48 protein-coding genes and 1 pseudogene (2 of these 49 running past the window's edge) are annotated in these 57,671 nt (G+C 70.6%); 29 read left to right on the top strand and 20 right to left on the bottom strand.

The genetic code is table 11. The annotated features are described in order from the left end of the window. A protein-coding gene (gene pdxR / locus ACWD26_RS07320; protein ID WP_451267149.1) for a MocR-like pyridoxine biosynthesis transcription factor PdxR crosses the window boundary here: on the bottom strand, positions 1-1,046 show its 5' portion. It extends 367 nt beyond the left edge of the window; 1,046 of the gene's 1,413 nt are visible here — the first part of the coding sequence; the start codon lies at positions 1,044-1,046; the stop codon falls past the left edge of the window. 41 nt (positions 1,047-1,087) lie between these two features. On the opposite strand from pdxR, the gene ACWD26_RS07315 reads away from it, so the two are divergent. Continuing rightward, positions 1,088-1,669, top strand: a complete 582-nt coding sequence (locus ACWD26_RS07315) for a carboxymuconolactone decarboxylase family protein (RefSeq protein ID WP_451267147.1) — start codon at positions 1,088-1,090, stop codon at positions 1,667-1,669. Between the two features lie 79 nt (positions 1,670-1,748). On the opposite strand, the gene ACWD26_RS07310 is transcribed toward ACWD26_RS07315, so the two are convergent. The 3 genes from ACWD26_RS07310 to ACWD26_RS07300 form a co-directional block, all read right to left on the bottom strand. Continuing rightward, positions 1,749-3,236 carry a glutamate synthase subunit beta gene (locus tag ACWD26_RS07310; RefSeq protein WP_451267145.1) on the bottom strand — a complete coding sequence of 496 codons (1,488 nt, stop codon included), beginning with the start codon at positions 3,234-3,236 and terminating at the stop codon, positions 1,749-1,751. 154 nt (positions 3,237-3,390) lie between these two features. Then, entirely contained in the window at positions 3,391-3,870 is a 480-nt protein-coding gene (locus ACWD26_RS07305) for an anthrone oxygenase family protein (RefSeq protein ID WP_451267143.1), read from the bottom strand. A gap of 111 nt (positions 3,871-3,981) precedes the next feature. Further along, positions 3,982-4,665 (bottom strand): DUF2293 domain-containing protein, encoded by a 684-nt coding sequence (locus ACWD26_RS07300; protein WP_451267141.1) that lies wholly within the window; start codon positions 4,663-4,665, stop codon positions 3,982-3,984. Positions 4,666-4,757: 92 nt separating this feature from the next. Here ACWD26_RS07300 and ACWD26_RS07295 point away from each other — a divergent pair, with 92 nt between their 5' ends. Continuing rightward, positions 4,758-5,399: a uridine kinase gene (locus ACWD26_RS07295; protein WP_451267139.1), complete on the top strand. Its 642-nt coding sequence runs from the start codon at positions 4,758-4,760 to the stop codon at positions 5,397-5,399. A gap of 91 nt (positions 5,400-5,490) precedes the next feature. Here the strand turns inward: ACWD26_RS07295 and ACWD26_RS07290 are convergent, their stop codons facing one another. Continuing rightward, on the bottom strand, positions 5,491-6,711 hold the full coding sequence (locus ACWD26_RS07290) for a lipase family protein (RefSeq protein WP_451267137.1): 1,221 nt from the start codon (positions 6,709-6,711) through the stop codon (positions 5,491-5,493). Between the two features lie 351 nt (positions 6,712-7,062). On the opposite strand from ACWD26_RS07290, the gene ACWD26_RS07285 reads away from it, so the two are divergent. Continuing rightward, positions 7,063-7,491 (top strand): CBS domain-containing protein, encoded by a 429-nt coding sequence (locus ACWD26_RS07285; protein ID WP_451267135.1) that lies wholly within the window; start codon positions 7,063-7,065, stop codon positions 7,489-7,491. Between the two features lie 105 nt (positions 7,492-7,596). On the opposite strand, the gene corA is transcribed toward ACWD26_RS07285, so the two are convergent. Next, positions 7,597-8,724 carry a magnesium/cobalt transporter CorA gene (corA, locus tag ACWD26_RS07280; protein ID WP_451267133.1) on the bottom strand — a complete coding sequence of 376 codons (1,128 nt, stop codon included), beginning with the start codon at positions 8,722-8,724 and terminating at the stop codon, positions 7,597-7,599. A gap of 203 nt (positions 8,725-8,927) precedes the next feature. Here corA and ACWD26_RS07275 point away from each other — a divergent pair, with 203 nt between their 5' ends. After that, complete coding sequence (locus ACWD26_RS07275; RefSeq protein WP_451267131.1) at positions 8,928-9,725, top strand: methyltransferase domain-containing protein; 798 nt, start codon at positions 8,928-8,930, stop codon at positions 9,723-9,725. Positions 9,726-9,914: 189 nt separating this feature from the next. On the opposite strand, the gene ACWD26_RS07270 is transcribed toward ACWD26_RS07275, so the two are convergent. Continuing rightward, the gene (locus ACWD26_RS07270) at positions 9,915-10,817 is read right to left on the bottom strand and encodes a carbohydrate kinase family protein (RefSeq protein ID WP_451267129.1); all 903 of its coding nucleotides are present in this window, start codon (positions 10,815-10,817) and stop codon (positions 9,915-9,917) included. Between the two features lies 1 nt (position 10,818). Then, a complete protein-coding gene (locus tag ACWD26_RS07265) occupies positions 10,819-11,757 on the bottom strand; it encodes a pseudouridine-5'-phosphate glycosidase (protein ID WP_451267127.1) in 939 nt (312 codons plus the stop codon). 66 nt (positions 11,758-11,823) lie between these two features. Between ACWD26_RS07265 and ACWD26_RS07260 the strand changes: the two genes are divergently transcribed. Beyond that, a complete protein-coding gene (locus tag ACWD26_RS07260) occupies positions 11,824-12,252 on the top strand; it encodes a VOC family protein (RefSeq protein ID WP_451267125.1) in 429 nt (142 codons plus the stop codon). A 126-nt stretch (positions 12,253-12,378) separates the two neighbouring features. Here the strand turns inward: ACWD26_RS07260 and ACWD26_RS07255 are convergent, their stop codons facing one another. Both ACWD26_RS07255 and ACWD26_RS07250 read right to left on the bottom strand, forming a co-directional pair. After that, positions 12,379-12,933, bottom strand: coding sequence for a methylated-DNA--[protein]-cysteine S-methyltransferase (locus ACWD26_RS07255; protein WP_451267123.1), 555 nt, complete (start codon positions 12,931-12,933; stop codon positions 12,379-12,381). An 85-nt stretch (positions 12,934-13,018) separates the two neighbouring features. Continuing rightward, positions 13,019-13,888 carry a glycerophosphodiester phosphodiesterase gene (locus ACWD26_RS07250; protein WP_451267121.1) on the bottom strand — a complete coding sequence of 290 codons (870 nt, stop codon included), beginning with the start codon at positions 13,886-13,888 and terminating at the stop codon, positions 13,019-13,021. 281 nt (positions 13,889-14,169) lie between these two features. Between ACWD26_RS07250 and ACWD26_RS07245 the strand changes: the two genes are divergently transcribed. From ACWD26_RS07245 to ACWD26_RS07220, 6 genes are all read left to right on the top strand, one after another. Then, positions 14,170-15,039 carry an MHYT domain-containing protein gene (locus ACWD26_RS07245; protein ID WP_451267119.1) on the top strand — a complete coding sequence of 290 codons (870 nt, stop codon included), beginning with the start codon at positions 14,170-14,172 and terminating at the stop codon, positions 15,037-15,039. 40 nt (positions 15,040-15,079) lie between these two features. Beyond that, positions 15,080-17,218, top strand: coding sequence for an excinuclease ABC subunit UvrB (gene uvrB, locus ACWD26_RS07240; RefSeq protein ID WP_451267117.1), 2,139 nt, complete (start codon positions 15,080-15,082; stop codon positions 17,216-17,218). Between the two features lie 172 nt (positions 17,219-17,390). Next, entirely contained in the window at positions 17,391-17,969 is a 579-nt protein-coding gene (locus ACWD26_RS07235; protein ID WP_451267115.1) for a TerD family protein, read from the top strand. A gap of 46 nt (positions 17,970-18,015) precedes the next feature. Further along, the gene (locus tag ACWD26_RS07230) at positions 18,016-20,073 is read left to right on the top strand and encodes a TerD family protein (RefSeq protein ID WP_451267113.1); all 2,058 of its coding nucleotides are present in this window, start codon (positions 18,016-18,018) and stop codon (positions 20,071-20,073) included. Positions 20,074-20,352: 279 nt separating this feature from the next. Further along, a complete protein-coding gene (locus tag ACWD26_RS07225) occupies positions 20,353-21,369 on the top strand; it encodes a TerC family protein (protein ID WP_451267111.1) in 1,017 nt (338 codons plus the stop codon). A 111-nt stretch (positions 21,370-21,480) separates the two neighbouring features. After that, entirely contained in the window at positions 21,481-22,581 is a 1,101-nt protein-coding gene (locus ACWD26_RS07220; protein WP_451267109.1) for a calcium:proton antiporter, read from the top strand. Positions 22,582-22,628: 47 nt separating this feature from the next. On the opposite strand, the gene ACWD26_RS07215 is transcribed toward ACWD26_RS07220, so the two are convergent. Beyond that, complete coding sequence (locus tag ACWD26_RS07215) at positions 22,629-23,906, bottom strand: MFS transporter (protein ID WP_451267107.1); 1,278 nt, start codon at positions 23,904-23,906, stop codon at positions 22,629-22,631. A gap of 124 nt (positions 23,907-24,030) precedes the next feature. After that, the gene (locus tag ACWD26_RS07210) at positions 24,031-25,077 is read right to left on the bottom strand and encodes a S66 family peptidase (RefSeq protein WP_451267105.1); all 1,047 of its coding nucleotides are present in this window, start codon (positions 25,075-25,077) and stop codon (positions 24,031-24,033) included. Positions 25,078-25,177: 100 nt separating this feature from the next. Here ACWD26_RS07210 and aroQ point away from each other — a divergent pair, with 100 nt between their 5' ends. Next, positions 25,178-25,651, top strand: a complete 474-nt coding sequence (gene aroQ, locus ACWD26_RS07205; protein WP_451267103.1) for a type II 3-dehydroquinate dehydratase — start codon at positions 25,178-25,180, stop codon at positions 25,649-25,651. Positions 25,652-25,676: 25 nt separating this feature from the next. Here the strand turns inward: aroQ and ACWD26_RS07200 are convergent, their stop codons facing one another. The 5 genes from ACWD26_RS07200 to ACWD26_RS07180 all read right to left on the bottom strand — a co-directional run bounded on the left by ACWD26_RS07200 (position 25,677) and on the right by ACWD26_RS07180 (position 30,026). Continuing rightward, positions 25,677-26,480, bottom strand: coding sequence for an amino acid ABC transporter ATP-binding protein (locus tag ACWD26_RS07200; protein WP_451267101.1), 804 nt, complete (start codon positions 26,478-26,480; stop codon positions 25,677-25,679). Continuing rightward, on the bottom strand, positions 26,477-27,394 hold the full coding sequence (locus ACWD26_RS07195; RefSeq protein WP_451267099.1) for an amino acid ABC transporter permease: 918 nt from the start codon (positions 27,392-27,394) through the stop codon (positions 26,477-26,479). Before ACWD26_RS07195 ends, ACWD26_RS07200 begins: the two co-directional genes overlap by 4 nt. Continuing rightward, positions 27,391-28,290, bottom strand: a complete 900-nt coding sequence (locus tag ACWD26_RS07190) for an ABC transporter substrate-binding protein (protein WP_451267097.1) — start codon at positions 28,288-28,290, stop codon at positions 27,391-27,393. The genes ACWD26_RS07195 and ACWD26_RS07190 overlap by 4 nt, the downstream gene beginning before the upstream one ends. Before the next feature lie 314 nt (positions 28,291-28,604). Further along, complete coding sequence (locus tag ACWD26_RS07185; RefSeq protein ID WP_451267095.1) at positions 28,605-29,261, bottom strand: MBL fold metallo-hydrolase; 657 nt, start codon at positions 29,259-29,261, stop codon at positions 28,605-28,607. Between the two features lie 36 nt (positions 29,262-29,297). Further along, positions 29,298-30,026, bottom strand: coding sequence for a maleylpyruvate isomerase family mycothiol-dependent enzyme (locus ACWD26_RS07180; protein ID WP_451267093.1), 729 nt, complete (start codon positions 30,024-30,026; stop codon positions 29,298-29,300). Between the two features lie 225 nt (positions 30,027-30,251). Between ACWD26_RS07180 and uvrA the strand changes: the two genes are divergently transcribed. Beyond that, entirely contained in the window at positions 30,252-33,305 is a 3,054-nt protein-coding gene (gene uvrA / locus ACWD26_RS07175) for an excinuclease ABC subunit UvrA (protein WP_451267091.1), read from the top strand. 253 nt (positions 33,306-33,558) lie between these two features. After that, on the top strand, positions 33,559-34,410 hold the full coding sequence (locus ACWD26_RS07170; protein WP_451267089.1) for a helix-turn-helix domain-containing protein: 852 nt from the start codon (positions 33,559-33,561) through the stop codon (positions 34,408-34,410). A 69-nt stretch (positions 34,411-34,479) separates the two neighbouring features. On the opposite strand, the gene ACWD26_RS07165 is transcribed toward ACWD26_RS07170, so the two are convergent. The 3 genes from ACWD26_RS07165 to ACWD26_RS07155 form a co-directional block, all read right to left on the bottom strand. Continuing rightward, positions 34,480-35,391 (bottom strand): carbohydrate kinase family protein, encoded by a 912-nt coding sequence (locus ACWD26_RS07165; protein WP_451267087.1) that lies wholly within the window; start codon positions 35,389-35,391, stop codon positions 34,480-34,482. Positions 35,392-35,820: 429 nt separating this feature from the next. Continuing rightward, a complete protein-coding gene (locus ACWD26_RS07160; RefSeq protein WP_451267085.1) occupies positions 35,821-36,786 on the bottom strand; it encodes a hypothetical protein in 966 nt (321 codons plus the stop codon). A 213-nt stretch (positions 36,787-36,999) separates the two neighbouring features. After that, positions 37,000-37,374 carry a response regulator gene (locus ACWD26_RS07155; RefSeq protein WP_451267083.1) on the bottom strand — a complete coding sequence of 125 codons (375 nt, stop codon included), beginning with the start codon at positions 37,372-37,374 and terminating at the stop codon, positions 37,000-37,002. A 204-nt stretch (positions 37,375-37,578) separates the two neighbouring features. Between ACWD26_RS07155 and ACWD26_RS07150 the strand changes: the two genes are divergently transcribed. From ACWD26_RS07150 to ACWD26_RS07080, 15 genes and pseudogenes are all read left to right on the top strand, one after another. Further along, the gene (locus tag ACWD26_RS07150; RefSeq protein WP_451267081.1) at positions 37,579-38,973 is read left to right on the top strand and encodes an ABC transporter substrate-binding protein; all 1,395 of its coding nucleotides are present in this window, start codon (positions 37,579-37,581) and stop codon (positions 38,971-38,973) included. Then, positions 38,970-40,373, top strand: a complete 1,404-nt coding sequence (locus ACWD26_RS07145; RefSeq protein WP_451267079.1) for an ABC transporter substrate-binding protein — start codon at positions 38,970-38,972, stop codon at positions 40,371-40,373. Before ACWD26_RS07150 ends, ACWD26_RS07145 begins: the two co-directional genes overlap by 4 nt. Positions 40,374-40,505: 132 nt before the next feature. Beyond that, entirely contained in the window at positions 40,506-43,190 is a 2,685-nt protein-coding gene (locus ACWD26_RS07140; protein WP_451267413.1) for a PAS domain S-box protein, read from the top strand. Positions 43,191-43,497: 307 nt separating this feature from the next. Next, complete coding sequence (locus ACWD26_RS07135) at positions 43,498-44,169, top strand: response regulator transcription factor (RefSeq protein ID WP_451267077.1); 672 nt, start codon at positions 43,498-43,500, stop codon at positions 44,167-44,169. Positions 44,170-44,310: 141 nt separating this feature from the next. After that, the gene (gene uvrC, locus ACWD26_RS07130) at positions 44,311-46,398 is read left to right on the top strand and encodes an excinuclease ABC subunit UvrC (RefSeq protein ID WP_451267075.1); all 2,088 of its coding nucleotides are present in this window, start codon (positions 44,311-44,313) and stop codon (positions 46,396-46,398) included. After that, positions 46,395-47,474 carry an RNase adapter RapZ gene (gene rapZ / locus ACWD26_RS07125; RefSeq protein WP_451267073.1) on the top strand — a complete coding sequence of 360 codons (1,080 nt, stop codon included), beginning with the start codon at positions 46,395-46,397 and terminating at the stop codon, positions 47,472-47,474. Before uvrC ends, rapZ begins: the two co-directional genes overlap by 4 nt. Next, complete coding sequence (locus ACWD26_RS07120) at positions 47,471-48,541, top strand: gluconeogenesis factor YvcK family protein (RefSeq protein ID WP_451267071.1); 1,071 nt, start codon at positions 47,471-47,473, stop codon at positions 48,539-48,541. Before rapZ ends, ACWD26_RS07120 begins: the two co-directional genes overlap by 4 nt. Further along, positions 48,532-49,521, top strand: coding sequence for a DNA-binding protein WhiA (gene whiA / locus ACWD26_RS07115; RefSeq protein WP_391005529.1), 990 nt, complete (start codon positions 48,532-48,534; stop codon positions 49,519-49,521). Before ACWD26_RS07120 ends, whiA begins: the two co-directional genes overlap by 10 nt. A gap of 180 nt (positions 49,522-49,701) precedes the next feature. Next, entirely contained in the window at positions 49,702-52,656 is a 2,955-nt protein-coding gene (locus ACWD26_RS07110) for a M14 family zinc carboxypeptidase (RefSeq protein ID WP_451267068.1), read from the top strand. Between the two features lie 268 nt (positions 52,657-52,924). Then, positions 52,925-53,935 carry a type I glyceraldehyde-3-phosphate dehydrogenase gene (gene gap / locus ACWD26_RS07105; protein WP_257546662.1) on the top strand — a complete coding sequence of 337 codons (1,011 nt, stop codon included), beginning with the start codon at positions 52,925-52,927 and terminating at the stop codon, positions 53,933-53,935. 134 nt (positions 53,936-54,069) lie between these two features. After that, positions 54,070-55,281: a phosphoglycerate kinase gene (locus tag ACWD26_RS07100; protein ID WP_451267066.1), complete on the top strand. Its 1,212-nt coding sequence runs from the start codon at positions 54,070-54,072 to the stop codon at positions 55,279-55,281. A gap of 6 nt (positions 55,282-55,287) precedes the next feature. Continuing rightward, on the top strand, positions 55,288-56,064 hold the full coding sequence (tpiA, locus tag ACWD26_RS07095) for a triose-phosphate isomerase (RefSeq protein ID WP_451267064.1): 777 nt from the start codon (positions 55,288-55,290) through the stop codon (positions 56,062-56,064). A gap of 101 nt (positions 56,065-56,165) precedes the next feature. Beyond that, positions 56,166-56,396 carry a preprotein translocase subunit SecG gene (gene secG, locus ACWD26_RS07090; RefSeq protein WP_451267411.1) on the top strand — a complete coding sequence of 77 codons (231 nt, stop codon included), beginning with the start codon at positions 56,166-56,168 and terminating at the stop codon, positions 56,394-56,396. A gap of 205 nt (positions 56,397-56,601) precedes the next feature. Then, the gene (locus tag ACWD26_RS07085; protein ID WP_003957010.1) at positions 56,602-56,937 is read left to right on the top strand and encodes an RNA polymerase-binding protein RbpA; all 336 of its coding nucleotides are present in this window, start codon (positions 56,602-56,604) and stop codon (positions 56,935-56,937) included. A 165-nt stretch (positions 56,938-57,102) separates the two neighbouring features. Beyond that, positions 57,103-57,671: pseudogene (locus tag ACWD26_RS07080) on the top strand (MFS transporter) (it continues 661 nt past the right edge of the window).

Below are 57,671 nucleotides of genomic sequence, written 5' to 3'. Positions count from 1 at the left end.
TCCGGCACGCTCGCCCACGCCTCCCGCTCGCCCTTCGCCTCCAGCACGGCGCCGACGTACCGCTCCGGCAGGACCATCCACCCCAGCCGCAGCGCCGGCGACAGGCTCTTGCTGACCGAGCCGATGAAGACGACCCGTTCCGGATCCAGGCCCTGCACGGCTCCCACGGGCTTGCGGTCGTAGCGGAACTCCCCGTCGTAGTCGTCCTCCAGGATCATCCCGCCACGCGCGCGTGCCCAGTCGACGACGGCGGCACGCCGGGCGGGATGGAGCGGCCCGCCGGTGGGGAACTGGTGCGCGGGCGTGAGCAGCACGGCCCGCTCCCGGCCCAGCCCGTCCACCTGGGCACCGTCCTCGTCGAGCGGCAGCGGAACGGTCCGCACGGCGGCCTCCGCCAGCAGCTCACGGTGGAAGCCCAGACCGTACGACTCCACGGCCAGCGGGCCCCGCAGCACCCGGCCGTGGAACAGCAGCCGCAGCGCGTGCGCGAAACCGGAGCAGATCACGATCCGCGACGGCTCGGTGCGCACACCACGCGCGCGTGCCAGGTACTCGGCGAGCGCCTCGCGCAGTTCGTCCCGGCCCGCCGGATCACCCGGCCCGAAGGCCTCGTTGGGCGCTCGCGTGAGCGCCCTGCGGTACGACGCCGCCCAGGCCGCACGCGGGAACGCCGACGCGTCCGGCGTGCCCTGCCGCAGGTCGTGCCGTGGCCCACGCGCGCGTGGAGGCGCCTTCCGGGGTACGCGCGCGGGGGCGTCCAACGGATCGGCCCGCGCGGCGACCCGCGTACCCGAGCCCTGCCGGGCCGTCAGCCAGCCCTCCGCGACCAGCTCCGCGTACGCGTCGGCGACGGTGTTGCGTGCGACGCCCAGGTCCGCGGCGAGCGAGCGGTACGGCGGCAACCGGGTCCCGGGGGTCAGCCGGCCACCCCGCACCGCGTCCCGCAACGCCCGGATCAGCGCCGCCCGCCGACCACCGCCACCGGACAGCTCCAGATGCAGATCGGCCCCGATCCGCTCCGCCGAATTGACCCACGAATCCTCCATGGAAATGCACCCTACGGCAGGTCTTTCGGCCCTCTAGATTCATGGTCATGACGACGAACGCGACAGCGCCGAACGTGACGACGACGAACGGGACGACGACGAACGTGGCAACGACGAACGCGACAGCGACGAAGGCGACCACCGGCAGCGCGGAGGCCCCGGCTGCGGCGGCCACCGCCCCCCGCCTCGACTTCGCGAAGTCCGCGCGGAACGTCTTCCGCGCCCTCATCGGCTTCGACGCGGCGGCCCGCGAGGGCATCGACCCGGCCCTGGTCGAACTGATCCAGATCCGCGCCTCCCACCTCAACCACTGCGCGTACTGCCTCCACATGCACACCAACGACGCCCGCAAGGCCGGCGAGAGCGAGGACCGGCTCCACATGGTCCCGGTCTGGCGCGAGGCCCGGCACTTCTTCACCGCCCGCGAACAAGCCGCCCTCGCCCTCACCGAAGCGGTCACCCTCGTCGCCGACGCCGGCGTCCCCGACGACGTCTACACCGAAGCCTCCGCCCACTTCGACGACACCGAACTGGCCCACGTCATCGCCTTGATCCTCACCATCAACACCTGGAACCGCATTGCCCTCACCACCGCCAAACAGGCCGGCACGGACGACCGGTGATCATCCCGAACGGTGCGGCGGGCGGGCGTGCCGAACCGAACCGCGGCCCAAGGCCGGCGGCCGACCTCGCGCTCGGCGGCTACGCCGTCATGGGCCGGTCGTACGGTCCGATCGGGGCGGGCAGCCGGTCCGTTCCGGTCAGGCGGTGGTCGACCGCGGCGGCCACCGACCGCCCCTCGGCGATCGCCCACACGATGAGGGACTGCCCACGGGCGGCGTCCCCGGCGGCGTACACACCGGGGACGTTGGTCGAGAAGTCCGGCCCCCGCGTGATGGTTCCGCGCGGATCGAGAGCCAACCCGAGCTGGTCGACGAGGCCGTCCCGGCGATTCGGCCCGGAGAACCCCAGGGCGAGCAGGACCAGGTCGGCGGGCAGCGTCCGCTCGGTTCCGGGCCGGGGCCGCCGCCGCTCGTCCACCTCGACCAGGTGCAAGGCCCGTACCCGCCCCGCCTCGTCCCCGGTGAAGCGGAGCGTGGACGCCGCGAAGAGCCGCGCGTCCGCGTCCGCCGCCGGCGCCGTCTCCAGGTCGCGCGCCTCCTCGTGCGCCGCCGAGAGCCGGTACACCTTCGGATACGTCGGCCAGGGATCGACATCCTCGTCACGCTCCCCCTCCGGCAGCGGATAGATGTCCAACTGCGTCACGGACGCGGCCCCTTCCCGCACCGCCGTGCCCAGACAGTCCGCCCCCGTGTCACCACCCCCGACGATCACGACATGTCTCCCGGCCGCCGACAGCGGCGACACCTCCAGATCCCCCTCACACACCCGGTCGGCTAGCGGCAGATACTCCATCGCCTGATGGATGCCGTCCAACTCCCGCCCGGGAACGTCCAGTTCCCGCCAGGCCGTGGCTCCCGTGGCGATCACCACCGCGTCGTACCGGGCCCGCAGCTCAACCGCTCCGATGTCCCTCCCGACGGCGGTCGACGTACGGAACTTCGTGCCCTCCGCCCGCATCTGCTCCAACCGCCGGTCCAGATGCCGCTTCTCCATCTTGAACGCCGGGATCCCGTACCGCAGCAGGCCCCCGATCCGGTCGGCCCGTTCGTACACGGCCACCGTGTGCCCGGCCCGCGTCAACTGCTGCGCCGCGGCCAGCCCGGTGGGCCCCGAGCCGATGACGGCGACCGTCTTGCCCGTCAGCCGGTCGGGCGGGCGCGGCGGCGTGAGACCGTCCTCCCAGGCCCGGTCCGCGATGGCCACCTCCACGTTCTTGATGGTCACCGCGGGCTGGTTGATCGCCAGCACACACCCCGCCTCGCAGGGCGCGGGACACAACCGCCCCGTGAACTCGGGAAAGTTGTTCGTGGCGTGCAGCCGCTCGCTCGCCGCCCGCCAGTCCTCCCGCGACACCAGGTCGTTCCACTCGGGGATCAGGTTCCCCAGCGGACAGGCCTCGTGGCAGAACGGAATGCCGCAGTCCATACAACGGTCGGCCTGTTTGCTGATGATCGGCAGCAGCGCCCCCGGAACGTACACCTCGTTCCAGTCCCGCACCCGCTCCTCGACGGGCCGGCGGGGCCACTCCTCGCGTGGCGTGGTCATGAAACCCTTGGGATCGGCCATCGCCGTCTCCCTCACGTATGGCGTACGCGTACGGGCACGGCCGTACACCGGTGGACTCGGACCGACAGCGAGGCGTGGGGCGCGAAGCGCGAGGCTGTACGCCCACGGGCGGCCTCCCTTCCCGCCACGATACGACGCGCCCGCCGGGCCCGCCTCAGGCGAGCGCGAGCAAATACGCCAGGGCCGCAGCGGCCGAGGCGACCATCCGGACGTGGTTCCACGTCGTCCACCGGCTCACGTACTCCCGCCAGTACGCGGCGGCCTCCGGCGTGCCCGCGTCCAGCTTGGCGAGCGTCTCGTTGCGCGGCACGTTCGCCACCATCGTGACCCCGAAGCAGCCGAACAGATACAGCGCGCTGCCCAACAGCAGCTCCACCCTGCCCTCGTCCGGCCACAGCACGAACGTCACGACGGCCAGTACGGCGCACAGCACCGCCGTACCGGTGAACACGAGCATGAACGCCGGCGTCAGGGCACTCACATTGATCGCCTGCATCGCCGCCACGCCCTGCGCCGGCGGCAACGACGCCAGCCCCTTCATCACGAACGTCGAGAAGCCGCAGAACACACCCGCCACGACCCCCGTCCCGAGCACCCCCAGCACCGTCAGCACGAAGTACGGCCCATCGATCATGTCCGCTCCCACCTCGATCCCCCGAACCCGAAGATCCTGCCCCTCACCAACCGTCACCAAAAGTGAACACCCGACCAACGACGGTCACCAGGACCGAGGCGCTGCGCCCCTTCACCCGGCCGCCCGCCACTCCCGCAGGGTCGTCTCCACCACCCCCGCGATCCGTCGCCGAGCCTGATGGCGGGGTACACCGCTCATGAGGAGCTGGTCGTACGGCGTGTCCACGTGCCGTACGGAGGCGATGACCGCCGAGGTGACCGCCATCTCCGACAGGGCGCGGCCCGCCGCGCTCCGGCCGACGCGGCCGCTGCCGCGTACGGAGGCGTGGGCGGCGATCTCCCGGGCCCGCTCGTCCGGGCACCCCGGGAAGAGCCGTCGTATCTCCGTGGCGAACGCGTCCGTGAAGCGCACGTCCTCCGCCGCCCGCCGTCGCGCGTCCCGCACCCTGCGGCGCCTCCGTGCCTCCGCGTCCGCCAGGCAACGCTCCTCGGCCCGGGCGAGCGCGGTCTCCTCGACCAGGACGCCCTGCCGCTCGTGGCGGCTCCGGCGCCGGTTGAACCGTACGACCACGGCCGACAGCGAACTCTCCTCCCTGGCTCTCCGCGTGAGCGCGGTGTCCCCCCGGGGCAGGAACACCAGGTGTCCGAGGTCCGCGCAGTCGAGACAGCGCGGCGCCCCCTCCTCCAGCACCAGCAGCGCCACCGGGCCGCTGCGGCACTCGGCGCAGTGCTTCTTCCTGAGTGCCTGCACGACCACAAGTCCGGTACGAGGCGGGGGAGTAGCGAGCGCTGCCATACGCGGTTCATTCCCCCTGGTGGCCGCATGGTCACCCGGCCCTCGCACCGGCCTGCCGACCGGCTCGGGCACGGTTCGCCGCGCGCGGCATCATGGGCCGTGTGCGATTCGAAGCGATCACCTGGGAACGGCTCGGCGACCTCCTCGCCGACCGCCTCCTCGACCTGAAACCGGACGACGGCTCCCCCTGGCCCCGCATCGCCTTCGACGGCGCCCCGGCCGCCCGCCCGGGCGACCTCGCCGCGCTCGTGTCCGAGGCGCTGCGCATACGCGGCCGGTCCTCGCTCGTCGTGGGCACCGAGGGCTTCCTCCGGCCCGCGTCGCTCCGGTTCGAGTACGGCCACGAGGACGTGGAGGCGTACTACGACGGCTGGTTCGACATCGCCGCCCTGTGGCGCGAGGTCTTCGGCCCACTCGACCCCGGCGGCACGGGCCGGGTCCTGCCCGACCTCTGGGATCCTGCCACCGACCGAGCGACCCGCAGCCCCTACGTCGAACTCCCGCCCGGTGCAACCCTGTTGGCGCACGGTCCCTTCCTACTGAAGCACTGGTTCCCCTTCGATCTGACCGTCCACGTCCTCCTCTCCCCGGCCGCCCTGCGCCGCCGCACCCCCGAGACCGAGCACTGGACCCTCCCCGCCTTCGAGCGCTATGAGGCCGAGACCGATCCCGCCACCACCGCCGACGTCCTGGTGCGCGCCGACGACCCCCGACATCCGGCCTGGAACGGATGAGTCGGCAGGCGGCGAACGGCACGGTCGGGTGGGTCCTCCGCCCGACCCGCCGTTGCCGGTGGGCTCGACCCGCCGTTGCCGGTGGCGCGCTTCAGTCGGTCCTCGCCGACTCGTCGAAGAACCGGACGATCCGGGGCAGGGCCTGCCGCACCGATCCGTTGTGGTCGTGGTCGCCGACGTCGGTCAGCCGGTGTGCGGCGCCGTTCCTCGTCAACTGGTCGGCACAGTACGCCGCGTGACTGAAGTCGACGTCCTTGTCGCCCCGGCCGTGGAAGATCTCCACCGGTACGTTCGGCCGCCAGTCGCACGTGTTGTCCATCGGGCGCAGCCTGTCCTTCAGGACACCGTCGGGCTTGCGGATCTTGTTCAGGAAGTCCTCGGTGAACAGGTCCTTGGAGGCCGCCGGGAGTTCGCTGACGATCTGCCCGGCGGTGTGATGGCCGTCGAAGAGACCCTCCACCTTGCTGTCGTAGGGGGAGCGGAAGACGTCGCCGGGTGACGTGTAGAGGCCGTACATCCTGTTCCAGGCGGTGACGAAGTAGGCGAGGTAGATGCCGGATTTGGCGATCTTGTCGTCGGCCGCGGCGGCCTCGAAGGCCGAGAGGTTGTAGGGGCCGCCGACCGGGGCGAGTGCCCCCAGCCGGAAGTAGCGGTCGGCGCCCTTCTGCTGAAGCGCCCGGCCTACCAGCATGGTGGCGGGACCGCCCTGCGAGAACCCGCTGACCTGCACCCTCCGCTTCAGCTCCCGGCCGCTCCGGTGGGTGAACGTCCGGGCCGCGCGCAGGCCGTCCACCGAGGCCGCGACGGTGGCCCGAGGGTCACCGTAGGGGTGGAAGCCTTCGCCCGAGCCGAGGCCCACGTAGTCGGGCGCCGACACGGCCCGCCCGGTCGAGGCGAACAGCAGGGCGGCGAGCCGGTCGTTCGACTGCGGGTTCTCCGAGGCGACGTCCTTGCGGTAGACGGTGGTGCCGTGCAGCCAGGAGACGGTGGACAGGTGGCGCGCCCCGTTCTTGGGCAGGACGACGAGCTGGCTCGCGGTCGTCGGGGCGCCCGCGCTGTCAGTGGTGCGGTAGGCGACCCGATAGGCGGTCACGCCGAAGCGGACCTGGGACGAGTCGATCTTTCCCCGGAGTACCCCGGCCACTTCCTCCGCTGTGAGGTCGGCCGCCTCCTCGACGGAGACGACGGCCCCGCCCAGTGCCCGCTCACTGTGGGAGGCGGCCGCCGCCGAGACCGGAGCCAGCAGGCCGGACACACTGCCGAGGACCGCCGCACCAGCCAGAATCCGGACGCTTGTTCGCCGTGAAGTCATGGATGGATCATGGCCGCTGCCCCTCCGGCGGGACATGGAGCGACCCTCCGGGCCGCAAAGGGGGAAAGCCCCCTCGGGGTCCCGTAGGGGATGCCGGATGCCCCACCCCCTACGGGGCAGGCCGGATGGCGAACGGTACGGGTGAGCGGAGCGTTCCGCTCGGCAGCGGGTCTCTCCGGCGGCGCCGTGTCATCGACCGCGGCCGAGGGGAAGGGGGCTTCGTGCCGCGGCGGGCGGGTCCGGTTGTGGGCCTCCGCATGCGCTTCATCCCGGGCGCGGCAAGAATGTAGGTCGCCGGGACTAGCGGTGCGTCCTGCGCCGCGCCGGCCGTCCGGCATCGGGAGGTACTACATGACCACCGCCGGAGACATCATGCACCGCGGCGCCCAGTGGATCCCCGCCCACGAGACCCTGGACCGCGCCGCCCAGCTGATGCGTCAGCTGAACGTCGGAGCGCTCCCCATCAGCGACGAGAACGAACGGCTCTGCGGCATTCTCACCGACCGCGACATCGTCGTCGGCTGTGTCGCCCTGGGCCACGACCCGTCGCAGATCACGGCGGGCGAGCTGGCCAAGGGCACACCGCGCTGGATCGACGCGAACGCCGACATCAGCGAGGTGCTCGAGGAGATGAAGGGGCACCAGATCCGCCGGCTCCCGGTGATCGAGAACAAGCGCCTCGTCGGCATGATCAGCGAGGCCGACCTGGCCCACCATCTGTCGGACGAACAGATCGCCTCCTGGGTCGAGAGCGTCTACGCGAAGAGCGCGACGCACTGACCCGATCGATCCCTCCGTTCCCCCTTCCCGGCCTCGGCCCCCGCCGGTCGCCTCGCCGTCACCGGCCCGACCTGCGGAGTGCTCAGGCAGGCCCCGGTCCTGGAGTCACAGCCAGCCGCTGCGCTTGAAGGCTCGATAGAGGGTGATGCAGGCGGCGGCTATGACTCCCAGGACCAGCGGGTAGCCGAACTTCCAGTGCAGCTCGGGCATGTGCTCGAAGTTCATGCCGTAGACCCCGCACACCATGGTCGGAACGGCGATGAGGGCCGCCCACGCCGTGATCTTCCGCATGTCCTCGTTCTGCGCGACGCTGACCTGCGCGAGATGGGCCTGCAGGATCGAGTTCAGCAGTTCGTCGAACGCCGCGATCTGCTCGGTGGCCCGCAGCAAGTGGTCGGAGACGTCCCGGAAGTAGGCCTGTATCTCCGGGTCGACCACCCGGATGGGGCGTGCGGTCAGTTCCAGGAGCGGGCGGGCGAGCGGGGCCACCGCCCGCTTCAGTTCGAGCAGTTCACGCTTGAGCTGGTAGATGCGGCCGGGGTCGACGCGCGCGCCGTTCGCGGCGAACACATCGGTCTCGACCTGGTCGATGTCCGTCTGCACCGAGTCCGTGACGCTCAGGTAGTCGTCCACCACGTGGTCCGCGATCGCGTGCAGCACCGCGGCCGGTCCCTTGGCCAACTGCTCCGGATTCGCCTCCAGTTCCTCGCGCAGCGGGCCGAGTGAGCCGTGCCGCCCGTGTCGTACCGTGATCACGAAGTCGGTACCGACGAAAACCATGATCTCGCCGGTGTGCACCACCTCGCTGGTGGCGGTCAGTTCGGTGTGCTCGACGTAGCAGACCGTCTTGAACACCGCGAAGAGTGTGTCGCCGTATCGCTCCAGCTTCGGGCGCTGGTGGGCCTCGACCGCGTCCTCGACCGCCAGCGGGTGCAGATCGAAGAGTTCGGCGATGCCGGCGAACTCCCGCTGTGTCGGCTCGTGCAGTCCCAGCCAGACGAAGCCGTGGTCGTGCCTGCGGATCTGCTTGACGGCCTCGATGACATCGCGGCCGCCGGGGATGCGGACGCCCTTGTGGTACGTCACGCAGTTCACCACCGAGGTGCCCAGCGGGGAGCGGGCCGGATGGCTGAGGTCGACGCGGGGGCGACGTCGGGCCAGCCGTGCCATCCTGCGGAGGCCGCCGACCTTGTCGAGGCCGGTGACCTTCCGCAGATTCCCTGCCATGGACATCTGGCTCTCCTTGCGTGGATCTCCTCGCACCGCACTTCGTGCCTTGTCGCGCCAGTTTGCCAGGGCCGAATGAGTGCCGGGTAAGCCTGTGGGAACGGAGCATTCCGTTTCACTTGTGGATGATCCAACTGATGCGGCCGGACATGGCGCGCTGCGGGAGAGTCGCTATTAGTGATAAGTCGGTTAAATGGGATGATCTCTGCATGATGCGAACCGATGGGTATCTCCTCGATCACCGGCAGGGCGAGACCGAACAGCGCTCCGACCCGTTCGCCACGCTCTTCGACCTCACGACGTTCCGGCACATGGAGGATTTCGGCCTGGGTTCCGGCTGGCGCTGCTGGGAGGTCGGCGCGGGCGGCACCTCCGTGGTGTCCTGGCTGGCCAAGAAGGTCGGACCGACAGGCAAGGTCATGGCGACCGACACCGACATCTCGTGGGCCGTCCCCTCGGTCACCCGCCCTCCCGTCGAGGCCCTGGTGCACCATGTGGGCGTCGACCAGCCGCCGGGGGAGGGCTTCGACCTCGTCCACGCCCGGCTCGCCCTGGTCCACGCACCGGACCGGGAGCGGGCGTTGCTGTCGATGGTCGAGGCTCTGCGCCCCGGCGGACGACTCCTGATCGAGGACGCCGACCCCGTCCTCCAACCGTTGGCCTGCCTTGAGGAATCCGGCCCCGAGCACCAGGTGGCCAACCGACTGCGCCAGGCGATCCGCGCGCTGCTCACCGAACGGGGAATCGACCCGGCGTACGGCCGCAGACTTCCACGCCTGCTGCGCGCGGCGGGCCTGCGCGGTGTGGAGGCCCACGCGTACTTCCCCGTCTCCTCACCGGGCTGCGCCGCCCTGGAGTCGGCGACCGTCGAGCGGCTCCGTGGGGATCTCGTCGCGGCGAATCTCGCCACGGACGAGGAGATCGACCGGCATCTGTCCTACGTGGCCACCGGCACGATGGACATCGCCGCCCCGCCGCTGATCTCGGCATGGGGACGCAAGGCGTAGTGGCGTGCCACGCTCCAGACGTGGCATGCCACGCCCCAGGGAGGGACCGTTTCGCCGGAGCCTCAGGGCGGACCGTTCCGTCACAACTCCAAGGTCAGCCCCAGGGCGGACCGTTCCGTCGCCGTTCCGGGGCGGGCCGCTGCGTCGCACGGTTGATGCCATGGGACAGCGCCGTCGACGCCGCAGGACTCAGTCGGCAGCCGGCGGCCTCCCGCCCACTTTCCCCACCGCTAGCGCCCCCGCCCGGCACCCCTCCGTCGCCGCCTCCTCGGCCTCCGCGCCCGCGAGCAGCGCGGCCAGGAAGGCCCCGGTGAAGGCGTCACCCGCGCCCGTTGTGTCGCGGGGCGTGGCGGGGGCCGCCGGAATCCGGGACGCGACCCTGCCGCCGCACGCGACCAGAGCACCGTCGGCCCCCTGCTTGGACACGACCAGGGGAACGAGACGGCTCAACTTGGCCGCCGCGTCGGCCGGATCGGGCAGTCCTGTCAGCAGACACGCCTCGTCGCGGCTGGGCAACAGCACATCGACCCCCTCGGCCAGCGCGAGGAAACGGTCCACACCGAACTGGGTGAGGAACCCGGCCGACGCGGGATCCACGCTCACCGGCACCCCACGCGCGCGTGCCGACTCCAGGGCCACGGCGACCAGCGCCCGACTCGGCTCCGAGAAGAACAGATAGCCCGACAGATGCAACCGCGCGACCCCGTCGAGGAGGGACGGCGACCAGTCGTCCCGGTCCAGCCGCAGCGCGGCGCCGCTGTCCGTGAGGAACGTGCGTTCGGCCGCATGGCCCGTGTCCACCAGGCAGATCACCGTCCCCGTCGGTGCCTCGGGATCGACGACCAGATGGGGCCGTACGCCCGAAGCCCGCAACTCCCGCTCGTGCCACGCGGCCCCGTCCGTGCCCACGCGCCCGAGCAGCCGCACGTCGGCGCAGCCCCGATGGGCCGCCCAGCAGGCCACGTTGGCGCCCGCACCGCCCGGCAGCGTCCGGATCGCGGAAGCCGTGTCGGTACCCGGCGCGAGCGGCCCGCGGTGCCGGGCCACGACATCCGTCACGACGTCCCCCACGACGAGCAGCGCCCCGCTCACGTCACGCCCCTGCCCAGGCCGCCGCGATCCGCGACGCGAGGCGCACGTTGCCCCGTACCGCCGCCAGGTTGGCGCTCAGGGAGGCGCCGTCGGTGTGCCGTACCAGATAGCTCAGCAGGAACGGTGTGACCGCCTGCCCCGTCACCCCCTCCGCCTCGCACGCCCGCAGCGCCTCGGCGAGTACACGCGCGTGCAACTCGGGATCGAGCTGTTCCTCCTCGGGCACGGGATTGGCGACGATCAACGCCGACTCGGAACCGTCGAGCGCGTCCTGCGCCCGCATGACGTCCGCGACCTCGCCGGGCGACCGGAGCGTCCACTCCACCGGGTGCCCCGAGTCGGACAGATAGAAGCCGGGGAAGCGCTCCGTGCCGTACCCGGCGACCGCGACACCCAGCGTCTCCAGGCGCTGCAGAGTCGCCGGCACGTCCAGGATCGACTTCACTCCCGCGCACACCACGGTGATCCGGGTGCGTGCCAGGAGCCCCAGGTCGGCGGACTCGTCCTGGGTCACCGTCCACTCCCGGTGCACACCCCCGAGCCCGCCCGTCGCGAACACCCGTACGCCCGCCAAGGCCGCCAGCTGGGCCGTCGCCGACACGGTCGTCGCGCCGCTCACCCCGGAGGCCACCGCGAGCGGCAGATCACGGTGCCCGAGCTTGCGGATGCCGTCCTCGTTCGCGACCCGCTCCACCTGCTCCTTGTCGAGGCCGACATGAGGGCGCCCGTCCAGCACGGCGATCGTCGCCGGTACGGCGCCCTCCTGCCGTACGACGTCCTCCAGCTGCAGTGCCACCTGCAGATTGCGCGGGCGGGGCAGCCCGTGCGCGATGATCGTGGACTCCAGCGCCACCACCGGTCGACGCGCGTCGACCGCTTCCCGCACCTCTTCGGACACCACCAGCACGCGCTTGCCTCCTGTCTGTCGTTCTTCTCTCATCCCTGGCGGACGGCGCGCCCGGCCAAACCCTTGCGCGTTGTGGTGCGGGACACCAGCCTGAAGTGCATGACGGACAACACGACTCGTCTCGACCATGTCGTTCTCTGGGTCCAGGAGCCGATCGCCGCGGCCGACTTCTACGAGAAGGCCGTCGGCCTGGAACCCGTGAGGGTCACCGAATACGCCGCGGGACAGGCGCCCTTCCCCTCCGTACGCCTCAACGACGAGACCATCCTCGACCTCATGTCGCTCGCCGTGGCCGAGAAGATGCAGATGGTGCCCGGCGCCGCCGACAGCGCCGGTCACCCCGTCAACCACGTCTGCCTCGCCATGCCCGGCGACGCCTTCGACGAACTGCGCACCCGCCTCGAGGAGCGGGCGGTTCCCGTCTCGGACCTCTCGTACGACTCCTTCGGCGCACGTGGAATGGCCCGACGCAGCTTCTACTTCCGCGATCCGGACGGAAACGTGTTCGAGGCACGGCACTACGAGTAACTGGTTCTCGGCCGACCTCCGCCTTCCGGAACGACGACCGATGACCGATTCGCGGCACAGAGCCTGCTGCCGGCACCGCCCAGACAAAGGCCACGCACCGGCGCGCAAAGTCCGCCCATGGCCGCCTCAGAACAAGGGCTCGGGAAGCACCCCTTCCAGGGCCAGCAGCTTCCGCTTGGTCTCCAGCCCGCCGCCGAACCCTCCGATGCCGCCATCACTCTCGACCACCCGATGGCACGGCACCACCACCGGCAGGGGATTCGACCCCATCGCGACGCCGACCGCCTGGGCGGCGCCCGGCTGGCCCACCCGCCGGGCGAGGTCGCCGTAGCCCACGACCGAGCCGTACGGGACGCCGGAGGCCAGTTCGCGCAGCACCTGGCGGTTGAAGCCGGAGATCAGCGACCAGTCCAGCGGCAGGTCGAAGTCGTGACGCCGGCCGGCGAAGTACGCCTCCACCTGGCGTATCGCCTCGGCCAGCTGAGGGGCGCGGGGGGCTTCGACGGGCGCGGTGCCGAGGCGGGAGGCGAGCCGGTCGACCGCCTTGTCGCGCACCGCGTCCGTGGCGTGGAACACGACGTTCACCAGGCCGTCGTCCGTCGCGGCCAGCAGCAGCGGGCCGATGTCCGTGCCGACGACGGCCCACACGACCTGCTGCTCGTCCTGCGCATGGCTGTTCATGCCACCACCGTACGGCCCGCCACCGACAACGCCGGTGGCGTGCGCTCCGCCTCGGAACGCACGCCACGGACGAGGGCCCGTTCCGTCAGCCCTGCGTGGCCTCTCTGACCACGTCCGGCTTGTTGGTGATGATGCCGTCCACGCCGTAGCCCGCCACCCGGCGGGCGTTGTCCGCGTCGTTCACGGTCCAGGTGAGCATCTCCAGAGGCTTCCCGTGCGGACCCTCCAGCGCGTGGATCACGGCCACATAGGACGCGGAGATGGTCGTGTAGGAGGAGTTGATCTGGTCGCTGAACGTCGCGTACTCGGGGAGGTCGGCGACGTCCGGGGTGCCGAGGAAGCCGGTCTTCACCGCCGGGCTCAGCTCGTGGACCAGCCGTACGGTGTCGGTGCTGAAGCTCTGGATCACCAGCCTGTCGAGGTGCGCCGGGCCGAGCCAGCCCTCGTTGCTGAGCACCTTCAGGGTCTGCTGTTCGATGCCGGGGTAGAGCTGCGGGTTCTTGATCTCCAGGACGAGCTTCTGATGGTTGCGTGTGACCCGCCTCATGTACTGCTCCAGGGTCGGCACGCGCGCGCCCGCGTAGCCGCTGCCGAACCAGCTGCCCGCGTCCAGGCGCGCGATCTCCGCGGCGGTGAAGTCCCGTACGTTCCAGGGCGCCCGGTCCGGATAGAGCTCCTCGACGTTGGTCGTCCGCGCCAGGGTCGCGTCGTGGAGGATGACGAGTTCGCCGTCCTTGGTGCGCTGGACGTCGTTCTCGACCCAGCTGAAGCCCATCTCGTCGGCCTTGTCGACGGCGGCCAGGGTGTTCTCGGGCGCGTAGGCGGAAGCTCCGCGATGCGCGACGACCAGCGGATTCTCGGCGTCGGCGGCCGCGTGTGCGGCGGAAGTCGGGAGCAGGAGGACGGCGGCCCCCATGAACGCTGTGGTCGCGGCGGCAACTGCGCGCACGTGCATGCGTACTCCTCGCGTCGATCGGTCACGGTCAGCTCAAGCGTGACAGCAGAGGGTCAACAGCAGGAGGGTGCAGGATGGCCACGAATTGAATGGAGTTGCCCAAGTCCGCTCACGGGCACCGCACAAGTGGGGCAAGGCCGTGTTTCTTTGCCGGAAAATCGTTCGACCATTCCGGTGGGGGTCATACTCTCTGCGACAACCCTCGCCGCTGTGGCGGTCCTGGGGGCGGGGGCGGTGCAGGGAAATCCAGGGACGCGACAGGGCGGGAAAGGCAGCCGCGAATGCAGGGCACGGTCGACGGCTTCAGCTACGGACTCGTCACACCGGTGGTGGCCTATCTCATGGCCTGCCTCGGTGGTGCGCTCGGCCTGCGCTGCACGACCAGATCGATGCTGGTCGACGGCCGCTGGCGGGTCGGCTGGCTCGCGCTGGGCTCGGCGGCCATCGGCTCAGGCATCTGGACCATGCACTTCGTCGCGATGATGGGGTTCAAGGTTCTTCAGACCCCGATCCAATACGACCCGCTGACCACCTTCGCGAGCCTCGCCGTCGCGGTCGTCATGGTCGGCATCGGGATCTTCATGGTGGCCTCCAAGGGAGCGACCGGGGCCGCGCTCTTCACCGGCGGCACCATCACCGGCCTCGGCATAGCCTCCATGCACTACCTGGGCATGGCCGGAATGCGCCTCAACGGCACGCTGCAGTACAACACCCTGACCGTGGCCGCCTCGGTCGTCATCGCCGTGGTGGCGGCGATCGCCGCCCTGTGGGCCGCCGGACAGGTCCGCGGCTTCCTGTGGAGCGTGGGCGCCAGTCTCGTCATGGGGATCGCGGTCAGCGGCATGCACTACACGGGCATGGCCGCGCTCAGCGTCCACCTGCACAGCGCCGCCGCCCCCGACCCGGCCGGCGGCTCCTCGTCCGCCGCCCTGCTCGCCCCGCTGATGATCGGCCCGCTGGTCTTCCTGCTCCTCGCGGGCGTCGTCGTGATGTTCGACCCCTTCATGATCATGGGCAGGTTCCACGGAAACCCCGTCGAGCGGCGGCCCGGCATCCCGGCCCAGGCCACCGCGCACACCTGTCGGCACCAGGAGTCCCGCACCGGCCAGGAGCACCGCGAGCGGAGTTACCGCGCACCGCAGAACCGCTGATCGGAGCCCGTTGTCAGTGCGGGGTCGTACGGTGGATTGCATGCGGCCCGTTTCCAAGATCGAACGCACGGTGGCGCCCTTCGAGGTCGTCAGCCCCTACCAGCCGAGCGGTGACCAGCCCACGGCCATCGCCGAGCTCGCCCAGCGCATCGGAGCAGGTGAGAAGGACGTCGTCCTGCTCGGCGCGACCGGCACCGGCAAGTCCGCCACCACCGCGTGGATGATCGAGAAGCTCCAACGCCCCACCCTGGTGATGGCGCCCAACAAGACGTTGGCCGCCCAGCTGGCCAACGAGTTCCGCGAGCTGCTGCCGAACAACGCGGTCGAGTACTTCGTCTCGTACTACGACTACTACCAGCCCGAGGCCTACGTCCCGCAGTCGGACACCTACATCGAGAAGGACTCCTCGATCAACGAGGAGGTGGAGCGGCTGCGCCACTCCGCGACCAACTCGCTGCTGACCCGCCGCGACGTCGTCGTGGTCGCCTCGGTCTCCTGCATCTACGGCCTCGGCACGCCCCAGGAGTACGTGGACCGCATGGTCCCCCTCAGGGTCGGCGACGAGTTCGACCGGGACGAGCTCCTGCGCCGCTTCGTGGACATCCAGTACACGCGCAACGACCTGGCCTTCGCCCGCGGCACCTTCCGCGTCCGCGGCGACACCATCGAGATCTTCCCGGTCTACGAGGAGCTCGCCGTCCGCATCGAGATGTTCGGCGACGAGATCGAGGCCCTCTCCACCCTCCACCCGCTCACCGGCGAGATCATCAGCGACGACCAGCAGCTGTACGTCTTCCCCGCCTCCCACTACGTCGCCGGTCCCGAGCGCCTGGAGCGCGCCGCCAACGACATCGAGAAGGAGCTGGGGGAGCGCCTGTCGGAGCTGGAGAAGCAGGGCAAGCTCCTGGAGGCCCAGCGGCTGCGCATGCGCACGACGTACGACCTGGAGATGCTCCGCCAGATCGGCTCCTGCTCCGGCGTGGAGAACTACTCGATGCACTTCGACGGCCGCGAGCCCGGCTCCCCGCCGAACACGCTGCTGGACTACTTCCCGGACGACTTCCTCCTCGTCATCGACGAGTCCCACGTCACCGTGCCCCAGATCGGCGCGATGTACGAGGGCGACGCCTCCCGCAAGCGCACCCTCGTCGACCACGGCTTCCGGCTGCCGTCCGCCCTGGACAACCGGCCCCTGAAGTGGGAGGAGTTCCAGGAGCGCGTCGGGCAGACGGTCTACCTCTCGGCGACCCCCGGGCAGTACGAGCTGTCCCGCTCCGACGGCTACGTCGAGCAGATCATCCGCCCCACCGGCCTGGTCGACCCCGAGGTCGTCGTCAAGCCCACCGAGGGCCAGATCGACGACCTGGTGCACGAGATCCGGGGGCGCACCGAGAAGGACGAGCGCGTCCTGGTCACCACGCTCACCAAGAAGATGGCCGAGGACCTCACCGACTACTTCCTGGAACTCGGCATCCAGGTCCGCTACCTCCACAGCGACGTCGACACCCTCCGCCGCGTCGAACTGCTGCGTGAGCTGCGAGCCGGTGAGTACGACGTCCTGGTCGGCATCAACCTCCTCAGGGAGGGCCTGGACCTCCCCGAGGTCTCCCTGGTGGCGATCCTCGACGCCGACAAGGAGGGCTTCCTGCGCTCCGGGACGTCGCTCATCCAGACCATCGGCCGCGCGGCGCGCAACGTGTCCGGCCAGGTCCACATGTACGCCGACAAGATCACCCCGGCGATGGAGAAGGCCATCGACGAGACCAACCGCCGCCGGGAGAAGCAGGTCGCGTACAACAAGGCGAACGGCATCGACCCCCAGCCGCTCCGCAAGAAGATCAACGACATCGTCGCGCGGATCGCCCGCGAGGAGGTCGACACCGAGCAGCTGCTCGGCACGGGTTACCGCCAGGGGAAGGACGGCAAGGGAGCCAAGGCCCCCGTGCCCTCCCTCGGTGGCAAGGCGGCCAAGGCGGCGAAGTCCGCCAAGGGCAAGGCCACGGAGACCGTCCCGACCGACCGCCCCGCGGCCGACCTCGCCCAGCAGATCGAGGAGATGACCGAGCGCATGCGCGCGGCCGCCGCCGACCTGCAGTTCGAGATCGCCGCCCGGCTGCGCGACGAGGTCTCCGAGATGAAGAAGGAACTGCGGCAGATGAAGGAGGCGGGTCTGGCCTGACGGCCCCGGCAGGCGCTGGGGGAGGGGGCGTGCTCCGGGCACGGGCGCGCTGTGTTGCAAGACCGACACAAAGTGCGACACAGGCTGCGGCAATGTCAGTGCCGCTGCGTAAGGTGCTGCACATCCGTGGACGCCGCGGAAACAGGGGACAGTTCGAGAGGGGAATCAGCGCGTGACCGTCAACATGACCAAGGGTCAGGCCATCAGTCTGCAGAAGAACGACGGAGGCAGTCTGACCGCGGTGCGCATGGGTCTCGGCTGGCAGGCTGCCCCTCGGCGCGGCCTGTTCGGATCCCGCACCCGTGAGATCGACCTGGACGCGTCCGCGGTGCTGTTCGCGGACAAGCAGCCCGTCGACGTCGTCTTCTTCCGCCACCTCGTGAGCGACGACGGCTCGGTCCGCCACACCGGTGACAACCTGGTGGGCGGTGTCGGCGGGGGCGGCGACGACGAGGCGATCCTCGTCGACCTGGCCCGGGTCCCGGTCCACATCGACCAGATCGTCTTCACCGTGAACTCCTTCACGGGCCAGACCTTCCAGGAGGTACAGAACGCGTTCTGCCGCCTGGTCGACGAGACCAACGGCGAGGAGCTCGCGCGCTACACCCTCGCGGGCGGCGGCCAGTACACGGCCCAGATCATGGCCAAGGTGCACCGCGCGGGTACGGGCTGGCAGATGACCGCCATCGGCTCGCCCGCCAATGGCCGCACCTTCCAGGACCTGATGCCGGCGATCCTGCCGGTCCTGTAGGCAGCACGACGCACCGCGCAGCAAGCGACACAGGGGGACGAAGTCGATGACGGCCGAGCTGGTCCGGGGGCAGAACCATCCGCTGCCCGAGGTCCGACTGGAGATCCGCGTCTCGGCCGGCACGCCGCTCGTCGCCGGGGCCACCCTCGGCGACGACCACGGCCGGGTGCACGGCGTGGAGTGGGTCGCCCACCCGGGCGCGCCCACCCTGCCGGGCATCGAGGTCTCCCAACAGGCGGCGGCCGACCACCGGCTCGCCGTGGACCTCGACGCCCTGACGCCGTCCGTGCACCGGGTGACGGTGCTGCTCGCCCTGCCGTCCGGGCACGGCGGCCCGGCACGGTTCGGCGCCGTCGCCGCCCCCTTCGTCGCGGTCACCGGCCTCGACGGCACCGAGGTCGCCAGCTACACCCTGACGGACCTGGAGGCGGAGTCCGCCGTCATCGCCCTCGAGCTGTACCGCAGGCAGGGCGCCTGGAAGGTCCGCGCGGTCGGCCAGGGGTACGCGGGCGGCCTCGCGGAGCTGCTCACCGACCAGGGCCTGTCCCAGGCTCAGCAGCTCGCCGACAGCATCCACGACGCCGTGGCCCAGGGCCTCGCCCGCTCCGTGGCCGCGCCCCCGCCCCGCCTGCCGGACACGGAACGCCCCCACCAGACGGCCGCACCCACGCCGGGCCCCGACCAGACACACAGCGGTACGACACCCCAGGGCCTGGCCGGGAACACAGCGCCGCAGCAGGGACAGTCCCCCTTGCCGTACGGCGCCTCATCCCCGTACGGCTCTCACGACGCCACGCTGCCCGACCACGCCTCGCCGCAGCACGGTGGCTCAGCCCCGGCCGACCCCTCCGCCGGTACCCATCCCACGGCGCCCACGGCCGGTGGCCCCGTCAACTACACCCACCCCGGACGGCAGACCACCGCGCCGCCCCCGCCCCCGCCGACCGCGCCTCCGGCCCAGCCCGGGCAGCCCGCGCGGCCCGTCGCCGGGGACGCGACCGGCTGGTCCATGGAGGAGCGGCTCTACAACCAGGTGTGGGGCATGTTCGAGGACCTCGCCCGCACCACCGCCGCGTACCGCAGCGCCGTCGACTTCGCCGAGTCACGCATGGAGCAGGAGCTGGACAAGGTCCTGTCCGACCCGCGCAGCCGCATCGGCGGGCAGGGCGACGCCGCGCGTGAGGCCGCCCGCGCCAAGCACGCCCAGCTCGTCGACCAGGCGAAGGCCGCCCTCGACCGAGACCTCGCCCAGCTCCGGGCCGAGGCCGACGTCGTCGAACCCGCGCTGCCCCCGGCCTACGCGAGCTGGGACAACCCGGTCTGGCACGGCTACCGGGTGCCGATGGAGATACCGATGGCACTGCGCCTGGGGAACCTCCATCTGCCGGAGAGCGAGGACGTGCGCATCCCGATGCTGGTCCGGCTGCCGCTGGAGCGCGGGCTGTGGATCGACAGTGGCCGCTCCGGCTCCCGCGACGCGTTCGCCGACTCCGACGAGCTGCGCCGCCTCGCGCTGGACACGGCGGTGTCCCTCGCCGCACGCCTGCTCGCGGTCTACCCACCCGGAGAGTTCGCGGTGCACGTCATCGACGCGGCCGGGGCCGGTGCGACCGCGCTGGCACCGTTGGCACAGGCCGGTGTGCTCGCCGGGCCGCCCGCCGCCGGGGCCGCCGGCGTCGCGGAGGTTCTGGGGCAGCTCACCCAGCGGGTGGACCTCGTGCAGATGGCGGTGCGCGGCGGCGCGGCGGACGCACTGCCCCCGGGCTTCGACACGGCCGAGCACCTGCTGATCGTCAACGACTTCCCGCACGGCTTCGACGACCGCGCCGTGACCCAGCTCCGCTACCTCGCGGACGAGGGGCCGGCCGTCGGCGTCCACCTGATGATGGTCGCCGACCGGCAGGAGGCCGCCGCCTACGGGCCGTTGCTCGACCCGCTGTGGCGTTCGCTGATGCGACTGACACCCATCCCGGACGACCACCTCGCCGACCCCTGGGTCGGGCACGCGTGGACGTACGAGCCGTCGAGCATCCCGCCCGGCAGCCGCGTCCTGCACGACGTGCTCGCCCGGGTCGCGGAAGCCCGTCGCTCCTGGAACCGGTGAGGACCACCCCGTACCAAGCTCTCGTAAAGCCGCCTGACCAGCTGTTTTGATGCTTTCTTTGCTTTGCCCTTTACCTACTCTTGGTGATTGGGTACTCTTTCCGTGCGGAGGGGAGTACTCCCTACTTGCTGCGGCGTACCCGTCAATACGGATCAATCCTGATCCCGGGGCGTCGGCCCGGCGGCACCAGGCGTTGTGGAACGCCCTGGAGGACCGGGTGGAAGAGACCTCCGGTAGCGACGACGCTGAAATTTGCCGTTACGTACTGCCGGAGGCGCAGTGGATGTTTCCACGACCCTGTGGGTCACGACTGTCCTGGGCCTTGCCGCCCTCATCGCGGTCGACTTCTTCATCGGCCGCAAACCCCATGACGTGTCCATCAAGGAAGCCGGAATCTGGACGGTCGTCTGGATCGTTCTGGCCGCCCTCTTCGGACTGGGACTGCTCGTCTTCGCCGGCGGCCAGCCGGCCGGAGAGTTCTTCGCGGGCTTCATCACCGAGAAGTCGCTGAGCGTCGACAACCTCTTCGTCTTCGTCCTGATCATGGCGAAGTTCTCGGTGCCCTCGCAGTATCAGCAGCGGGTGCTGCTGATCGGTGTGCTGATCGCCCTGGTGCTCCGCGCGATATTCATCGCCGCGGGCGCGGCGATCCTCTCCAGCTTCGCCTGGGTCTTCTACATCTTCGGCGCGTTCCTCATCTACACCGCCTGGAAGCTGATCCAGGAGGCCAGGGCCGAGGAGTCGGACGAGGAGTGGGAGGAGAACAAGCTCCTCAAGGCCGCCGAGAAGCGCTTCGGCGTCGCCGACCGCTACCACGGCACCAAGCTGTGGATCGAGCAGAACGGCAAGCGCGTCATGACGCCGATGCTGGTCGTCATGCTCGCCATCGGCACCACCGACGTCCTCTTCGCGCTGGACTCGATCCCGGCGATCTTCGGCCTGACCCAGGACCCGTACATCGTGTTCACGGCCAACGCGTTCGCGCTCATGGGCCTGCGACAGCTGTACTTCCTCATCGGCGGACTGCTGAAGAAGCTGGTCCACCTGTCCTACGGTCTGTCGGTCATCCTCGGCTTCATCGGCGTGAAGCTGGTGCTGCATGCACTGCACGAGTCCGGGGTACACGTCCCCGAGATCTCCATCCCGGTGTCGCTCGGCGTGATCTGTGCGGTCCTGATCGTCACCACGATCACCAGCCTGATCGCCTCCAAGAAGCAGGAGCAGGCCGAGGCCGAGCAGGGGAAGGCCGAGCAGAAAAAGGCCGAAGGCGCCGAGAAGGACAGCGTCGAGGCCTGACGGAGGCCGACACCGCACAGCAAGTAAGCGATGGGGCCCCGCACGACGGAGACGCAGTTCCACGGCGTCGACCGGAGTGCGGGGCCCTTGCACGTCTGAAAGGATCACCGCATGCTCGCTCGGCTCCGGTCGCTCACGACGCGATGGACTGTTGTCGTCCCGGTGGCCGCGGTCGTCCTGCTCGCTCTCACCTGGGGACGTGATCTGCCCGCCGCGGCCGTCGCCCTCGTGACACTGGTGCTGGCGGGAGCCGTACTGGCCGCCGTCCACCACGCCGAGGTCGTCGCGCACCGGGTCGGCGAACCGTTCGGCTCCCTCGTCCTCGCCGTCGCCGTCACGATCATCGAGGTCGCGCTGATCGTCACGTTGATGGCCGACGGCGGGGACAAGAGTTCGACCCTCGCCCGTGACACTGTTTTTGCTGCGGTGATGATCACCTGCAACGGCATAGTCGGCCTGTGCCTGCTCGTCGCCTCACTGCGCCACGGGCTGGCCGTCTTCAACCCCGAGGGCACCGGCGCCGCCCTCGCCACGGTCGCGACCCTGGCCACGCTCAGCCTGGTCCTCCCCACCTTCACCACCAGCAAGCCGGGCCCCGAGTTCTCCACGGCCCAACTCACCTTCGCCGCACTGTCCTCACTGGCCCTGTACGGCCTGTTCGTGGCCACCCAGACCGTGCGCCACCGGGACTACTTCCTCCCGATCACCCGGCTGGGCGAGGTGATCACCGAGGACGACCACGCCGAGGCACCGTCGGCCCGCACCGCCCGGATCAGCCTCGGCCTGCTCGGCCTGGCGCTCGTCGGAGTGGTGGGTCTCGCCAAGGGCGTCTCACCCACCATCGAGTCCGGCGTCGAGGCGGCCGGACTGCCGCACGCCGTCGTCGGTGTGATCATCGCGCTGCTCGTGCTGCTGCCCGAGACCATCGCCGCCCTGCGCGCGGCCCGCCGTGACCGCGTCCAGACCAGCCTCAACCTCGCCCTGGGCTCCGCGATGGCCAGTATCGGCCTGACCATCCCGGCCGTCGCCCTGGCCTCCGTCTGGCTCTCCGGCCCCCTCGTCCTTGGTCTCGGCGCCACCCACATGGTGCTGCTCGCCCTGACCGTCGTCGTGGCCTCGCTGACCGTGGTCCCGGGACGTGCGACACCGCTGCAGGGCGGGGTCCACCTGGTGCTGTTCGCGGCGTATCTGGAGCTGGCGGTGAATCCGTAGGAGACGCTCGTGCGCTGGTCAGGGGGCCTCCGAGGCCCGCCCGTCTCTCACCCCGCCGTCGCCTCCGCTTCCCTCGCCGTCGCCAGGGGCACCGGCCGGGTCTCCGGGAGCAGCGCGAAGCAGCCCAGGCTCAGCAGGGCGATCCCGGTCAGGTAGGCGCCCACGCCCCAGGGCACGCGTCCACCCTGGGCCACGGCGGTGGCCACGATCGGGGTCAGGGCGCCGCCGAGCACCCCGCCGAGGTTGTAGCCGACCGCGGCACCCGTGCAGCGCACCCGGGGTTCGTACAGCTCCGGCAGATACGCCGCGATGACCGCGAACATCGTGACGAACGCGAGCATCGCCACCAGGAAGCCGAAGAAGATCAGCAGGGGCTCGCCGGTCGACAGCAACGCGACCATGGGGAACATCCACAGCACGGTGACACCACAGCCGATCAGGCACATCGGGCGCCTCCCGTACCGGTCGCCGAGCACGGCGGCCAGCGGTGTCAGGGCGCCCTTCACCACCACGGCGCCCATGATGCAGGTGAGCATGACGGTACGGCTCACCCCGAGGCGCTCCGTCCCGTACGCGAGGGACCAGGTCGTCACCGAGTAGAACACCGCGTACCCGACCGCGAGTGCCCCGGCCGTCAGCAGGACGAGGCGCCAGTGGCCGCGCACCACCTCGGCGAGCGGCACGCGCGCGGGCTCGTCGATCCGGAGGAACTGCGGGCTCTCCGTGAGCGACGAGCGCAGCCACAGCCCCGCGACGGCCAGCACACCCGCCGCCCAGAACGGCACCCGCCAGCCCCAGGCGGCGAACTGGGCCTCCGTCAGGCTCGCGGAAAGCGCCAGCATCACCCCGTTGGCCAGCAGGAACCCCACGGCCGGCCCGACCTGGGGGAAGCTGGACCACAGTCCGCGCCGCTCGGGCGGTGCGTGCTCCGCCGTCAGCAGCACCGCCCCGCCCCACTCCCCACCCAGCCCGAGCCCTTGCAGGAAGCGCAGCACGAGGAGGAGGAAGGGGGCGGTCACGCCGATCGAGTCGAACGTGGGAACGCAGCCGACGGCCACGGTCGCGCCCCCGGTCAGCAGCAGCGAGGCGACGAGGACCGGCCGCCGCCCATGCCGGTCCCCGATGTGCCCGAACAGCACCGAGCCCAAGGGTCTCGCCACGAACCCGACCCCGAACGTCGCGAAGGCCGCGAGCGTCCCGGCCAGAGGTGAGAACGTCGGGAAGAACAGCGGCCCCAGGACGAGGGCCGCCGCCGTCCCGTAGACGAAGAAGTCATAGAACTCGATGGCCGTCCCGGCGAGCGAGGCGGTCGCGAGTCGCAGCATGGAGGGCGGTTTCACGGTGCGTGCAGGTTGCATGCCGCGTCAACTACCCACGGTGACGGGCGGTTACGGGGGGCGTGTGGAGGTGCGTTCGACGTCACTGTGTGCCAGGAGGCGTCAACGCGTCTCAGTAGTGCACGGTGATGCGCCGGGCGGGACCGTCCACGCGGATCACACCCCCGTAGGGGATCACGACCTGGGGATCGGTGTGTCCGAGGTCGACGTCGAACACGATCGTGGTGTCGGGGGCGTATGTCCGCATGGCGCGCAGCACCGCCTCCCGCTGTCCGGCCGCATAACGGGCAGCCTCCTCCGGGGTGTTGGGCCGGTCGAAGGACCACGTCTTGGGGCCGCCCATCAGGAGCGCGGAGAAGCGCCGGAGCAGACCGCGCTCGCCCATGTTCCGCAGGGTGCGGAAGACCTCCTCGCCGCTCGGCAGTTCCTCCGAGGTCTCCAGGATGAGCACACCGCCGTCGAACACGGACAGATCCCGCGGCACCTCGCGGTCGGCCATCAGCAGCCAGCCGATGATCTCCAGACAACCGCCCCAGCTCCGGCCCTCCACCACGCGGTCGGGGTTCACCCAGGTCCATCCGGTGCCCGGTACGGTCGGCGGCTCCGCGTCGAAGGTCGCCGGGTCGGCCCAGTCGCGGTCGATGTCGTTGAAGCGTTCGGCGGGCCGCAGTTCGTACGGCCCCGATGTGAACAGGGCCGCGCGCAGGGAGTCCGCGGTCATCGGGTGCATGGCGCCGGACCTGCCGAGCGTGGTCATCACGGTCCCGCCGTGGTAGCCGACGACACCGGAGTTGTACAGGAACGCCAACACGTTGCTGTTGTCGCTCATGCCGAAGAACGGCTTGGGGTTGGCGCGCAGCAACTCCCGGTCGAGCAGCGGCAGCACGGTGATCTGGTCGTCACCGCCGATCGACGTGAAGACCGCCTTGACGTCCGGGTCGGCGAAGGCCGCGTGGAGGTCGTCGGCCCGCTCGCGCGGCGTCGTGCCCATCTTCCGGGTCGTCGGATACTCGACCGGTTCGAGGCCGTACTCCTCGCGCAGCCGTTCCAGGCCCAGTTCGTAGGGGCGTGGGAAGAGCTCGGGCAGACCGGCGCCGGGCGAGACGACGGCCACGCGGTCGCCGGGGGAGGGCTTGGGAGGATACGAGGGCGTGGTCATGCGGGGAGGGTACGGCCTCCTGTGCCGCGGTTTCATCGTGATAAACCGGGGGCGAGCAGCGGTCCCGAGGGGCCGCCCACCCCGACGGACCGGAGGAACCGTGCCCCGCACCCTGGCCAACGCCCCGATCATGATCCTCAACGGCCCCAACCTGAACCTCCTGGGGCAGCGGCAGCCGGAGATCTACGGCTCCGACACGCTCGCCGACGTCGAGGCCATGTGCGCCAAGGCGGCCGCCGCGCACGGTGGCACGGTGGACTTCCGGCAGTCCAACCACGAGGGCGAACTGGTCGACTGGATCCACGAGGCGCGGCTCCACCACAGCGGGATCGTCATCAACCCGGGCGCCTACTCGCACACGTCCGTGGCCATCCTGGACGCGCTCAACACCTGCGACGGGCTGCCCGTGCTGGAGGTCCACATCACCAACATCCACCAGCGGGAGACGTTCCGGCACCACTCGTACGTCTCCCTGCGCGCCGACGGGGTCATCGCCGGCTGCGGTGTGCAGGGCTATGTGTTCGGCGTGGAGCGGGTCGCCGCGCTGGCGGGGACGGGGAAGGCCGAGGCGTAAGCCCCGGCCTCCAGGAGCACGCTCCTTACAGGCGGCCCGCCTCCACGATCCGGCGCAGGAACCGCCGCGTGCGTTCCTGCCGCGGGTCGCCGAAGACCTGCTCCGCGGTGCCACGCTCCAGCACCACCCCTCCGTCCAGAAAGCAGACCTGGTCGGCGACGTCGCGGGCGAAGCCCATCTCGTGCGTGGCCAGCACCATCGTCATGCCGTCCGCCTTCAGGTCGCGGACGACGTTCAGGACTTCGCCCACCAGCTCAGGGTCGAGGGCCGCGGTGATCTCGTCGAGGAGCAGCAGCCGGGGGCGTACGGCCAGGGCGCGCACGATCGCCACGCGCTGCTGCTGACCGCCGCTGAGCCGGTCGGGATACGCGCCCGCCTTCCCGCTCAGCCCGAGCCGGTCCAGGAGCTCACGGGCCCGTTCCTCGGCCTCCGCGCGGGGAACGCCGTGCACCCGGCGCGGGGCGAGGGTGATGTTGTCCAGGACCGTCATGTGCGGGAACAGGTTGTACGACTGGAAGACCACGCCGATACGGCGCCGGACCGCGTCCTGGTCGACGCGCGGGTCGGTGATCTCCTCGCCGTCCAGCCAGATCGCCCCGTCGTCGATGTCCTCCAGGAGGTTGGCGCAGCGCAGCAGCGTGGACTTGCCGGACCCGGAGGCACCGATCAGCGCGGTCACGGTGTGCGGGGCGACCTCCAGATCGACGTCCCGCAGCACGACCGAACCGCCGAAGGTCTTCCGGACGGACTCCATCCGCAGTACGGGGGCGCCCTCAGGGCCGCCCACGGTCTCCTTGGGGTCGCCCACGGTCTCCTCGGGGTCGCTCATGTCGTGCCTCCCTGCGCCCGCTGCCGGTCCATACGGGCCGTGACCCAGTCGGTGAAGCGGGTCATCGGGATGGTCAGGGCGACGAAGACCAGTCCCGCGACGATGTAGGGCGTGTAGTTGAGGCTGCGGCCCACGATGATGTCGGCGGCGCGTACGGCGTCGATGGCGCCGCCGATCGAGACCAGGCCGGTGTCCTTCTGCAGCGACACGAGGTCGTTGAGGAGCGGCGGCACCTGACGGCGTACCGCCTGGGGGAGCACGACGTGCCGCAGCGCCTGCCGGTTGCTGAGGCCCAGCGAGCGTGCCGCGGCGCGCTGCGACGGGTGCACGGACTCGATGCCGGCGCGGAACACCTCGGCGACGTACGCCGAGTACGTGAGCGTCAGCGCGGTGCCGCCGAGCAGGACCGGGTCGACGGTCACGCCCTGGAGCCTGAGTGCCGGAACGCCCAGGACCACGATCATCAGGTTGATGATCAGCGGCAGGCCGCGGAAGAAGTCGGTGTATGCGGCGGCGAGCGCCCGCAGTGGGAAGAACACCGGGCCGCGCAGGGTCCGCGCGACGGCGATGAGCATGCCGAGGACGAGCACGGCGACACCGCACACCAGGAGCAACCGGACGTTGAGCCAGAGCCCTTCGAGGACCTTGGGGAACGCCTCGCGCGCGTACTCCGCGCTGAAGAACGTCTCCTTGGTACGCGGCCAGCCGGGCGCGTTGACGACGACGAGATAGAGGACGACACCCGTGACCAGCGTCGACAGGGCGGCGATGCCCGTGGCGCGGCGGGCCCGGAGGCGCTTGTAGCGCTCCCGGTCGAGCCTTCGCCGCGAGGGGACGTAGCCGTCGTCCGCCCCGGGCATGTCGCCGTTGTCGTCCGCGTCCCCCTGGCCGGACTCCTCCTTCACGACCGTCACTTGAGCACCGGGGCGTCGACGGCGTCGGAGAGCCACTCCTGCTCGATCTTCGCCAGCGTGCCGTCCTCGCGCAGGGCGTCCACGGCGTCCGTCACGCAGGACGTGAGGGCGCTGCCCTTGTCGAGGACGAGCCCAAACTGCTCGGGCGTGCCACCCTGGTTCTCGAACTGCCCGACGATCTTCGCGTCCGTCACCTCGGCCGAGGTGATGTAGAACGCGGTCGGCAGGTCCACCACGATCGCGTCGATCTGGCCGTTCTTCAGCGCGGACTTGGCCTGGTCGTTCTTCGCGTAGGCGGCGGGCTCCTGGGCCGGCTTCACCACGTCGTCGATGTAGTTCAGGCTGGTGGTGCCGACCTGGGCACCGAGGTGCAGCTTCTTGAGGTCCGCGATGCTCGTCGCCTTGGCGGCCTCGGAGTCCTTCAGCGCGATGACGGCCTGGCGGACGTCGTAGTAGCCCGACGAGAAGTCCACGGCCTTCTTGCGCTCGTCGCTGATCGACACCTGGTTGATGTCGAAGTCGAAGGTCTTCGCACCCGGCGCGAAGGCCTTGTTGAAGGGCACGCTCTGCCAGACGACGTCCGCCTTGCCGTAGCCGAGCCGCTCGGCCACGGCGTACGCGACCGCCGACTCGAAGCCCTCGCCGTTCTTCGGGTCGTCGTCCTTGAACCAGGGCTCGTACGCCGGGGAGTCGGTGGCGATCGTCAGCCTGCCGGAGGTCTGCGTGCTCAACTCGCCCTTGGCGCAGGTCGCTCCGGACGCCGAGGTGGAGGCCGAGCCGGAGGCGTCCTCCTCCGGCTGAGGGGCGCAGCCCACCGCGACGGCGGCGAGCAGGGCGGCTATGGCGGCTGATGTGGCACGGCGCGGGGAGCGCGGGGCACGCAGGACAGGACGCATGGCGTGAGATTGACAGCGCGACATCCTGTTTGTCGAGGTCACATGCGTAATTGTCCGCATTCTGGGAACGTGTGTTGCATTTTCGTGAACGCTCGGCGGGGCCGCCGGCCGAGGGCGGGGATTGGAAGGCCGGCGGCCCATCCGCACAGGAGCCGTCATCCTGTGCGGACCTGCCTCCAGTGGACTACGCCACGGCGTGCGCCGGGAGCGCGTGCGGGGCACTGGCGCGTGCGTTCGATTCACACGGGGTGCGCGAGGGGGCGTCCGTGAAGCCTGCCGAGTGCCTCAGCGACTGCCTTGTGGCACCGGGGAGTTCACCAGCCCCGTGCGCGCCACTCCGGCAGGTGCGGACGCTCCGCGCCGAGCGTCGTGTCGTTGCCATGGCCCGGGTAGACCCATGTCTCGTCGGGCAGCGCGTCGAAGATCTTCGTCTCCACGTCGTGGATCAGACGGGCGAACGCCTCCGGGTCCTTACGGGTGTTGCCCACTCCGCCCGGGAAGAGGCAGTCCCCGGTGAACACATGCGGATGTCCGTGCGGATCGTCGTAGACCAGGGCGATCGAACCGGGCGTGTGCCCCACGAGATGGCGCGCGGTGAGCTCCACACGCCCCACACGGATGGTGTCCCCGTCGTCGACGGGCACGTCGGTCGCCACCGGGATGCCCTCGGCGTCGTCCCGGCCCGCGTAGGTACGGGCGCCCGTGGCGGCCACGACCTCGGCGAGCGCCTGCCAGTGGTCGCCGTGCTGGTGCGTGGTGACGACGGACGCGATGCCGTCGTCACCGATCAGCGTGAGCAGCGTGCCGGCGTCGTTCGCGGCGTCGATCAGCAACTGCTCGTCGGTGGCCCGGCAGCGCAGCAGATAGGCGTTGTTGTCCATCGGGCCGACCGCGACCTTGGAGATCATCAGGTCCGGCAGCTCGTGCACATCCGCAGGACCGCCGACCTTGACCGCTCCGCTGTACGTCATGGTCGTCAGTCTAGGACGCCAGGGGGCACACGACCGCTACAGCGGGGGAAGGGCCGGGAGGGGGCCGCCCTCGACATGCAGCGCGGCGCCGTCGCGCCGTCCGGCCAGCCAGCCGAGGAGGTCGGCCTGGCTGCCGCTGACCGTGAGAGCGGGAAGCGGCGGCCGGTAGCCGCTGTCGAGCTGCTCCTCGGTGACGCCCTCGACGGCTCCCGTGGGGATCAGGCGCCCGTCGTCCTGCTTGATCGTCAGCGCGGGGACCCCTGGGTGGTCGCGGAACCGCTCGGTCAGAAAGTTGATCTCGAGCTGCGTGAACTCCTTCGACAGGTCCTCCAGCTCGTACCCGATCCCCAGGTCGACATGATGGAGCTCCACCTCGATCCAGCGCCGGAAGGGAATCCGGGACGCGGAGTCCGTGACGCCGTTGCGCAGCTCGACCGTGCGCGACCAGTCCGCGGAGACGGAGGCGGCGTCCTGGAAACGGTTCGCGCTGCGGCGCACGTCGGCGAGCTGCACGTCCAGGGGGCGTGGCGCGTCCCGCTCGATGTCGGCGTCCCGGGCCTCCCCGGAGACGTACATGGGGCGCCCTTCGAGGACGTTCACGAGCGCGTCCGCGTTGCGGGCGAGGTGGGCGAGGACATGGCCACGGGTCCAGCCGGGCAGCCGTGACGGCTGCGTCACAGCGGCGTTGTCCAGTTCGGCGACCGCGTTGAGTAGCCGGTCGGTCGCTTCGCATACAGATGCCAGGTCACGGGCGTGATCCATCATGACGCCGACCCTAGCCCGGCCACACCTTCGGGTGAAGGTGGCCGACCACGGCCGTAAATCGAATGCGCGTGCTATATGGTCGGTGGCGGCGTCGGGCATGCTGGAAGGCCCGGGATTGTTGTGGAACGGGGAAACAGGACCGGCGCTGTCAGTGGCTCCCCCTAGTCTGTGGAAGACGGGGGCTCCGGCCCCTGCTCACCTCACTCAAGAAAGGTGCGGACCGGCGTGGCCGACCGTCTCATCGTCCGTGGCGCGCGCGAGCACAACCTGAAGAACGTCTCGCTCGACCTGCCACGCGACTCGCTCATCGTCTTCACGGGCCTGTCGGGGTCGGGCAAGTCCTCGCTGGCCTTCGACACGATCTTCGCCGAGGGGCAGCGCCGGTACGTCGAATCGCTCTCCTCCTACGCCCGCCAGTTCCTCGGGCAGATGGACAAGCCGGACGTCGACTTCATCGAGGGTCTGTCCCCGGCGGTCTCCATCGACCAGAAGTCGACCTCGCGCAACCCGCGCTCGACGGTCGGCACGATCACCGAGGTCTACGACTACCTGCGGCTGCTCTTCGCGCGCATCGGCAAGCCGCACTGCCCCCAGTGCCGCCGGCCGATCTCGCGCCAGTCGCCGCAGGCCATCGTCGACCGGGTGCTGGAGCTGCCGGAGGGGAGCCGCTTCCAGGTCCTGTCGCCGCTGGTGCGTGAGCGCAAGGGCGAGTTCGTCGACCTCTTCGCGGATCTCCAGACCAAGGGTTACAGCCGCGCGCGGGTGGACGGCGAGACCGTCCAGCTCTCCAACCCGCCCACCCTGAAGAAGCAGGAGAAGCACACCATCGAGGTGGTCGTCGACCGTCTCACGGTGAAGGACTCCGCCAAGCGCCGGCTCACCGACTCCGTGGAGACCGCCCTCGGCCTCTCCGGCGGCATGGTCGTGCTCGACTTCGTCGACCTCCCCGAGGACGACCCCGAGCGCGAGCGCATGTTCTCGGAGCACCTGTACTGCCCGTACGACGACCTGTCCTTCGAGGAGCTGGAGCCCCGCTCCTTCTCCTTCAACTCGCCCTTCGGCGCCTGCCCCGAGTGCACCGGCATCGGTACGCGCATGGAGGTCGACCCCGAGCTGATCGTCCCGGACGAGGACAAGTCCCTCGACGAGGGCGCCATCCACCCCTGGTCGCACGGACACACCAAGGACTACTTCGGCCGCCTCATCGGAGCCCTCGCCGACGCGTTGGGATTCCGGACCGACATCCCCTTCGCCGGTCTCCCGCAGCGCGCGAAGAAGGCCCTGCTGTACGGCCACAAGACCCAGATCGAGGTCCGCTACCGCAACCGGTACGGCCGCGAGCGCGTGTACACCACGGCCTTCGAGGGCGCCGTCCCCTTCGTGAAGCGGCGGCACAGCGAGGCCGAGAGCGACGCCAGCCGGGAGCGCTTCGAGGGCTATATGCGCGAGGTGCCCTGCCCCACCTGCGAGGGCACCCGCCTGAAGCCGATCGTCCTCGCGGTCACGATCATGGAGAAGTCGATCGCCGAGGTCTCCGCCATGTCCATCAGCGACTGCGCGGACTTCCTGGGTGAGCTGAAGCTCAACGCCCGTGACAAGAAGATCGCCGAGCGGGTCCTGAAGGAGGTCAACGAACGGCTGCGGTTCCTGGTCGACGTGGGCCTGGACTACCTCTCGCTGAACCGCGCGGCCGGCACACTCTCCGGCGGCGAGGCCCAGCGCATCCGCCTGGCCACCCAGATCGGCTCCGGCCTCGTCGGTGTCCTGTACGTCCTGGACGAGCCCTCCATCGGTCTGCACCAGCGCGACAACCACCGGCTCATCGAGACCCTGGTCCGGCTGCGCGACATGGGCAACACGCTCATCGTCGTCGAGCACGACGAGGACACCATCAAGATGGCCGACTGGATCGTCGACATCGGCCCCGGCGCCGGCGAGCACGGCGGCAAGGTCGTGCACAGCGGCTCCCTGAAGGAGCTGCTCGACAACGCAGAGTCGCAGACCGGGCAGTACCTCTCGGGCAAGAAGGCCATCCCGCTGCCCGACATCCGCCGCCCGCTCGACCCGACCCGGCAGCTCACCGTGCACGGCGCCCGGGAGAACAACCTCCAGGACATCGACGTGTCCTTCCCGCTGGGCGTCTTCACCGCCGTCACCGGCGTGTCCGGCTCCGGCAAGTCCACGCTGGTCAACGACATTCTGTACACGCACCTGGCCCGCGAGCTGAACGGCGCGAGGAACGTACCGGGGCGGCACACGCGCGTGGACGGCGACGACCTCGTCGACAAGGTCGTGCACGTCGACCAGTCGCCCATCGGCCGCACCCCCCGGTCCAACCCGGCGACGTACACCGGTGTCTTCGACCACGTCCGCAAGCTGTTCGCCGAGACCACCGAGGCGAAGGTCCGCGGCTATCTGCCCGGCCGCTTCTCCTTCAACGTCAAGGGCGGCCGCTGCGAGAACTGCGCGGGCGACGGCACCATCAAGATCGAGATGAACTTCCTCCCGGACGTCTACGTCCCGTGCGAGGTCTGCCACGGCGCCCGGTACAACCGGGAGACCCTGGAGGTCCACTACAAGGGCAAGTCCATCGCCGACGTCCTGAACATGCCGATCGAGGAGGCGACGGACTTCTTCGAGGCCGTCCCCGCGATCGCCCGCCACCTCAACACCCTCAAGGACGTCGGCCTCGGCTACGTCCGCCTGGGCCAGGCCGCGACCACCCTGTCCGGCGGCGAGGCGCAGCGCGTGAAGCTCGCCAGCGAACTGCAGAAGCGCTCCACCGGCCGCACGGTCTACGTCCTGGACGAGCCGACCACCGGTCTGCACTTCGAGGACATCAGCAAGCTGCTGAAGGTCCTGTCCGGCCTGGTCGACAAGGGCAACACGGTCATCGTCATCGAGCACAACCTCGACGTCATCAAGACCGCCGACTGGGTCGTCGACATGGGACCCGAGGGCGGCGCCGGCGGTGGCCTCGTCATCGCCGAGGGCACGCCCGAGCAGGTGGCCGGGGTCCCGGCCAGCCACACGGGCAAATTCCTGAGGGAGATCCTCGGCGCCGACCGGATCAGTGACGCCGCATCGGTGTCGGTGAAGGCGCCGCGCAAGGCCGTGGCGAAGAAGACGGTCGCCGCGAAGTCGCCGACGAAGAAGACGGCGACGGCCCGGACGGCCACGGCCGCCGAGACCACGGCGACGGCCAAGAAGGCGGCCGCGACCACGAAGAAGGCGACAGCGACACCAGCGAAGAAGACCACGCGCGCACGCAAGGCCTGAGCGCCGATGGGAAAGACCTGAGCGCCGATAGAGGCAAGGCCTGAGCGCCGATAAGCAAGGCCTGAGGCGTCTGAGCGACAGGTCGTGGCAGGTTTAGAAGAATGCGGCGGCCCGCGGGAACTTCCCGCGGGCCGCCGCTCGTTCTCCCATCAGCCGGCCTGGCCCCGCAACTCGCGCTCCCGGGAGGGAGACCGGGCCGAGGGGGGAGTACGAGGGCCACCCCAGGCGGCGACACACCCTGTACGTTCGACCCGTGAGCGACAACGAGTTGGCCGCCTTCCTGCGCGGCCGCCGCGAGGCCATCACTCCCGCAGAGGTGGGACTGCCCACAGGTCCCCGCCGCGCCCCCGGCCTGCGCCGCGCCGAGTTGGCCACCCTCGCCGGGATCACCGTCGAGCACCTCACCCGGCTGGAACAGGGCCGCGACCGCGACCCCTCGCCCCAGGTGCTCGGCGCCCTCGGGGACGCGCTGCGCCTGCCGGTGCCGGACCGCATCCTGCTGCGCCGACTGGCCAAGGACAGCGGCGACGACAAGACGACCGGTGCGGCGTCCACCCCGCCGGTCCGCACCGTGCGCCCCACCGTGCGGGCCCTCCTGGACCGTCTGGAGCCCACCCCGGCCGTGCTGCTCAACTGGCTCGGCGACATCGTGGCCCACACCTCGGGGTACGAGCGGTTCGCCCGCCCGCTCGGTCTGCTCGACGGCGACCCGCCCAACGTCGTGCGGTACCTGTTCACCGACGAGCGGGCCCGCACGGTGTACCCGGACTGGGAGCGGCTCGCCGACGAGCAGGTCGCCCACCTGCGCCACGAGGCCTCCCAGCACGATCCGTATGTCGCCGCCCTGGCCGACGAGTTGACGGTCATCGCGGGAGCCCGGTTCACCCTGCGGCTGAGAGCGGTACCGGCCATGCCGCTGCGGCACGGCACGGATCTCGTCGAGCACCCCGAGGCGGGACGGCTGCGCCTGTCGTACGAGACCCTGGCCCTGCCGGACGACGGCCAGCGACTCACCGTCCACCTCCCGGCCGACGAGGCCACGGCCACCGCACTCGACCGACTCAACGGCCGCATCCCGGGTGCCCTGCGCGCGGTCTGCGGCTGACGGGGCCCGAGCGGGATGCCGTCCAGCGTGGGGGACGCCTTCGCCACCCCGCAGGGCAGCTCGTACCGCCTAAACCTCGCCCACCTCCGCCGCGTACGGAGGCTCCGCGCCCGCGCGGGAGCAGGTGATCGCCGCCGCGCGGGCGGCGAAGCGCAGCAGGCGGGTCCAGTCGTCGGCGCCCAGGGCCGCGAGCGCTGCGGCGGAGAGGGCGTCCCAGGTCGACAGGGCGTGGAGGAGGGCCGCGTTGACGGTGTCGCCGGCGCCGATGGTGTCGACGACATCGATCTTCTCGCCGGGTACGGAGTGCTCGGCGCCGGCACGGGTATGGACGGTCAGGCCGTCGCCGCCGTGGGTGATCACGACCGCCGACGGGCCCGAGTCCAGCCACAGGAGAGGGGTGCCGCCCAGCCACTCCGCGTCCTCCTCGGAGAGCTTGAGCAGCGACACCGAGGGCAGCCAGCTTCTGAAGCGGGCCCGGTAGGCGTCCGCGTCGGGGATCAGCCCAGGCCGGATGTTCGGGTCGAGGGTGGTGAACACCCCTTGGGCGGCAATGGAGTGCATCAGCTTCTCGTACGCGCTCGCACCGGGCTCCAGGACGAGTGAGCAGGTGCCGAAGGAGACGGCCCGGGTGCTGTCGGGGAGCCGGCCGGGGGTCTCGAACAGGCGGTCGGCGCTGCCCTCGACGTAGAAGGAGTAGCGGGCCGAGCCGTCCTCGCCGATCGAGGCCACGGCGAGCGTCGTCGGCTCGGAGCCGCGCTGTACGGCGGCCACGTCCACGCCCGCGTCACGCAGGCCGCCCAGCAGGGCTTCGCCGTAGGCGTCGTACGACACCCGGGAGCAGAAGGCGGTGGGAGAACCGAGGCGGCCGAGAGCCACGGCCGTGTTGTAGGGGCCGCCACCGCGTGCCGGCCGCAGATCGACGAGCGCGCCCGCGCCTCGCGGGACCAGGTCGATCAGGGCTTCACCGGCGACGACGATCACGAGGCGGGTCCTTTCTCGGGGCTCTCGGCCGGAAAGTATCGCAAACGCTTGCGCACCGCGACGGGCAGCGACCGGGATGCCGGCCCGCCCTTCCGTCGGCCCGACACCGGGCCGGCGGCGCGATGGTCGCCGCCCCGCCCGCAGGCCGCGGCCGCAGCAGTGTCCTCGGCCGTTGTCACGCCCTGCCGTTGTGGCCTCCCCGGCCGTCACCGTCTCCCTGGCCGTCCGTTTCCCTGGCCGTCACCGCCCCTGCCCGTCACCGTGTCCCCAGCCGCCACCGGGCCTCTGGTCCTCGCTGGGTCTCTGGCCTTCGCCGGGCCGCTGGCCTCCACCGTGCCCGCGGCCCTCACCGTGCCCCTGGCCCCCACCGAGCCCCTGGCCCCCACCGTGCCCCCGGGCTGGCCACCACGCCCCCAGGTCCCCAGGCCCTCACTCCCAGTCCCACCCGATTCCCACGATTCCCGTCCGTACCCGTGGTTCGACGAGATGGACCGAGCGGTGGAGGCCGCTGAGTGGGAGGGGCTGTCGGCCGCCGCGGGGGGCCGCGGCGGAGTGCTGGCTGAAGCGGTGGCACCGGCGCGGCAGGGCGCGTTCGTCGAAGCGGATCTGGAGGGCGTACTGACCGCCCGCCGTGCGGAAGCCGCGAACGTACTCGGTGCAGACCCCGGCCGTGCCGTCGTCGAAGCCGTACCGGAAGAGGAACGTGTCGCCGCTGCGCAGCCGGGTGTCGAAGAGGAGCTCGGCGACGAGGACACCGGTGTCGTGGTCCCACCGCACCCGCCCCCTGCGGCAGTTCTCCAGCGCGCGGACGGCTATCCGCTCCGGGGCGCAGCCCGGGTCGCCGTGGTGCACGGCCACATAGCGGTCCACCCCGTCCTTGTGGGCGCGCACGATGTGCTGCGACTCGCGGCCCAGCAGCTCCCGGTACGCGCCGACGCGGACCCGCTCATGATGGCCGACGGTGTGCACACCGCCGTCGACCGGCACTTCCAGCTCGGCGAGGAGCCGCTCCAGGACGCCGGACGCCTCCACCACGGAGCGGTACGAGCGGCCGGCGGGCCGTTCCGGGCCGAGGTGCTCGTCGGCCTGGGCGAGCAGCCGGATCAGCGACTCGTCCGGGAGCTGGAGGATCTCCTCCAGGGCCCGCACGGCCCGTAGCGACTCGGGGCGCTGCGGACGCCGGGCGCCCTGCTGCCAGTAACTGAGGCTGGTGACACCGACCTTGACCCCGTAGCGCGACAGATGGTGCTGCACGCGCTGCAGCGGCAGTCCGCGGGCGGCGATCGCGGCGCGCAGCGCGACATGGAAGGGACCGCCCCGCAGGACCGACTCCAGCTCCGCCGTGCCGACGTCCGTGACCGGCGCGATGTCCGCGTGCTCTGTGGCGTGCCGCATGCAGGGGGCCTTTCTGTAGAGAGTGCGCGACAGGTGCTCGGACCGCGCGGGCCGATGGAGGAGCCCGGTGGACACTCGGGGGTCTCGGCGGCCGTCCGTCTTCACATCCGTACGGCGGCGTTCCTCGTCCCGAGCTCCTCCGCATTGAAGCGTGTCGACCAAGTCCCGACAACACCTGGTGCGTGACATGGCCGGAGACCACCGTCAAGATCCTCAATGTGCCGGGGACCCGTCGTCCGGCCCCAGCAGGTCCCGCAGCGCCTGGCCCGAGAGCTTCGACTTGTGAAGAAATCCCCGGGCGGGACTGGCGGCGACGAGTTCCTGGATGTCGTCCAGCGGGTGCGTGGAGGTGAGGATGATGACGGACGAGGCGGTGCGCGCGAGTTCCGGCGCGAGGTCCAGTCCGCTCTCGCCGTTGAGGTCGATGTCCAACAGGACGAGATCCGGGGCCAGTTCCACGGCCCGTGCCAGCGCCTCCGTGCCCGTGGAGGCCACGCCGACGACGCGAATTCCGTCGCGCTCCAGCAGCGTGCGGGCGGTCTCCAGGAACCGGGCACTGTCATCGACGATGAGACAGCGCATGGACATGGTCACAGCCTCCCAAGGGGGTCATGGGCCCACATTCCGGCTAGCCGTAAAGTGTCGGCGCCACCGGGTACCCGATAGCCGGAATGTGCTGAAGTCCTTTGCCGAATCGATGGGTTCACTCTCACCCAGGGAATCGAACGCAACACGACGAGTAGCATGTCGCTGCCCTGGGGGCCGTGTCGTCCGGTCGAGTGGGGGTGTGCGATGAGAAAGCCGCGCCGGGACCTCAAAAGAAGTCGTGTCCGCCGTGCCCTGATGTCGGGCACGGCGGCGACCGCACTGCTGTTGGCCGGATGCAGTGTGGGTGACGTGGACGGCCGCGCTGGTGAGGGGGACAAGTCGGCGGGCGACACGACCTGCGACGGGAAGATCGAGGGCACCGCCCACATCACGATGTGGTTCCACGCGGGGCAGAGCGGTGAGCAGACCACGCTCAAGAGCCAGGTCAGGGAATTCAACAGGTCCCAGCGGCAGGTGCGGGTCGAACTGGTCACCCTGCCCGAGCAGCGCCCGTACACCGAACTCGTCCTGTCCGCCGCGGCCAGCGGCGACCTGCCGGACCTGCTCGACTTCGACGGCCCGAACCTCTACAGCTACGCCTGGTCCGGCACGCTCAGGCCGATCGACTCCTGCGTGCCGGCGGGGGTCCGCGACGACCTGCTCCCCTCCATCCGCGAACAGGGCACCTACGACAAGCGGTTGTGGGGGGTGGGCACCTTCGACTCCGGACTCGGCCTGTACATACGGCCGTCGGTGCTGAAGAAGGCGGGGGTCCGCGTCCCGAAGGGCGTCGACGACGCCTGGACCGCCGACGAGCTGACAGAGATCCTGCGCAAGCTGCGCGCGGTGGGCTACGAGGCGCCCCTGGACCTGAACGTCATCGACTCGAAGACCGCCGACGAGTGGAACACCTACGCCTTCGCGCCGGCCGTGTGGTCCGCGGGCGGCGACCTCATCGATCCGAAGGAGTTCCGCACGGCCGACGGGTTCCTCAACAGCCCGGCATCCGTCAGGGCGCTCACCACCCTGCAGAACTGGGTGAAGGAGGGATATGTCGACAAGGACGAGAAGAAGGACAAGAGCGCCTTCGTGAAGGGCCGCACCCCCATCTCCTGGATGGGGCACTGGAAGTACGGCGAGTTCAGCGAGGCCCACCCCGGGGACGTGGCCATCGTGCCGCTGCCCGACTTCGGTACGGGTACCGTCACCGGCATGGGTTCCTGGCAGTGGGGCATCCCCTCCGGGGACGCCGACGGCGACGCGGTGTGGCGATTCCTTCAGTACCTGCTGCGGCCGGAACAGGTGGTCAGGATGAGCGAGGCCAACGGCGCGATCCCGGCGACGGAGCGAGCCGTGAAGCGCTCCCCGCTGTACGACGAGGACGGCGCGGAGCGGCTGTTCATCGAGCAGCTGCGCAGCGGCGTCGCCCGGCCCAGGCCGCAGACACCGGCGTATCCCGCGGTCACCGTCGCCTTCTCGCGCGCGGTCGCCGACATCGTCTTCGCGGGAGCGCCCGCCGAGAAGACGCTGGACGAGGCGGTCGAGGCCATCGACCAGGATCTCGCCGCCCACGACGGTTACCCCAAGAGCGGGCCGTGATCCGCGCCGCCGGGCCCCGGCGAAGCACTCCGGGGCCGGCCGGCCGGCCCAGCGCCCGGAGGAGACCCCGCCTCCGTTCCCTGGCGGCGTCCGCGCTGTGCCTGGCGCTGTTGCTCGCGGGCTGCGACGCGAGCGGGGACCGCACCGAGCCCCGGCGGGGCGACGACGTGACCTGCGACGGCCGGATCGACGCCCCCGCGGAGATCACGATGTGGTTCCACGAGCCGGCGGCGCCCCCCGAAGTGGAGGCCGTGCGCGCCCAGGTACGCGCCTTCAACACCTCCCAGGACGAGGTGAAGGTCCGTCTCGTCCGCCTCCCCGAAGGCGACTACGACGACCTGGTCCGCACCGCGGCGGCCGACGGCGAACTGCCCGACCTGCTCGACTTCGACGCCCCGAAGCTGTTCAGCCACGCCTGGGCGGGCGACCTCCGGCCGATCGACTCCTGCGTCCCCGAGGCCCTGCGCGCGGACCTGCTGCCCTCCGTCCTCGAACAGGGCACCTACCAGGACAGGCTGTGGGGCCTCGGCACCTTCGACTCCGGACTCGGCCTGTACGTACGGCCGTCGGTGCTGAAGAAGGCGGGCGTGCGCGTCCCGAAGGGCATCGGTGACGCCTGGACCGCCGAGGAGTTCACCGGCATCCTGAAGAAGCTGCGCACCCTGGGCTACGAGAGGCCGCTGGACCTCCAGATGCCGTGGGCCGACTCCGAATGGGGAACGTACGGGTTCGCCCCGGCCGTGTGGTCGGCGGGCGGCGACCTGATCGAACGCTCCACCCACCGCACGGCCGACGGAGTGCTCGACGGGCCGCAGTCGGTCAGGGCGCTGACGACGCTGCAGGGCTGGGCGAAGGCGGGATACGTGGACGCGAACAAGGACTCCGGGGCGTTCCAGAAGGGCAGGAGCCCCGTGTCCTGGACCGGCCACTGGTGGTACCGGCAGTACACCGAGGCCCACCCGGGCGATGTGGCGATCGTGCCGCTGCCCGACTTCGGTACGGGCTCCGCCACCGGGATGGGCTCCTGGCAGTGGGGCATCCCCGCGGGCCCCACCGACGGCGACGCCGTCTGGCGTTTCCTGGCCTTCCTGCTGCGCCCCGACGAGATCCTGCGCATGACGGACGCCAACGGCGGGATACCCGCCACCGCCACCGCGGTCGAACGCACCGAGGCGTTCGCCGAGGGCGGCCCCGCGCGGCTCTACATAGAGCAACTGCGCAACGGGACCGCACGCCCCCGACCGCGGACGCCCGCCTACCCGGCGATCACCGAGGCCTTCTCCCGGGCGTTCGTGAAGATCATGCGCGGAGCGGCCGTCGAGCCGGCCCTGGACGAGGCGGCGCGTGCCGTCGACAAGGACCTCGCGGACCACAGCCACTACCCGCCGACCGGATCCTGAGGACCGGCCGTGCTCCGCCCACCGTCCCGCCGACGCTTCCCCGCCTTCCGCCCCACCGCGACACGATTCCGCCGCGCCGCGAACGTGGACACGGTGCCGTTCCTGGCGCGGTTGCGCGTTGGACCCAAGCTGATGCTGCTCGTGCTGCTGCCGGTCACCGTCCTGCTGGCCTTCACGGCCTTCGCCGCCGTGACCCAGTGGGAGGAGGCGCGGACCCTGGGCGACTTCGACACCGCGATCGAGGTGTCGTTCGCGACCAGCGAGGTCTCCGAGGGCGTCGCACGCGAGCGGATCGCCGCGGTCGAGGCCCGGCTGAGCGCCGAACCGGACACCCTGCGGGGGCGGTCCGAGGCCCAGCGGAGCACCGACGGCGCGCTGCGGCGGGCCTTCCGGGCAGCCGTCGGCCGGCCCGAGTCCGACGTCGCCGGGGTTCTCGACGCCGTACGCCGCCAACTGCACGCGCTCCGGGTCCAGACGGGCACCGGATCACTGGACGCGCGGGCCGTGGCCCGGCGCTACGAGGCCATCGAGTACCGACTGCTCGACATCGTCGCCGCCCTCGAATCCGGGCGCCCCACCAGGGCCTCCGGCCGCGCGGCCGACGCCCATATCGCGATGCTGCGGGCCGTCGCCGCCGCCGAGAGCGAACGGGCGGAACTCGCCATCCTGTTCCACGCCCCCGGCGAGGGACATGCCACCGCCGCCGCGGGTCGCTGGACCGAACTCGAGAAGGCCCAGCTCAGGGCGTTCCAGCAGACCGCCTCGGACGAGCTGACGGCCGAACTGCACACCGCGATCTTCCAAAAGCCCGGACGCGAGGTCCGCAAGGCCCGCGACCTGCTCTCCGACACCGACCCCCGGCCCGCCGACTGGCCCTCGTACGAGGACTGGCTCAGCGACTCCGCGCGGTACGCCGACGCCCTGCGCGGCATCCAGGACCGGGCCGCCGACGAACTGGCCGTGACCGCCGACCACGACCTGCGCGCCACCCGGGCCCAGGCCTTCACCGAACTGGCCGTCTCCCTCGCCGTCCTGTGCCTCGTCACCCTCCTCGCACTGGCCCTGCGCCGCTCGATCACCCGCCCCCTCGGCCAGGTCTCCGAGGGCGCCCGAGCCCTGTCGGACGGCGACCTCTCGTACGACATCCGCTACGCGGGACGCGACGAACTCGGCGATGTCGCCGACACCTTCCGCGAACTGCGGGTCACCAGCGGGCGGCTGGCCGACGAGATCCGGGCCATGAACACGGCCATCGACGCGGGCCGGCTGGAACACCGCGCCGACGTCGACTCCTTCGAAGGCACCTGGGCCCAGCTGCTGGGCGGCATGAACGGCACCATGGCCTCGTTCGCCGCCGCCCACGGCCGCCGCAGACGGGCCGAACGGGAGCTGGAGGGCATCTTCAACCTCTCCCTGGATTTGCTGTGCATCAGCGGCGTCGACGGCTACTTCAAGCGCGTCAACCCGGCTTTCGAACGGACCCTGGGCTACCCGAGCGAGACACTGACCTCCCGGCCGCTCACGGACTTCGTCCACGAGGAGGACCGGGACAGCACCCGCGACGCCATGGCGCTGCTGGCGAGCGGGGCGGAGGTCGCCGAGTTCGAGAACAGGTACGTCCGCGCCGACGGCACCGAGTGCTGGCTGCAGTGGAGCGCCCGGCCCGTCCCCGAGGAAGGGCTCATCTACGCCGCCGCCCGCGACGTCACCGAGAGTCGCCGGGCCTCGTTCGAACAGGCCGCGCTGCGCCGGGTCGCCACCGAGGTCGCCCGCGGGGTGCCGCCGTCCCAGGTGTTCGCGACGGTGGCGCAGGAGGTCGGGTCACTGCTGGGCACGGCCGCGGCCGTACTGCGCTACGAGCCCGACGGCAGCGTCACGGTCCTCGGGAGCGCGCACGCGCGGGCCGGCACGACCGCCGAGGCCACCTTCATGACCCGCCGCGAGGCGGCCCGGAAGACCATCGACGAGGTGTCCAGGACCCGGTGCGCCGCCCGGGCGGGCACGTCCGTCGGTGCCCCCATCGTCGTCGAGGGCCGGCTGTGGGGAGTCGTCGTGGCTGCCTCGCTCCTCGACCCGCTGCCCGACGGCACCGAGTCCCGGCTCGCCGACTTCACCGAACTGATCGCCACCGCGATCGCCAACGCCGACAGCCGTGCCCAGCTGACCGCCTCACGCGCGCGCGTGGTGGCCGCCGGGGACGCCTCCCGGCGCCGGATCGAACGCGACCTGCACGACGGTGTCCAGCAGCGCCTGGTCTCCCTCCAGCTGGAGCTGCGGATGACGGAGACCCTGGTGGAGGACCGCTCCTCGGAACTCGCCCGGCAACTGGACCACCTGGGCAAGGGCCTCGACGACGCCTTCCAGGACCTGCTCCAGGTGGCCCGTGGCATCCACCCGTCCGTCCTCTCCCGGGGCGGCCTGGGCCCTGCCCTGCGCTCCCTGGCCCGCCGCTCCGTCATCCCCGTGGAGCTCGACCTCGCCCTCGCCGGCGCCCGCTTCCCGGAACAGGTCGAGGTGGCCGCGTACTACGTCACCTCCGAGTGCCTCACCAACGCCGTCAAGCACGCGCGCGCGAGTGTGGTGACCGTGGCGGCCCACGAACGCTCGGGCGTGCTGGAGCTGGTCATCCGCGACGACGGCGTCGGGGGAGCGGAACCGGACAAGGGGTCGGGGCTGATCGGGCTGATCGACCGGGTGGAGGCGATCGGCGGCCGGCTGACCGTGGTCAGCCCGCCGGACGGCGGTACGACGCTGAGGGTGCGGCTGCCGGTGGCAGCATCGCCCGAGGCGTCCGTGGACGTCCTGCCGCTCGGCTGACCGCCCGGAGCGTACGCGGAGAGGCCCGTTCAAGGGGGGAGTTCGGGACTCGGTACGGGCGTACGTTCCGGGCGGCCGGGTCGGACGGCGGAGACGGCCGCCCGGCTCTCGGGCAGGCGGACACCCCGTCGTCTCTCGTCAGAGACGGCCGGTTCCACCCGCGGCTGCACTTCTTCGAGCATCGCGCGCACACCTTCAGGTGTCATCACAGCCCGCCCCCAACTAGGCTTCCGGCTAGCCGTAAGACCGTGTTCAGGCAGGCTGTCGGGACGAACAGGACAGGTCGGGCAAGGGGGAGACCGAGACCATGGACGCCGCTCAGCATCCGGCGCACGGGCGGGTGGTGCTCGCGGACGACGACGTGCTCCTGCGGGAGGGGCTGGCCAGCCTCTGCGAGCGCGTCGGCTACGAGGTGGTGGGCCAGGCCGGGGACGCCGGCGGGCTCATGGAGCTGGTGGAGACGGAGCTCCCGGACATCGCGATCGTCGACATCCGGATGCCGCCGACCCAGTCCACGGAAGGGTTGAAGGCGGCGCGGGAGATCCGGGAGCGGTATCCGTCGGTCGGGATCCTGGTGCTGTCGGCGTTCGTCGAGGTCGAGGACGCGTTGGAGTTGCTGGCCGGGGGGCGGAGCATCGGGTATCTGCTCAAGAGCCGGATCACCGTCGTCGACGAGTTCCTGGAGACGCTTGATCGCATCCGGCGGGGTGGTTCCGTGGTCGATCCGTCGCTGGTGCAGGAGCTGGTCGCCGCGCAGCGCCGTGACGATCCGCTGTCGATGCTCAGCAATCGGGAGAGGGAGGTCCTCGGCCTGATGGCCGAGGGGCGGTCCAATGCGGGGATCGGCAGACGGCTGTGGGTGACCGAGGGGACGGTCGAGAAGCATGTGCGGAGTATTTTGGGGAAGCTGCGGTTGCCGGAGGAGCCTGATGATCATCGGCGGGTTCTGGCCGTGCTGACGTTTTTGGAGACGCGCTAAGAGCTCGGCGTGTGCGGTCGTTCGGCGACTGCGGGTTGTGGGGGGCTGGTCGCGCAGTTCCCCGCGCCCCTTACGGGGCTGCCCCCTGGCTCTGTCCACAGGGCCCCCGTGTTGTCACTCCCCGCCAGTAGGGTGTGGAGCATGGCCGACCCCTCCAGCTACCGCCCCAGCCCGGGGCAGATCCCGGACTCTCCCGGGGTGTACAAGTTCCGTGACGAGCACCGCCGGGTGATCTACGTCGGGAAGGCGAAGAGTCTGCGTCAGCGCCTGGCCAACTACTTCCAGGACCTGGCGGGCCTCCACCCGCGCACCCGCTCGATGGTCACCACGGCCGCCTCCGTGGAGTGGACCGTGGTGTCCACGGAGGTCGAGGCGCTGCAGCTGGAGTACTCCTGGATCAAGGAGTTCGACCCCCGGTTCAACGTCAAGTACCGCGACGACAAGAGCTACCCGTACCTCGCGGTCACGATGAACGAGCAGTATCCGCGCGTGCAGGTGATGCGCGGTCACAAGAAGAAAGGCGTCCGGTATTTCGGGCCGTACGCGCACGCGTGGGCGATCCGGGACACGGTCGACCTGCTGCTGCGGGTCTTCCCCGTGCGCACCTGCTCGGCCGGGGTGTTCAAGAACGCGGCCCGCACCGGCCGGCCCTGTCTGCTCGGCTACATCGGCAAGTGCTCGGCCCCCTGCGTCGAGCGGATCTCCGCCGAGGACCACCGCGAACTGGCCGAGGAGTTCAGCGACTTCATGGCCGGGCGCACCGGCACCTACATCCGTCGTCTGGAGAAGCGGATGACGGACGCGGCCGAGGAGATGGAGTACGAGCGGGCCGCCCGGCTGCGCGACGACATCGAGGCCCTGAAGAAGGCCATGGAGAAGAACGCGGTCGTGCTCGCCGACGCGACCGACGCCGATCTGATCGCCGTCGCCGAGGACGAGCTGGAGGCGGCCGTCCAGATCTTCCACGTACGCGGCGGACGCGTACGCGGCCAGCGCGGCTGGGTCACCGACAAGGTCGAGGCCGTCACCACCGGTGACCTCGTCGAACACGCGCTCCAGCAGCTCTACGGCGAGGAGACCGGGGACTCGGTGCCCAAGGAGGTGCTGGTTCCCGCGCTGCCCGACCCCGTGGACCCCGTGCAGCAGTGGCTGACCGACCGCCGCGGCTCCAACGTGTCGTTGCGCATCCCGCAGCGGGGTGACAAGAAGGCGCTCATGGAGACCGTGGCGCGCAACGCCCAGCAGTCGCTCGTGCTGCACAAGACCAAGCGCGCCTCCGACCTCACCACCCGCTCCCGCGCCCTGGAGGAGATCGCCGAGGCCCTCGCCCTGGACAGCGCCCCGCTCAGGATCGAGTGCTACGACATCTCCCACCTCCAGGGCGACGACGTCGTGGCCTCCATGGTCGTCTTCGAGGACGGCCTGGCCCGCAAGAGCGAGTACCGCCGCTTCCAGATCAAGGGATTCGAGGGGCAGGACGACGTCCGCTCCATGCACGAGGTGATCACCCGCCGCTTCAGGAGGTACCTCGCCGAGAAGGAGAGGACCGGCGAGTGGGTGGACGAATCCGACGAGCCCGGCGACTCGGGTGACTCCGGCGAGGGCCTCGGCGGCCCCGCGGGCGGCCTCAAGGACGACGACGGCCGCCCCAAGCGCTTCGCCTACCCGCCCCAGCTCGTCGTCGTCGACGGCGGGCAGCCGCAGGTGGCCGCGGCCCGGCGCGCCCTCGACGAGCTGGGTATCGACGACATCGCCGTGTGCGGCCTCGCCAAGCGCCTGGAGGAGGTCTGGCTGCCCGGCGAGGACGACCCGGTCATCCTGCCCCGCACCAGCGAGGGCCTCTACCTGCTCCAGCGGGTCCGCGACGAGGCCCACCGCTTCGCCATCACCTACCAGCGCGCCAAGCGGGCCAAGCGCTTCCGGGCGAGCCCCCTGGACGACGTGCCCGGACTCGGCGAGACCCGCAAGCAGGCCCTGCTCAAGCACTTCGGCTCGCTGAAGAGACTGCGAGCCGCGACGATCGACCAGATCCGCGAGGTCCCCGGCATAGGCCGCAAGACGGCCGAGACGATCGCCGCGGCCCTCGCCCAGGCGGCTCCGGCCGCCCCCGCCGTGAACACGGCCACTGGAGAGATCATGGAGGAAGAGGAGCCCGGTACGACCGCGGACCCCTCTGGGGAACCCGTGGCCGCGGGCTCCCCGGACCGGCGGCGAGGGCAGGAATCATGACCGAGCACGACGAGCGCCCAGAACTTCCAGAGCACGACGAGCGCCCAGAACTTCCCGAGCGCCCAGAGCGTCCAGAAGAACAGCACCAAGAGCACACAGCGGAGCGCGGGGAAGCCCACAGCGCGGCGGGCGACCATGCCTCGCAGCACCCAGCGCCACAGGAAGACGGAGCACACGTGAGTACGGGCATCGAAACAGCCGGGGTCCCCGAGGCGGCCATCCCCGAGCTGGTCATCATCTCCGGCATGTCCGGCGCCGGACGGTCCACGGCCGCCAAGTGTCTGGAGGACCTCGGCTGGTTCGTCGTCGACAACCTGCCCCCCGCGCTGATCCCCACCATGGTGGAGCTCGGCGCCCGCTCCCAGGGGAACGTGGCACGGATCGCCGTCGTCGTCGACGTGCGCGGCCGCCGTTTCTTCGACAACCTCCGCGACTCCCTCGCCGACCTGGAGACGAAGAACGTCACCCGGCGGATCGTCTTCCTGGAGTCCTCCGACGACGCCCTCGTGCGCCGCTTCGAGTCGGTACGCCGCCCGCACCCCCTCCAGGGAGACGGCCGCATCACCGACGGCATCGCCGCCGAGCGGGAGCTGCTGCGCGAGCTGCGCGGCGACGCCGACCTGGTCATCGACACATCCAGCCTGAACGTGCACGAGCTGCGCGCCAAGATGGACGCCCAGTTCGCCGGCGAGGAGGAGCCCGAGCTGCGGGCCACCGTCATGTCCTTCGGCTTCAAGTACGGCCTGCCCGTCGACGCCGACCTGGTCGTGGACATGCGCTTCCTGCCCAACCCGCACTGGGTCCCGGAGCTGCGCCCGTACACCGGCCTCAACGAGGAGGTCTCCGCGTACGTCTTCAACCAGCCCGGCGCGAAGGAGTTCCTCGACCGCTACACCGAGCTGCTCCAGATGATCGCCGCCGGCTACCGCCGCGAGGGCAAGCGGTACGTGACCATCGCGGTCGGCTGCACCGGCGGCAAGCACCGCTCGGTCGCCACCTCCGAGAAGCTCGCCGCCCGCCTCGCCTCCCAGGGCGTCGAGACCGTGGTCGTGCACCGGGACATGGGGCGCGAGTGACCGGACGTACCGCGTCGCGGCTGAGCAGGCTGCGCCGGGTGGCCCCCGAGGGCCGCGAGGGCAGACCTGTCGAGGCACGTGGGGCCAGGCCGCGCCGCCGGGGCGCCCAGCCCAAGGTCGTCGCGCTCGGCGGCGGCATGGGCCTGTCCGCCTCGCTCGCCGCGCTGCGCCGGATCACCGGCGACCTCACCGCCGTCGTCACCGTGGCCGACGACGGCGGCTCCAGCGGACGCCTCCGTGACGAGCTGGGCGTGCTGCCGCCCGGCGACCTGCGCAAGGCGCTGGCCGCGCTGTGCGGCGACGACGACTGGGGCCAGACCTGGGCCCGCGTCATCCAGCACCGCTTCCAGTCCCAGGGCGAGCTGCACGAGCACGCGGTCGGCAATCTGCTGATCGTCGCCCTGTGGGAGCAGCTCGGCGACCACGTCCAGGCCCTCGACCTGGTCGGCAGGCTCCTGGGCGCCCAGGGCCGCGTCCTGCCGATGTCGGCCGTACCCCTGGAGCTCCAGGCCCTGGTCAAGGGGCACGATCCGGCGCGCCCGGACGACATCGACACCGTACGGGGGCAGGCGACCGTCGCGCTCACCCCCGGCGAGGTGCAGTCCGTGCACGTCGTGCCGCACGACCCGCCCGCCGTGCCCGAGGCCGTCGCGGCCGTCCGGGACGCCGACTGGGTGGTCCTCGGCCCCGGCTCCTGGTTCTCCTCGGTGATCCCGCACCTGCTCGTCCCCGACCTGCTGGACGCCCTCACCGAGACCAAGGCCCGGCTCGTGCTCTCGCTGAACCTCGCCCCGCAGCCGGGAGAAACCGATGGCTTCTCCCCGCAGCGTCATTTGGAGGTTTTGGCACGACACGCCCCTAAACTCGCCCTGGACGTGGTGCTGGCCGACGAGGCCGCCGTGCCCGACCGCGATTCCCTGACCGACGCCGCCAAACGGTTCGGTGCCGCGGTCGAGCTGGCGCCCGTGGCCCGGACCGATGGATCTCCGCGGCACGATCCGGAGCTGTTGGCCGCCGCGTACGACCGTATTTTTCGGATGCATGGAAGGATCGGCCCATGGCGATGACGGCAGCGGTGAAGGACGAGATCTCCCGGCTACCCGTCACCCGGACCTGCTGCAGAAAGGCGGAGGTCTCGGCGATCCTGCGGTTCGCGGGCGGGCTGCACCTGGTGAGCGGACGCATCGTGATCGAGGCGGAGCTGGACACGGCGATGGCGGCCCGCAGACTCAAGCGGGACATCCTGGAGATCTTCGGCCACAGCTCCGAACTGATCGTGATGGCGCCCGGCGGACTGCGCCGCGGCTCACGCTATGTCGTACGGGTCGTCGCGGGCGGCGACCAGCTGGCCCGCCAGACGGGTCTGGTGGACGGCCGGGGCCGGCCCATCCGGGGCCTGCCCCCGCAGGTCGTCTCCGGGGCCACCTGCGACGCCGAGGCGGCCTGGCGCGGCGCGTTCCTGGCCCACGGCTCGCTCACCGAGCCCGGCCGCTCGTCCTCCCTCGAGGTGACCTGCCCGGGCCCCGAGGCCGCCCTCGCGCTGGTCGGCGCGGCCCGCCGGCTGTCCATCGGGGCGAAGGCCCGCGAGGTACGGGGCGTGGACCGGGTCGTCGTACGGGACGGGGACGCGATCGGCGCGCTCCTGACCCGTCTCGGCGCCCATGAGTCCGTGCTGGCCTGGGAGGAGCGGCGGATGCGCCGCGAGGTCCGTGCCACGGCGAACCGGCTCGCCAACTTCGACGACGCCAACCTGCGCCGCTCCGCCCGTGCCGCCGTCGCCGCCGGTGCCCGGGTGGGCCGCGCCCTGGAGATCCTCGGCGACGACGTCCCCGAGCACCTCGCGGCCGCCGGACGGCTGCGCATGGAGCACAAGCAGGCCTCCCTGGAGGAGCTGGGCGCGCTCGCCGACCCGCCGCTCACCAAGGACGCCGTCGCCGGCCGCATCCGCCGGCTGCTGGCCATGGCCGACAAGCGCGCCTCGGACCTCGGCATCCCGGGCACCGAGGCCAGCATCACCGAGGAGATGGCCGAGAACCTGGTGGGATGACAGGCCGCCGCGAAGTCAACTCGCCGGTGCCGACGCCCATGTGAGGGAACGTCGGCACCGGCCTGTGGTTTGTTCGTACGAATTCCCGGTGTGGCCTGTGAGGCACCCTTGACGTGTCTCATGTCTGACATGAGCCTGGCGTCTGTTCGCCGCTGTGGCGAACCACTGCAAGGGGGGCTCATGAGACGAAGAGCGAGATCGATCCTCGCCGCCGGCGCGCTCCTGCTGGGTGGAGGCGCGGGACTGGCGCCGCTGGCCCAGGCGGCCGAGAGCGACGGTGCCGAGGCGGAGGAAGTCAAGGTCTTCCGCGCCGAGGTGACGAAGCAGCAGGTACCCCTGCTGCTCGCGGCCGGGCAGGACGGCCACGAACTCAGCGAGCAGGCGCCGGAGAAGGGCACTGCGTCGGTCGAGGTCTACCTCACCGACAAGCAGGCGGACGCCCTTCAGGAGCAGGGCGTCGAGCTCAAGGAGCACAAGCTCACCAGCAAGGTGGAGGCACGCGTGGCCGCCGCCGGCGACGGGGTCTACCGCCCCTACAGCGGCGCCGGCAACCTCAAGGAGGAGATCCTCCGCACCGGCCAGGAGAACCCGTCGCTGACCAAGGTGGTCTCCATCGGCAAGTCCCTCCAGGGACAGGACATCCTCGCACTCAAGCTCACCAAGAACGCCAAGAAGACCAAGGACGGCGCCAAGCCGTCCGTGCTGTACCTGTCCAACCAGCACGCGCGTGAGTGGATCACGCCGGAGATGACCCGGCGCCTGATGCACCACTACCTGGACAACTACAAGACGGACAAGCGGATCAAGAAGATCGTCGACACCACCGAACTGTGGTTCGTGATCTCCGCCAACCCGGACGGCTACGACTTCACCCACCAGGCGGGCGCCAACCGCCAGTGGCGCAAGAACCTGCGGGACGTCAACGGCGACAACGCCATCACGGTCGGCGACGGCGTCGACCTCAACCGCAACTTCGCCTACAAGTGGGGCTACGACGACGAGGGCTCGTCCCCGAACCCCACCAGCGAGACCTATCGCGGCGGCGGCCCCAACTCGGAGCCCGAGACCAAGGCCCTGGACGCCTTCGAGAAGCGCATCGGCTTCGAGTACGGCATCAACTACCACTCGGCGGCCGAGCTCATCCTCTACGGGGTCGGCTGGCAGGTGGCCAGCCCCAGCCCGGACGACGTGCTCTACAAGTCGCTGGCCGGCACGCCGGAGAACCCCGCGATCCCCGGCTACCACCCCCAGCTCTCCTCCGAGCTGTACACCACCAACGGTGAGGCGAACGGCCACGCGTCCAATGTCAACGGCGCGGCGTTCTTCACCCCCGAGATGTCGACGTGCCAGACCGCCTCGAACATCGACCCGGACGACGCCTGGAGGCCGGAGGACTGCGCCTCGGTGTTCACGTTCCCGGACGACGAGAAGCTGATCAAGCAGGAGTTCGAGAAGAACATCCCGTTCGCGCTCTCCGTCGCCGAGTCCGCCGTCAGGCCCGACCAGCCGAAGTCCTCGGTCGGCGTCGACGCCCCCGACTTCACCCCGGCCGGCTTCACCACGTCGTACTCGCGCGGCGCCGACCAGGAGATCTCCGTCGTCGCCCGCAAGTCCGTGCGCGACAAGGAGCTGAAGTACCGGATCAACGGCCGCGGCCGTACGTACGACCAGACGCTCAGGTCCTGGAAGGGCGGCGAGACGTTCGGCGGTGAGGACAACCTCTGGTTCGACGAGTACCGGGCCAAGGTCCAGGACGGCGAACCGGGCGACAAGGTCGAGGTCTGGTTCACCGGCGAGACGAAGAGTGGCAGGCCCACCACCAGCGAGCGCTTCACCTACACGATCGCCGAGCGCCCCAAGGCCGACACGCTCGTCGTCGCCGAGGAGGGCGCGACCGCGACGCAGGCGCAGACCTACGTCGACGCGCTGAAGGCCAACGGCAAGAAGGCGCTCGTCTGGGACGTCGCGACCCAGGGCGCACCCGATGCGCTCGGCGTACTGAAGCACTTCAAGCAGGTCGTGCACTACACGGGCGCCGTCCGCCCGGGCGTCGCCACCCAGCTCGAACTGCGCGCCTACCTCAACGAGGGCGGCAAGCTGATCGAGTCCGGCGAGAGCGCCGGCGGCTCCGTCGACCTCGGCGGCGGCACCCTGTCGAACGACTTCAGCCAGTACTACCTGGGCGCCTACAGCCGTACGTCCCTGCCCGACGCCAAGGCCTTCACGGGCCTGAACAGGCTCGACGGCTTCAGGGGAACGCTCGGCGACGCGCCCGGGAACCCGCTGAACACCGCCGGATCCTTCGGACTCACCTCGGACGCCCTGCCGGTGGAGACGTACCCGCAGTTCGAGAGCGCCGGCGCCGGCCAGTACCCCGGCACCGTCAACCCGTACGGCCCGTACGCGGGCGCGTCCATGGCGGCCGTCACGCACAGCGACTACGCCTGGAACCGCCTCACCCGCACCGTCGACCTCACCTCGGTGAGCGCGGCCGACAAGCCGACGCTGCGCACCCAGATGCTGTGGAACACGGAGGAGGGCTACGACCACGCGGTCCTGGAGGTGCACACGGCCGGCGCGGACGACTGGACGACGCTGCCGGAGGCCGGCGGCGCCACGTCCACCGCCGTGCCCGTCGAGTGCGAGGCCGGGTACTTCATCCAGGGCCACCCGGCCCTGAAGCGGTACCTGACCCAGGGCTCCGCCGGCTGCGTGCCCACCGGCACCAGCGGCTCCTGGAACAGCTTCACCGGGGCCTCCGACGGCTGGCAGCAGGTCGAGTTCGACCTGTCCGCGTACGCCGGGAAGACCGTCGAGGTGTCGCTCAGCTACATCACCGACCCCGGTTCGGGCGGTCGCGGCGTCCTCGCCGACGACGCCACCGTCGTCATCGGCGGCACGCCCGGCGCGGTCGAGGGCTTCGAGACGTCGCTCGGTGCCTGGAGCGTCCCCGGCCCGCCCGCGGGCAGCCCGGCGGTCGTGAAGGACTGGGGCCTGTCGGGTGAACTGTTCAAGACCTACGGGGCGGTCACCACGGACGACACCGTGCTGCTGGGCTTCGGCCTGGAACAGGTCACCTCGGCGGCCGACCGCAAGGCACTGCTCGGCAAGGCGCTGGCGGCGCTGAGGAACTGAGCACCGACTGTGCCGACCGGCTGAGAAGAGGCTGGTGAGCGGCCCTCCGGACGTCTGGAATCAGATGATCGGAGGGCCGCTCAAAAGGTAATCACCTTGCAAAACCCGGGCGGTCCGTACCCCTACCGGCGAGTACGGACCGCACCGGCATGTATAGGGCATCTCGATGTCACTCGACGGGCCCCGGGGAGGTAGGGTCGTAGGCGGTCGGGGACATCCCATACAGCTCGCCGGCACTGAGCCGGCGTACCAACGAGGAGATCGGTTCGTGACGATCCGCGTAGGCATCAACGGCTTTGGCCGCATCGGTCGTAACTACTTCCGCGCGCTGCTGGAGCAGGGTGCAGACATCGAGATCGTGGCTGTCAACGACCTGGGTGACACCGCGACCACCGCACACCTCCTGAAGTACGACACCATCCTGGGCCGCCTCAAGGCCGAGGTGTCGCACACCGCCGACACGATCACCGTGGACGGCCACACCATCAAGGTCCTCTCCGAGCGCAACCCCGCCGACATCCCGTGGGGCGAGCTGGGCGTCGACATCGTCATCGAGTCCACCGGCATCTTCACGAAGAAGGCCGACGCCGCCAAGCACCTCGCCGGCGGCGCCAAGAAGGTCCTCATCTCGGCTCCGGCCAAGGACGAGGACATCACCATCGTGATGGGTGTCAACCAGGACAAGTACGACCCGGCGAACCACCACGTCATCTCCAACGCCTCCTGCACCACCAACTGTGTGGCGCCGATGGCCAAGGTCCTCGACGAGAACTTCGGCATCGTCAAGGGTCTGATGACGACGGTCCACGCCTACACCAACGACCAGCGCATCCTGGACTTCCCGCACTCGGACCTGCGTCGCGCCCGCGCCGCCGCCGAGAACATCATCCCGACCACCACCGGTGCCGCGAAGGCCACCGCGCTGGTCCTCCCGCAGCTCAAGGGCAAGCTCGACGGCATCGCGATGCGCGTCCCGGTCCCGACCGGCTCGGCCACCGACCTGGTCGTGACGCTGCAGCGCGAGGTCACCAAGGACGAGGTCAACGCCGCGTTCAAGAAGGCCTCCGAGGACGGCGACCTCAAGGGCTACCTGGCCTACACCGAGGACCCGATCGTCTCCTCGGACATCGTCAGCGACCCGGCCTCCTGCACCTTCGACTCCTCCCTGACCATGGTCCAGGAGGGCAACTCGGTGAAGATCCTCGGCTGGTACGACAACGAGTGGGGCTACTCCAACCGCCTCGTCGACCTCACGGTCTTCGTCGGCGACCAGCTCTGATCGACAGAGCAGGCACCAGCATGTGAACGCAGGGCTCGGGCGGCGCAGTGACGCGCAGCCCGGGCCCTGCGGCACGTACAAAAGCGGCCCTCCTACGATCACGAGCACCACAAGCCTCCTCGGGAGCCCTCTCAATGAAGACGATCGACGAACTCCTCGCCGAGCCAGTCGCCGGCAAGCGAATCTTCGTCCGCGCCGACCTCAACGTGCCGCTCGACGGCACCACCATCACCGACGACGGCCGCATCCGCGCCGTGCTGCCCACCGTGAAGGCGCTGGCCGAGGCGGGCGCGCGCGTCGTCGTCGCCTCCCACCTGGGCCGCCCCAAGGGCGCCCCGGACCCGGCCTTCTCCCTCGCCCCGGCCGCCGCCCGCCTCGGTGAACTTCTCGGCGCCGACGTGGCGTTCGCGACGGACACGGTCGGCGAGTCCGCCACGGCCACGGTCGCCGCCCTCACCGACGGCCAGGTCGCCGTCGTGGAGAACCTGCGCTTCAACGCCGGCGAGACGTCCAAGGACGACGCCGAGCGTGGCGCCTTCGCCGACCGGCTGGCAGCCCTCGCGGATGTCTACGTCGGCGACGGCTTCGGCGCGGTGCACCGGAAGCACGCCTCGGTCTTCGACCTGCCGGCCCGCCTGCCGCACTACGCCGGACACCTCATCGCCACCGAGGTCGGCGTCCTGAAGAAGCTCACCGACGACGTCCAGCGCCCCTACGTGGTCGCGCTCGGCGGCGCCAAGGTCTCCGACAAGCTCGCCGTGATCGACCAGCTGCTCGGCAAGGCCGACCGCATCCTCATCGGCGGCGGCATGGCGTACACCTTCCTCAAGGCGAAGGGCTACGAGATCGGCAGCTCCCTGCTCCAGAAGGACCAGCTCGACGCGGTCACCGAGTACCTGGAGCGGGCGGAGAAGACCGGTGTCGAGCTGGTCCTGCCCGTCGACGCCGTCGTCGCGCCCGCCTTCCCGGACCTGAAGGGCAAGGCTCCGGCCGACGCCACCTCGGTCGCCGCGGACGCCATGCCCACCGACCAGATGGGCCTGGACATCGGTCCGGAGTCCCGCAAGCTGTACGCCTCGAAGATCACCGACGCCGCCACCGTCTTCTGGAACGGCCCCATGGGCGTCTTCGAGCACCCCGATTTCGCCGAGGGCACCAAGGCGGTCGCCCAGGCACTCCTCGACTCGGGGGCCTTCACGGTCGTCGGTGGCGGCGACTCCGCCGCGGCCGTGCGCATCCTGGGCTTCGACGAGAACGCATTCGGCCACATCTCGACCGGTGGAGGCGCCTCCCTCGAATACCTCGAGGGCAAGACGCTCCCCGGCCTCGCCGCACTGGAGGACTGACCCTTTATGAGCACGCGCACGCCGCTGATGGCGGGCAACTGGAAGATGAACCTCAACCACCTCGAGGCCATCGCGCACGTCCAGAAGCTCGCCTTCGCCCTCGCCGACAAGGACTACGAGGCCTGTGAGGTCGCGGTCCTGCCGCCCTTCACCGACCTGCGCTCGGTCCAGACCCTGGTCGACGGCGACAAGCTCAAGATCAAGTACGGCGCCCAGGACCTCTCGGCGCACGACGGCGGCGCCTACACCGGCGAGATCTCCGGCCCGATGCTGGCCAAGCTCAAGTGCACGTTCGTGGCGATCGGCCACTCCGAGCGCCGCCAGTACCACGACGAGACCGACGAGATCGTCAACGCCAAGGTGAAGGCCGCATACAAGCACGGCCTCACCCCGATCCTGTGCGTCGGCGAGGAGCTGGAGGTCCGCGAGGCGGGCAACCACGTCTCCCACACGCTCGCCCAGGTCGAGGGCGGCCTCAAGGACGTCCCCGCCGAACACGCCGACACCGTCGTGATCGCCTACGAGCCCGTCTGGGCCATCGGCACCGGCAAGGTCTGCGGCGCCGAGGACGCCCAGGAGGTCTGCGCGGCCATCCGCGGCAAGCTCGCCGAGCTGTACTCCCAGGAGACCGCCGACCGGATCCGCATCCAGTACGGCGGCTCCGTCAAGGCCGGCAACGTCGCCGAGATCATGGCCCAGGCCGACATCGACGGTGCCCTCGTCGGCGGCGCCTCCCTGGACGCCGACGAGTTCGTCAAGATCGTGCGCTTCCGCGACCAGTGAGTAGGCGGTAGCAGCGAGACGTCGTACTCTTGCGGGGACCGGCCGAGGCGGCCGGTCCCCGCAGTCCGTCAGAATCCGAGGAAGTTGGTCCAGCCGTGGTTATGGGGTTCTCGATCGCCCTGATCGTCTTCAGCCTGCTGATGATGCTGCTGGTGCTGATGCACAAGGGCAAGGGCGGCGGCCTCTCCGACATGTTCGGTGGCGGCATGCAGTCGTCCGTCGGCGGCTCCTCGGTCGCCGAGCGCAACCTCGACCGGATCACCGTGGTGGTCGGTGTGCTCTGGTTCGCGTGCATTGTCGTACTCGGCATCCTGATGAAGGTCAACAACTGACTGGCGTCACGGACGCACCATTCCGCACGTAAAGCCCCATGCTGGGTACGCGACTTCGAGCGCGGCCTATCATGGGGCTTGCGTCTGGGGGCGGGATGTAACTCCAATCACTGGACGCGCGTTGGGCCTTACGTAGACTGAGGCGCTCGCAGCGAAGCGAAACGCCGACTCGCTTCGCCGCACCATCACGCAGGGAGTTACGACCGTGGCAAGTGGCAACGCGATCCGAGGAAGCCGGGTCGGGGCGGGGCCGATGGGCGAAGCCGAGCGCGGCGAGTCCGCACCCCGGCTGCGCATCTCCTTCTGGTGCTCCAACGGACACGAGACCCAGCCGAGCTTCGCCAGCGACGCTCAGGTCCCCGACACCTGGGACTGCCCGCGCTGCGGCTTCCCGGCCGGACAGGACCGGGACAACCCGCCGGACCCACCGCGCACCGAGCCCTACAAGACCCACCTCGCCTATGTGCGGGAGCGGCGCAGCGACGCGGACGGCGAGGCGATCCTCGCCGAGGCGCTCGCCAAACTGCGGGGCGAGATCTAGGAATTGACACCGGCCGGGCACCGAGGGGTGCCCGGCCGGTGCGCGTTCGGGGCGCCTTGCTCGCCCGTACGCGGCGAGTTGCTTGTGTTTTCACTGGTCAGACCGATTGTCAGTGGTGCCCTCTACGGTTTGTGCATCGACGAATCGGATGGGGGACACAGGACCATGACCGGGGGATTCAGGAGGCTGTGGAGCGCCGCGGTGCTCTCCAGCTTCGGGGACGCGCTGCGTACGGCCGCGCTGCCGCTGCTCGCGGTGACGCTGACCGACGAGCCACTGCTGGTCGCGGCGGTCACGGCCTGCGGTTATCTGCCGTGGCTCGTCTTCGGGCTGCTCGGCGGAGCCGTCGCCGACCGGGTGGACAGCGGCGGGCCATGTGGGTCGTGGACGTGGTGCGCGCTCTGCTGGTGGCGGCCTTCGCGGCAGCCGTGGCCCTCGACCATGCCTCGATCGCCCTGCTGATAGCGCTGGCCTTCGCCCTGACCACCCTCCAGACGCTCTTCGACAACGCGGCCACGGCTCTGCTGCCCGCCCTCGTGGGCCGCGACGCGCTGGGCCGGGCGAACGCCCGGCTGATGACCGGCCAGCAGATCGCGGGCGGGCTGGTCGCCGCACCCCTCGTCCCGCTGCTGCTGGCCGCCGGGGCCGCCGTCCCCTTCGCGGCGGACGCCCTGACCTACCTGGTCGCCGCCGCCCTCGTGGCCTCACTGGGAGTCGCCGCGCCCGAGCGGGAG

The sequence above is a fragment of the Streptomyces sp. NPDC002787 genome (assembly GCF_053592095.1).
This window is presented reverse-complemented; position numbering and strand designations above follow the sequence as displayed.

Excerpts from the sequence above, each read along its gene's own strand:
- ACWD26_RS07315 (WP_451267147.1), top strand. The coding sequence starts at position 1,088 with ATGGTCATGACGACGAACGCGACAGCGCCGAACGTGACGACGACGAAC.
- ACWD26_RS07310 (WP_451267145.1), bottom strand. The coding sequence starts at position 3,236 with ATGGCCGATCCCAAGGGTTTCATGACCACGCCACGCGAGGAGTGGCCC.
- ACWD26_RS07305 (WP_451267143.1), bottom strand. The coding sequence starts at position 3,870 with ATGATCGATGGGCCGTACTTCGTGCTGACGGTGCTGGGGGTGCTCGGG.
- ACWD26_RS07300 (WP_451267141.1), bottom strand. The coding sequence starts at position 4,665 with ATGGCAGCGCTCGCTACTCCCCCGCCTCGTACCGGACTTGTGGTCGTG.
- ACWD26_RS07295 (WP_451267139.1), top strand. The coding sequence starts at position 4,758 with ATGGGCCGTGTGCGATTCGAAGCGATCACCTGGGAACGGCTCGGCGAC.
- ACWD26_RS07290 (WP_451267137.1), bottom strand. The coding sequence starts at position 6,711 with ATGACTTCACGGCGAACAAGCGTCCGGATTCTGGCTGGTGCGGCGGTC.
- ACWD26_RS07285 (WP_451267135.1), top strand. The coding sequence starts at position 7,063 with ATGACCACCGCCGGAGACATCATGCACCGCGGCGCCCAGTGGATCCCC.
- corA (WP_451267133.1), bottom strand. The coding sequence starts at position 8,724 with ATGTCCATGGCAGGGAATCTGCGGAAGGTCACCGGCCTCGACAAGGTC.
- ACWD26_RS07275 (WP_451267131.1), top strand. The coding sequence starts at position 8,928 with ATGATGCGAACCGATGGGTATCTCCTCGATCACCGGCAGGGCGAGACC.
- ACWD26_RS07265 (WP_451267127.1), bottom strand. The coding sequence starts at position 11,757 with ATGAGAGAAGAACGACAGACAGGAGGCAAGCGCGTGCTGGTGGTGTCC.
- ACWD26_RS07260 (WP_451267125.1), top strand. The coding sequence starts at position 11,824 with ATGACGGACAACACGACTCGTCTCGACCATGTCGTTCTCTGGGTCCAG.
- ACWD26_RS07255 (WP_451267123.1), bottom strand. The coding sequence starts at position 12,933 with ATGAACAGCCATGCGCAGGACGAGCAGCAGGTCGTGTGGGCCGTCGTC.
- ACWD26_RS07250 (WP_451267121.1), bottom strand. The coding sequence starts at position 13,888 with ATGCACGTGCGCGCAGTTGCCGCCGCGACCACAGCGTTCATGGGGGCC.
- ACWD26_RS07245 (WP_451267119.1), top strand. The coding sequence starts at position 14,170 with ATGCAGGGCACGGTCGACGGCTTCAGCTACGGACTCGTCACACCGGTG.
- uvrB (WP_451267117.1), top strand. The coding sequence starts at position 15,080 with ATGCGGCCCGTTTCCAAGATCGAACGCACGGTGGCGCCCTTCGAGGTC.
- ACWD26_RS07230 (WP_451267113.1), top strand. The coding sequence starts at position 18,016 with ATGACGGCCGAGCTGGTCCGGGGGCAGAACCATCCGCTGCCCGAGGTC.
- ACWD26_RS07220 (WP_451267109.1), top strand. The coding sequence starts at position 21,481 with ATGCTCGCTCGGCTCCGGTCGCTCACGACGCGATGGACTGTTGTCGTC.
- ACWD26_RS07215 (WP_451267107.1), bottom strand. The coding sequence starts at position 23,906 with ATGCTGCGACTCGCGACCGCCTCGCTCGCCGGGACGGCCATCGAGTTC.
- ACWD26_RS07210 (WP_451267105.1), bottom strand. The coding sequence starts at position 25,077 with ATGACCACGCCCTCGTATCCTCCCAAGCCCTCCCCCGGCGACCGCGTG.
- ACWD26_RS07200 (WP_451267101.1), bottom strand. The coding sequence starts at position 26,480 with ATGAGCGACCCCGAGGAGACCGTGGGCGACCCCAAGGAGACCGTGGGC.
- ACWD26_RS07190 (WP_451267097.1), bottom strand. The coding sequence starts at position 28,290 with ATGCGTCCTGTCCTGCGTGCCCCGCGCTCCCCGCGCCGTGCCACATCA.
- ACWD26_RS07185 (WP_451267095.1), bottom strand. The coding sequence starts at position 29,261 with ATGACGTACAGCGGAGCGGTCAAGGTCGGCGGTCCTGCGGATGTGCAC.
- ACWD26_RS07180 (WP_451267093.1), bottom strand. The coding sequence starts at position 30,026 with ATGATGGATCACGCCCGTGACCTGGCATCTGTATGCGAAGCGACCGAC.
- ACWD26_RS07160 (WP_451267085.1), bottom strand. The coding sequence starts at position 36,786 with ATGCGGCACGCCACAGAGCACGCGGACATCGCGCCGGTCACGGACGTC.
- ACWD26_RS07155 (WP_451267083.1), bottom strand. The coding sequence starts at position 37,374 with ATGTCCATGCGCTGTCTCATCGTCGATGACAGTGCCCGGTTCCTGGAG.
- ACWD26_RS07150 (WP_451267081.1), top strand. The coding sequence starts at position 37,579 with ATGAGAAAGCCGCGCCGGGACCTCAAAAGAAGTCGTGTCCGCCGTGCC.
- ACWD26_RS07140 (WP_451267413.1), top strand. The coding sequence starts at position 40,506 with ATGCTGCTCGTGCTGCTGCCGGTCACCGTCCTGCTGGCCTTCACGGCC.
- ACWD26_RS07135 (WP_451267077.1), top strand. The coding sequence starts at position 43,498 with ATGGACGCCGCTCAGCATCCGGCGCACGGGCGGGTGGTGCTCGCGGAC.
- uvrC (WP_451267075.1), top strand. The coding sequence starts at position 44,311 with ATGGCCGACCCCTCCAGCTACCGCCCCAGCCCGGGGCAGATCCCGGAC.
- rapZ (WP_451267073.1), top strand. The coding sequence starts at position 46,395 with ATGACCGAGCACGACGAGCGCCCAGAACTTCCAGAGCACGACGAGCGC.
- whiA (WP_391005529.1), top strand. The coding sequence starts at position 48,532 with ATGGCGATGACGGCAGCGGTGAAGGACGAGATCTCCCGGCTACCCGTC.
- ACWD26_RS07110 (WP_451267068.1), top strand. The coding sequence starts at position 49,702 with ATGAGACGAAGAGCGAGATCGATCCTCGCCGCCGGCGCGCTCCTGCTG.
- ACWD26_RS07100 (WP_451267066.1), top strand. The coding sequence starts at position 54,070 with ATGAAGACGATCGACGAACTCCTCGCCGAGCCAGTCGCCGGCAAGCGA.
- tpiA (WP_451267064.1), top strand. The coding sequence starts at position 55,288 with ATGAGCACGCGCACGCCGCTGATGGCGGGCAACTGGAAGATGAACCTC.
- secG (WP_451267411.1), top strand. The coding sequence starts at position 56,166 with ATGGGGTTCTCGATCGCCCTGATCGTCTTCAGCCTGCTGATGATGCTG.